The sequence below is a fragment of the Streptomyces sp. CBMA156 genome (genome assembly GCF_014596515.1).
GTDB lineage: Bacteria > Actinomycetota > Actinomycetes > Streptomycetales > Streptomycetaceae > Kitasatospora.
This window is the reverse complement of record NZ_MSJQ01000253.1, coordinates 1-48,799: the sequence shown is the minus strand read 5'-3', so window position 1 is coordinate 48,799 and position 48,799 is coordinate 1. Positions and strand designations below refer to the sequence as shown.

44 protein-coding genes, 1 tRNA gene and 2 CRISPR repeat arrays are annotated in these 48,799 nt (G+C 72.6%); of the genes, 16 read left to right on the top strand and 29 right to left on the bottom strand.

Annotated elements, in window-relative coordinates:
• Positions 1-495 (bottom strand): NAD(P)H-binding protein (locus BU198_RS21220; protein ID WP_188298437.1); only part of this gene is annotated, 495 nt, incomplete at its 3' end.
• A gap of 93 nt (positions 496-588) precedes the next feature.
• Between BU198_RS21220 and BU198_RS21215 the strand changes: the two genes are divergently transcribed.
• On the top strand, positions 589-1,002 hold the full coding sequence (locus BU198_RS21215) for a winged helix-turn-helix transcriptional regulator (protein WP_188298436.1): 414 nt from the start codon (positions 589-591) through the stop codon (positions 1,000-1,002).
• Positions 1,003-1,077: 75 nt separating this feature from the next.
• Here the strand turns inward: BU198_RS21215 and BU198_RS21210 are convergent, their stop codons facing one another.
• The 6 genes from BU198_RS21210 to BU198_RS21185 all read right to left on the bottom strand — a co-directional run bounded on the left by BU198_RS21210 (position 1,078) and on the right by BU198_RS21185 (position 7,458).
• Positions 1,078-2,367, bottom strand: a complete 1,290-nt coding sequence (locus tag BU198_RS21210) for an alpha/beta hydrolase family protein (protein WP_188298435.1) — start codon at positions 2,365-2,367, stop codon at positions 1,078-1,080.
• Positions 2,368-2,506: 139 nt separating this feature from the next.
• The gene (locus tag BU198_RS21205) at positions 2,507-2,725 is read right to left on the bottom strand and encodes a hypothetical protein (RefSeq protein WP_188298434.1); all 219 of its coding nucleotides are present in this window, start codon (positions 2,723-2,725) and stop codon (positions 2,507-2,509) included.
• 155 nt (positions 2,726-2,880) lie between these two features.
• On the bottom strand, positions 2,881-4,035 hold the full coding sequence (locus BU198_RS21200) for an oxygenase MpaB family protein (protein ID WP_317620232.1): 1,155 nt from the start codon (positions 4,033-4,035) through the stop codon (positions 2,881-2,883).
• A 242-nt stretch (positions 4,036-4,277) separates the two neighbouring features.
• On the bottom strand, positions 4,278-5,507 hold the full coding sequence (locus tag BU198_RS21195) for an acyl-CoA dehydrogenase family protein (RefSeq protein ID WP_188298432.1): 1,230 nt from the start codon (positions 5,505-5,507) through the stop codon (positions 4,278-4,280).
• 5 nt (positions 5,508-5,512) lie between these two features.
• Positions 5,513-6,541: a phosphotransferase family protein gene (locus tag BU198_RS21190; RefSeq protein WP_188298431.1), complete on the bottom strand. Its 1,029-nt coding sequence runs from the start codon at positions 6,539-6,541 to the stop codon at positions 5,513-5,515.
• Between the two features lie 305 nt (positions 6,542-6,846).
• Entirely contained in the window at positions 6,847-7,458 is a 612-nt protein-coding gene (locus BU198_RS21185) for a TetR/AcrR family transcriptional regulator (protein WP_188298430.1), read from the bottom strand.
• Between the two features lie 161 nt (positions 7,459-7,619).
• Here BU198_RS21185 and BU198_RS21180 point away from each other — a divergent pair, with 161 nt between their 5' ends.
• The 3 genes from BU198_RS21180 to BU198_RS21170 all read left to right on the top strand — a co-directional run bounded on the left by BU198_RS21180 (position 7,620) and on the right by BU198_RS21170 (position 11,182).
• Entirely contained in the window at positions 7,620-8,579 is a 960-nt protein-coding gene (locus BU198_RS21180; RefSeq protein WP_188298429.1) for an alpha/beta hydrolase family protein, read from the top strand.
• 87 nt (positions 8,580-8,666) lie between these two features.
• On the top strand, positions 8,667-9,686 hold the full coding sequence (locus BU198_RS21175; protein ID WP_188298428.1) for an aldo/keto reductase: 1,020 nt from the start codon (positions 8,667-8,669) through the stop codon (positions 9,684-9,686).
• A 269-nt stretch (positions 9,687-9,955) separates the two neighbouring features.
• On the top strand, positions 9,956-11,182 hold the full coding sequence (locus BU198_RS21170; protein WP_223244723.1) for a hypothetical protein: 1,227 nt from the start codon (positions 9,956-9,958) through the stop codon (positions 11,180-11,182).
• 209 nt (positions 11,183-11,391) lie between these two features.
• Positions 11,392-12,396: a CRISPR direct-repeat array (repeat unit 29 nt; unit sequence GTCCTCCCCGCACCCGCGGGGGTCAGCCG).
• 215 nt (positions 12,397-12,611) lie between these two features.
• Here the strand turns inward: BU198_RS21170 and BU198_RS21165 are convergent.
• Positions 12,612-13,958 (bottom strand): transcriptional regulator, encoded by a 1,347-nt coding sequence (locus tag BU198_RS21165; protein ID WP_188298441.1) that lies wholly within the window; start codon positions 13,956-13,958, stop codon positions 12,612-12,614.
• Between the two features lie 142 nt (positions 13,959-14,100).
• On the opposite strand from BU198_RS21165, the gene BU198_RS21160 reads away from it, so the two are divergent.
• From BU198_RS21160 to BU198_RS42335, 4 genes are all read left to right on the top strand, one after another.
• The gene (locus BU198_RS21160; RefSeq protein WP_188298426.1) at positions 14,101-14,682 is read left to right on the top strand and encodes a hypothetical protein; all 582 of its coding nucleotides are present in this window, start codon (positions 14,101-14,103) and stop codon (positions 14,680-14,682) included.
• Positions 14,682-14,831, top strand: coding sequence for a hypothetical protein (locus BU198_RS21155; protein WP_188298425.1), 150 nt, complete (start codon positions 14,682-14,684; stop codon positions 14,829-14,831). Before BU198_RS21160 ends, BU198_RS21155 begins: the two co-directional genes overlap by 1 nt.
• Positions 14,832-15,012: 181 nt before the next feature.
• Positions 15,013-15,477, top strand: coding sequence for a hypothetical protein (locus BU198_RS21150; protein WP_188298424.1), 465 nt, complete (start codon positions 15,013-15,015; stop codon positions 15,475-15,477).
• Between the two features lie 935 nt (positions 15,478-16,412).
• Entirely contained in the window at positions 16,413-16,958 is a 546-nt protein-coding gene (locus tag BU198_RS42335) for an NUDIX hydrolase (protein ID WP_317620231.1), read from the top strand.
• Between the two features lie 248 nt (positions 16,959-17,206).
• Here BU198_RS42335 and BU198_RS21140 read toward each other — a convergent pair whose 3' ends face one another.
• The 3 genes from BU198_RS21140 to BU198_RS21130 all read right to left on the bottom strand — a co-directional run bounded on the left by BU198_RS21140 (position 17,207) and on the right by BU198_RS21130 (position 19,863).
• Positions 17,207-18,136 (bottom strand): glycoside hydrolase family 19 protein, encoded by a 930-nt coding sequence (locus tag BU198_RS21140; protein ID WP_188298423.1) that lies wholly within the window; start codon positions 18,134-18,136, stop codon positions 17,207-17,209.
• 393 nt (positions 18,137-18,529) lie between these two features.
• Entirely contained in the window at positions 18,530-19,507 is a 978-nt protein-coding gene (locus BU198_RS21135; RefSeq protein WP_188298422.1) for a hypothetical protein, read from the bottom strand.
• Entirely contained in the window at positions 19,504-19,863 is a 360-nt protein-coding gene (locus tag BU198_RS21130; RefSeq protein ID WP_188298421.1) for a PadR family transcriptional regulator, read from the bottom strand. The genes BU198_RS21135 and BU198_RS21130 overlap by 4 nt, the downstream gene beginning before the upstream one ends.
• A gap of 310 nt (positions 19,864-20,173) precedes the next feature.
• Here BU198_RS21130 and BU198_RS21125 point away from each other — a divergent pair, with 310 nt between their 5' ends.
• On the top strand, positions 20,174-21,253 hold the full coding sequence (locus tag BU198_RS21125) for a protein kinase family protein (RefSeq protein ID WP_188298420.1): 1,080 nt from the start codon (positions 20,174-20,176) through the stop codon (positions 21,251-21,253).
• A 249-nt stretch (positions 21,254-21,502) separates the two neighbouring features.
• Here BU198_RS21125 and BU198_RS21120 read toward each other — a convergent pair whose 3' ends face one another.
• Positions 21,503-22,327, bottom strand: a complete 825-nt coding sequence (locus BU198_RS21120; protein WP_188298419.1) for a class I SAM-dependent methyltransferase — start codon at positions 22,325-22,327, stop codon at positions 21,503-21,505.
• 44 nt (positions 22,328-22,371) lie between these two features.
• The gene (locus BU198_RS21115; RefSeq protein WP_188298418.1) at positions 22,372-23,226 is read right to left on the bottom strand and encodes a TIGR04222 domain-containing membrane protein; all 855 of its coding nucleotides are present in this window, start codon (positions 23,224-23,226) and stop codon (positions 22,372-22,374) included.
• A gap of 159 nt (positions 23,227-23,385) precedes the next feature.
• Between BU198_RS21115 and BU198_RS21110 the strand changes: the two genes are divergently transcribed.
• Positions 23,386-23,523 carry a hypothetical protein gene (locus tag BU198_RS21110; protein WP_188298417.1) on the top strand — a complete coding sequence of 46 codons (138 nt, stop codon included), beginning with the start codon at positions 23,386-23,388 and terminating at the stop codon, positions 23,521-23,523.
• An 834-nt stretch (positions 23,524-24,357) separates the two neighbouring features.
• Positions 24,358-25,545: direct repeats of the CRISPR family, unit length 29 nt; unit sequence GTCCTCCCCGCACCCGCGGGGGTCAGCCG.
• Positions 25,546-25,863: 318 nt separating this feature from the next.
• Here BU198_RS21110 and BU198_RS21105 read toward each other — a convergent pair.
• The 3 genes from BU198_RS21105 to BU198_RS21095 form a co-directional block, all read right to left on the bottom strand.
• Entirely contained in the window at positions 25,864-28,137 is a 2,274-nt protein-coding gene (locus tag BU198_RS21105) for a hypothetical protein (RefSeq protein WP_188298416.1), read from the bottom strand.
• A 3-nt stretch (positions 28,138-28,140) separates the two neighbouring features.
• Positions 28,141-28,212, bottom strand: a tRNA-Gln gene (locus tag BU198_RS21100).
• 112 nt (positions 28,213-28,324) lie between these two features.
• Positions 28,325-28,918 (bottom strand): GNAT family N-acetyltransferase, encoded by a 594-nt coding sequence (locus BU198_RS21095; protein WP_223244716.1) that lies wholly within the window; start codon positions 28,916-28,918, stop codon positions 28,325-28,327.
• Between the two features lie 51 nt (positions 28,919-28,969).
• Here BU198_RS21095 and BU198_RS21090 point away from each other — a divergent pair, with 51 nt between their 5' ends.
• Positions 28,970-29,596, top strand: coding sequence for a TetR/AcrR family transcriptional regulator (locus BU198_RS21090; protein WP_188298415.1), 627 nt, complete (start codon positions 28,970-28,972; stop codon positions 29,594-29,596).
• Positions 29,597-29,837: 241 nt separating this feature from the next.
• Here BU198_RS21090 and BU198_RS21085 read toward each other — a convergent pair whose 3' ends face one another.
• Positions 29,838-30,344 carry a hypothetical protein gene (locus BU198_RS21085; RefSeq protein ID WP_188298414.1) on the bottom strand — a complete coding sequence of 169 codons (507 nt, stop codon included), beginning with the start codon at positions 30,342-30,344 and terminating at the stop codon, positions 29,838-29,840.
• Between the two features lie 518 nt (positions 30,345-30,862).
• Positions 30,863-32,917, bottom strand: coding sequence for a transglycosylase domain-containing protein (locus BU198_RS21080; RefSeq protein ID WP_317620230.1), 2,055 nt, complete (start codon positions 32,915-32,917; stop codon positions 30,863-30,865).
• A 229-nt stretch (positions 32,918-33,146) separates the two neighbouring features.
• On the opposite strand from BU198_RS21080, the gene BU198_RS21075 reads away from it, so the two are divergent.
• Complete coding sequence (locus tag BU198_RS21075; RefSeq protein ID WP_188298412.1) at positions 33,147-34,253, top strand: hypothetical protein; 1,107 nt, start codon at positions 33,147-33,149, stop codon at positions 34,251-34,253.
• A 91-nt stretch (positions 34,254-34,344) separates the two neighbouring features.
• Here the strand turns inward: BU198_RS21075 and BU198_RS21070 are convergent, their stop codons facing one another.
• From BU198_RS21070 to BU198_RS43375, 5 genes are all read right to left on the bottom strand, one after another.
• Entirely contained in the window at positions 34,345-35,244 is a 900-nt protein-coding gene (locus tag BU198_RS21070) for a Gfo/Idh/MocA family protein (RefSeq protein WP_188298411.1), read from the bottom strand.
• Between the two features lie 57 nt (positions 35,245-35,301).
• A complete protein-coding gene (locus BU198_RS21065; RefSeq protein WP_188298410.1) occupies positions 35,302-35,973 on the bottom strand; it encodes an O-methyltransferase in 672 nt (223 codons plus the stop codon).
• Between the two features lie 121 nt (positions 35,974-36,094).
• Entirely contained in the window at positions 36,095-36,760 is a 666-nt protein-coding gene (locus tag BU198_RS21060; RefSeq protein WP_188298409.1) for a DedA family protein, read from the bottom strand.
• 201 nt (positions 36,761-36,961) lie between these two features.
• On the bottom strand, positions 36,962-37,777 hold the full coding sequence (locus BU198_RS21055; RefSeq protein ID WP_188298408.1) for a class I SAM-dependent methyltransferase: 816 nt from the start codon (positions 37,775-37,777) through the stop codon (positions 36,962-36,964).
• A 187-nt stretch (positions 37,778-37,964) separates the two neighbouring features.
• Positions 37,965-38,093: a hypothetical protein gene (locus tag BU198_RS43375; RefSeq protein ID WP_262987051.1), complete on the bottom strand. Its 129-nt coding sequence runs from the start codon at positions 38,091-38,093 to the stop codon at positions 37,965-37,967.
• A 354-nt stretch (positions 38,094-38,447) separates the two neighbouring features.
• On the opposite strand from BU198_RS43375, the gene BU198_RS21050 reads away from it, so the two are divergent.
• Positions 38,448-38,783, top strand: a complete 336-nt coding sequence (locus BU198_RS21050; protein WP_188298407.1) for a peptidase inhibitor family I36 protein — start codon at positions 38,448-38,450, stop codon at positions 38,781-38,783.
• A 323-nt stretch (positions 38,784-39,106) separates the two neighbouring features.
• Here BU198_RS21050 and BU198_RS21045 read toward each other — a convergent pair whose 3' ends face one another.
• Together BU198_RS21045 and BU198_RS21040 are read right to left on the bottom strand one after the other, a co-directional pair.
• Positions 39,107-39,901 (bottom strand): spermidine synthase, encoded by a 795-nt coding sequence (locus BU198_RS21045; RefSeq protein WP_188298438.1) that lies wholly within the window; start codon positions 39,899-39,901, stop codon positions 39,107-39,109.
• A gap of 131 nt (positions 39,902-40,032) precedes the next feature.
• Positions 40,033-41,004: an alpha/beta hydrolase gene (locus BU198_RS21040; RefSeq protein WP_188298406.1), complete on the bottom strand. Its 972-nt coding sequence runs from the start codon at positions 41,002-41,004 to the stop codon at positions 40,033-40,035.
• Between the two features lie 221 nt (positions 41,005-41,225).
• On the opposite strand from BU198_RS21040, the gene BU198_RS21035 reads away from it, so the two are divergent.
• Positions 41,226-42,629: a selenium-binding protein SBP56-related protein gene (locus BU198_RS21035; protein ID WP_188298405.1), complete on the top strand. Its 1,404-nt coding sequence runs from the start codon at positions 41,226-41,228 to the stop codon at positions 42,627-42,629.
• A 64-nt stretch (positions 42,630-42,693) separates the two neighbouring features.
• Here BU198_RS21035 and BU198_RS21030 read toward each other — a convergent pair whose 3' ends face one another.
• From BU198_RS21030 to BU198_RS21015, 4 genes are all read right to left on the bottom strand, one after another.
• A complete protein-coding gene (locus BU198_RS21030) occupies positions 42,694-43,950 on the bottom strand; it encodes a globin domain-containing protein (protein ID WP_223244715.1) in 1,257 nt (418 codons plus the stop codon).
• A gap of 316 nt (positions 43,951-44,266) precedes the next feature.
• Complete coding sequence (locus BU198_RS21025) at positions 44,267-44,797, bottom strand: DUF6114 domain-containing protein (RefSeq protein ID WP_317620229.1); 531 nt, start codon at positions 44,795-44,797, stop codon at positions 44,267-44,269.
• A 2-nt stretch (positions 44,798-44,799) separates the two neighbouring features.
• Complete coding sequence (locus BU198_RS21020; protein ID WP_188298403.1) at positions 44,800-45,456, bottom strand: DUF6230 family protein; 657 nt, start codon at positions 45,454-45,456, stop codon at positions 44,800-44,802.
• 184 nt (positions 45,457-45,640) lie between these two features.
• Positions 45,641-46,369, bottom strand: coding sequence for a TetR/AcrR family transcriptional regulator (locus BU198_RS21015; protein ID WP_188298402.1), 729 nt, complete (start codon positions 46,367-46,369; stop codon positions 45,641-45,643).
• A gap of 492 nt (positions 46,370-46,861) precedes the next feature.
• Here BU198_RS21015 and BU198_RS21010 point away from each other — a divergent pair, with 492 nt between their 5' ends.
• Positions 46,862-47,530, top strand: coding sequence for a Tat pathway signal sequence domain protein (locus BU198_RS21010; protein ID WP_188298401.1), 669 nt, complete (start codon positions 46,862-46,864; stop codon positions 47,528-47,530).
• Positions 47,531-47,748: 218 nt separating this feature from the next.
• On the top strand, positions 47,749-48,630 hold the full coding sequence (locus BU198_RS21005; RefSeq protein WP_188298400.1) for an AAA family ATPase: 882 nt from the start codon (positions 47,749-47,751) through the stop codon (positions 48,628-48,630).
• Positions 48,631-48,799 lie beyond the last annotated feature (169 nt).

Below are 48,799 nucleotides of genomic sequence, written 5' to 3'. Positions count from 1 at the left end.
CCGCGCCACCGCCGCGAGCCCGCCGTCCCCGAGCGGGGCGCCGATCACCCCGTCCGGGCCCGGCGCCGCGATCGCGCCCAGGAACTCGGCGTACAGGCCGTTGCGCAGCACCGTCCAGCGCAGGGTGGCGGACGCGCGCAGCCGGCGCTCGGTCCAGCGGTGGGCGAGGGCGTACGGCAGGTGGTCGCCGTCGCCGGACAGGCTGGTGTACACGACGTGCCGTACGCCCGCCGCCTCCGCCGCCTCGATCGCGGCGCCGTGCCGGGCGGTCACCACGTCGTCCTCGGCGGCGCCGGCCGAGATCAGCAGCAGGGTCCGCACGCCGGCGAACGCCTCGGCCAGCGTCTCGGGCCGGTCGAAGTCCACCAGCCGGGCCGGGACGCCGCCCGGCACCCGCTCCGGCGTGCGCGAGCCGGCCACGACCCCGTCCCGTCCGGCGAGCCGCTCCAGCACGAGCGCGCCCAGACCTCCGTTGACACCGGTGACGAGCAGCATGGGGTTCCTCCGGGGTTGTTCGTCCGTCGGCGTCGCGATCGGCGCCACGACCATCCTCGGTAGCCTGGCCGTCCGGCGTAAGGAGGCACTTTCATGTCAGCAGGGCACACCGCGGTAACCACCCCCCGCCCGGTGGTCTGGTGCGAGGACGGCGTGGACTGCGGGATCCGCGACCTGCTGGACCGGCTGGGCGACAAGTGGTCCGTGCTGACCGTCGTCGAACTCGCCCAGGGCGTACGGCGGTTCCGCGAGCTGCAACGCGCCCTGCCGGGCATCTCGCAGCGGATGCTGACCCTCACCGTGCGCCGGCTGGAGCGGGACGGAGTGGTCTCTCGGACCGTCCACCCGACCGTCCCCCCGCAGGTGGAGTACGAGCTGACCCCGCTCGGGCACAGCCTGACCCACCTGGTGCGGGCGATGACGGACTGGTCGTACGACCACCACGACGCGATCGTCTCCTCCCGCCGGCGCTGGGACGAGGCCAACCCCGGCTCGGAGATCCGCTGACTCCTTCCACGGCCTCGGGCTTCGAGGCGAGGCCGCCGCGGTTCGGCGAAAATCGAGGACGCGCCCCCACTGCGGCTACCGCTCGTACGCCACCTCAGGGAAGCGCGCCGAGGGCCCGTCCAGCAGGTGGTCGTCCTGGCCGCGCAGCCAGCGGTCGAAGAAGGACGCGACGTAGGAGCGGGTGGCGAGTTCGGCGCGGCCGGGGCGGATGTCGCCGACGTCCCTGCGCAGCTGCTCCGCGTCGAGCACGCCCTGCCGGGCGAGCTGGGGCAGCAGCGGCTGGGCGTCGGTGTACGAGCCGTGGCGGGAGCCGGTGAGGGTGACGTCGGCGTGCCAGCCGGTGCTGTGCTGCCACAGGGCGTTCCAGCCGGGCTGGTCGCGGTAGCCGCCGGAGTCCTCGCCACTGGTGCCCATCAGCAGGAACGGCCGGTTCAGGCCGTCCTCGGCGACGCTGGGCAGGACGACGCCGGTGTGGCCGTCCGGGCCGGGGAAGTGCAGCTGGCCGTCCATGTTGACGCCCGCCGTGATCCGCGGGTCGTCGTGCATGGTCTGGAGCGCGGTGAAGCCGCCCGCCGACTGGCCGACCATGCCGATCCGGGTGAGGTCGAGGGCCGCGGCCAGCCCGGCGGGCAGGCCCGGCCGGTCGGCCAGGCCGCCGAGCCGGTCCAGCACGAAGCGGGTGTCGGCGACCCGGGTGTCCATCGCCTTGCGGAGCACCGCGCCGATGTCCAGGCCGGGTTGCCCGAGCATGCCGGGGAGCACCGAGGTGGCCAGGTCGCCGTCGGGGAAGGCGACTTCGGAGGCCTCGTAGGTGTGGTCGACGGTGACCACCACGTAGCCGCGCGAGGCGAGGTCCTCGACCAGCGCCGTCCCCCAGGTGCGCGGGTCGCCGAGGCCGGGCGAGTACAGCACCACCGGGCGCGGGCCGCCGGGCAGCGCCGGGGCGTCCCGGCGGGCGTGGGTGCGGATCGCCGACCAGTCGGTGCGGCCGGGAGCGGTGCCGTAGTTGAGCAGGCCGACGCCGTCCGGGCCGTCGAAGTGCCGGCCGGCGGCGGGCTCCATGTACGGGGCGCGGTCGGCTCCGGCGGCCGGGTGGGAGGTCGGGTACCAGAGGCTGATCATCAGCTCGCGCCGCCGCCCGGGCTGCCACGGGTCCTCCCGTCCGGGGTCGGTGAGGTGCAGGGCGGTCGTCCCGATCGGGTACGGCCCGCTGGGCTCCGGCAGCCAGGCCCGCGCCTGCCGCCCGGTACCGGCCTCCGGCGGCGCGAGCGCGCCCGCCGCGGCTGTCCCCACCGTGCCCGCCAGCGCCGCCACCGCGGTCGCCGCCAGCACCACCGTCGCGACGGCGCGTCCCGCAATGCCCATGAGTTCCTCCGTGTTCCGATCGGTCGAACACGGAGGACACTACGGTCGGGGACGGGCCGCGGCCGTCATACCAGGGGGCCGACCGGTCCCTGAGTACCCGGGTGTCACACCCTTACGGGACGGTGCGGGTGACGGCCGGTCAGTCCCGCCCGAGCGCCTCGACGAACTCGACCGCCTCCAGGAGGATCGGCCTCATGCGGTCCGGCAGTTCGATGGCCTCGGTGCCGGGCATGGGGACGACGCGCGGGTCGTCGGGGAGCGCTTTGAGGCCCTTGACGACGATGCTCGCCGCGTCCAGGTCGACCCAGACCATGGCCGGGCCCCCGAGCGGGTCGGCGCCGATGAAGTGCAGTCGCATGGCAGCAAACTTCCGCAGATGTCCCGCCCGGGTCAAGGGGGCGGATCCGGCCCGGGCGGCCTGGCGCGTCTGACAGGTTCCACCCTGGCGGCAGCGGCAGCGGCGCCGTGCCCCCGCCCGGCCTGTGAGGTCGGCGGGGGCACGGCGTGCGGTGCTCAGCGGTCGTCGCCGAGTTCCTGGTGCATCTGCGGCTGGTCGTCCTGGTCGTGGGTGAGCGCGAACTTCTGGATCTGGTTGAACGTCTCGGAGGCCATGCCCAGGACGTCCTTGTAGGGGTTGACGCCGGTGGCCTTCTGGACGGAACCGCCGAGGAGCCCGCCGCCCAGGCCGCTGACCACGCCGTGGCCGGCGGCGAGCGGACCGGCGGCGAGGTCGAGGACACCCTTGGGCACGCCGGCCATGTCGGCGTACTTGTCGGTGAGCGCGTGCCGGACCAGGGCCATGAGCGCGTCGTGCGTGGGGCCGAGGTAGAACTGCTTGTAGAAGTCGACGGCCTGCTGCGTCATGAAGACGCCGTCCTCGCTCTTCTTCCACTCGTCGTCGCGCACCTGGGTCCAGATGCGCGTGACCAGGTCGGCGTCCTTGGGCAGCTGCCACCGCTCGGGAGTGCCGAGGTAGTGGTTGACGTAGTGCCAGGCACACATGAACCCGTGGGCGTCCTCCTCGGAGACGTCGATGCCGAGGTTCTTCATCGCCTCCAGGATCTGCACGCTGAACACGCAGGAGGCGCCGGTGGTGTACTTGACCGGCACCGGCTCGCCCCACTTGGCGTAGTCCCAGGTGCCGCTCCTCTTGTGCAACTGCCGCACGGAGGCGTGGACCAGGCGGACCTTGGTGACGTTCGCCGCGAGGGTGCCGTCGCGCAGGGCGTTCTTGTTGCCCATGTCGAGGAACAGCCGGGACGACTGCGACAGGCGCCGGCCCGGACCCTTGACGCCGCCGAGCCGGCCGGTCGAGCGGAGCGTGAACGCGCCTGTCGGGGAGAGGTAGGTGCCGATCAGGCCGACGGTGCCCTGGAGCATGGTCACTTCACCGTGGTGATGACCGAAGAAGCCCTCCGCGGCGTCGACGTCCGCCTCCGACCAGTCCGGCGGCGGCGCGGCGGCCTCCCGCAGGAAGTCCGCCAGCCGCTGGGGCAGTCGGGAGAGGTCCTGCCCGGGCTTGAGTGTCCCGATGGTGCGGAAGAGGGCGTTGACGCCGTCGATTTCCTTGTGGTCGAGCAGATCGGAGACGAGCTGATCGGCCTGCGGGTCACCTGCCTGGCCCGCGGCCTCCAGCTCCTGCGCCGCGTTCTGGATCGTCAAAGCCACCGAAGGGCTCCTTCCTTCGCCGAGGGGGAGCCGCCGGTCGGTACGTGCCGGGAACCGCGGTCGACACGGCGTCCCGCGCAGATGGATCAACGAGCGGCGGCATGCTTCCGACTCTGACAGAACGCCGTACCTCGGCTGCGCGACAAAACGTTTTGTCATCCCTCGAACGAGTGAAGGGCGACACACGGGTCGAACCCGCGTTGCCCTTCACTCGCCAGGAGCGGGCTGGAGTACCGCCGGGCCTAGCGGTACTTCCTGAGCTCCCGCCGGGCCAGCGAGCGCTTGTGCACCTCGTCCGGGCCGTCGGCCAGCCGCAGGGTGCGGTTGCCGGCCCAGAGCTGGGCGAGCGGGGTGTCCTGGCTGACGCCGGCCGCGCCGTGCGCCTGGACGGCCTTGTCCAGGATCCACTCGACGGTGCGCGGGGTGGCGATCTTGATCGCCTGGATCTCGGTGTGGGCGCCCCGGTTGCCGACGGTGTCCATCAGCCAGGCGGTCTTCAGCACCAGCAGCCGCAGCTGCTCGATCCGCACCCGGGACTCGGCGATCCAGTCCTGCACCACGCCCTGCTCGGCGAGCGGCTTCCCGAACGCGACCCGCTCGGTGGCCCGGCGGCACATCAGCTCCAGCGCCCGCTCGGCGATGCCGATGGCCCGCATGCAGTGGTGGATGCGGCCGGGGCCGAGCCGGGCCTGGGCGATGGCGAAGCCGGCGCCCTCCTCCCCGATCAGGTTCCCCACCGGAACCCGGACGTCCTCGAACAGCACCTCGGCGTGGCCGCCGTGGTCGGCGTCGTCGTACCCGAAGACCGTCATGCCGCGCCGGACGGTCACGCCCGGGGTGTCGCGCGGGACGAGCACCATGCTCTGCTGCCGGTGCGGCTCGGCGGCCGGGTCGGTCTTGCCCATCACGATGAGGATCCGGCAGTCGGGGTTCATCGCCCCGGTGATGTACCACTTGCGGCCGTTGACGACGTACTCGTCGCCGTCCCGTTCGATCCGGGTGGCGATGTTGGTGGCGTCCGAGGAGGCGACCTCGGGCTCGGTCATCGCGAACGCGGAGCGGATCTCCCCGTCCAGCAGCGGCCGCAGCCAGCGCTCGCGCTGCTCGGCGCTGCCGAACTGGGCGAGCAGCTCCATGTTGCCGGTGTCGGGGGCGGCGCAGTTGAGCGCGGGTGGGGCCAACTGGATGCTGCGGCCGGTGATCTCGGCGAGCGGCGCGTACTGGAGGTTGGTCAGACCGGCACCGGACTCGCCGGGCAGGCCGCGCTGGTCCACGAAGAACAGGTTCCAGAGGCTCTGCTTGCGGGCCTCGGCCTGGAGGCCGGCGACGACCGGCGGGACGGCCCAGCGGTCCCGGGCCGGGTCGGCGAGCTGGGCGGCGAGGACGGGCTCGGCCGGGTACACGTGCTCGTCCATGAAGGCGAGCAGCTGCTCGCGGAGTTCGTTCGTCCTGGCGTCGTAGGCGAAGTCCATCGGTCTCAGTTCTCCTTGAGGGTGCTCAGGCCGTGCCGGGCGAGGATCGGGGCCATCTCGCCCGCGCGGTCGAAGCCGGCGCCGAGGGTGCGGCCCTGCTGGAAGCGGAAGTGGATGCCCTCGGCGACGGCGGCGAGCTTGAAGGAGGCGAAGGCGACGTACCAGTCGAGGTCCTCCGCCCGGCGGCCGGTCGCCCCGGCGTAGGAGGCGACGATCTCGTCGGGCTTCGGGAAGCCGGGGGCGGTCATCGCGGCGGGGATGATGCCGCCGCCGACACCGGCGAGTTCGGTGTACATCACCAGGAGGCCGACGTCGGTGAGCGGGTCGCCGAGGGTGGACATCTCCCAGTCCAGGACGGCGGTGATGCTGTCGCCCTCGTCCACCAGGACGTTGTCGAGGCGGTAGTCGCCGTGCACGAGCGCGGGCGCGGGCGAGACGGGCAGCCGCCGGCCGAGCAGGTCGTGCAGCCGGTCCAGGTCGGGCAGGTCGCGGCTGCGGGAGGCGGCGAGCTGCTGGGACCAGCGGCGCAGCTGGCGCTCCAGGTAGCCCTCGGGGCGCCCGAAGTCGGCGAGGCCCACCTCGGCGGGATCGATCCGGTGCAGGACCGCCAGGGTGTCGACCAGCCTGCTCCCGAGCGCGTGCACCCGCTGCTCACCGAGGGCGGCCAGCGGGGCGGCGTCCCGGTGCGCGGTGCCGGGGACGTACTCCATGAGGTACCAGGGCGCGCCGAGGGTGTCGGTGCCGGGGTCGAGCAGCAGCGTGCGGGGCACGGGCACCCCGGTGCCGCGCAGCGCGGTCATCACGCGGTACTCGCGCCCCATGTCGTGCGCGGTGGCCAGGACGTGCCCGAGCGGCGGCCGACGCAGCACCCACCGGGAGGCGCCGTCGCCGAGGACGTACGTCAGGTTCGAGCGGCCTCCTTCGATCAGGTCGGCCCGCAGCGGCCCCTGGGCCAGACCGGGCAGCTCACGCTCCAGATGGGAACGGAGACGATTCAGGTCCACACCCGGAGGGGAGGCAGGGGTCTCGGACATCGGGCGGCTCCTCGGCCTTCTCGTTGACTAAGCGCTTGCTTAGCATTCAGCCGCCGAAGGCCCCTGTCAATGCCACGAGCCACCGTGGCGCGAACCGCGGGGCAGCCGAGAACGAGTGCGGGGCTGCGCGTCCGGCCGCACAGCCCCGCCTCCGCCTCCTGTCAGGCCGCCGTTCCATCACCGGCGCGCCACGTCGCCGAAGAGCCGGATACCCGAAGACGCTTCCCTGCGATGTAGGCAGAACCAGCGCTTCGCGGAGGCCACTTGGGCGCCGGAAGGCCCCGCGAGCCACGATGCGCAGGCCTTCAGCCCGCCTCCGCGGCCTGCGGCCGCAGCCCCCGGAGCAGCAGGTCGATCAGCCGGCGCGGGTCGTAGCCGGGGTCGCTGTCGCGCCCGATACAGAGGTTGCCGATGCCGCGCATCAGCTCGTACGCCTGCGTGCCGGGCTCGATCTCGCCGGCGTCGACGGCGGCGTCGAGCAGTCGGGTGCAGACGGGTACCAGGCGGTCGACGAAGTAGGCGTGCAGCGCGTCGAAGCCGCTGTCCGACTGCACCGCGTTGGCGAGTCCGTGCTTGGTGACCAGGAAGTCCACGAAGAGGTCGACCCACTGCCGCAGCGCCGCGAGCGGGGAGTCCACGTCGGCCAGCAGGGCCGGGCCGGCCTCGGCGCAGGCCTCGACCTGGTGGCGGTAGACGGCCACGACGAGGTCCGCCCGGGTCGGGAAGTGCCGGTAGATCGTCCCGACGCCGACGCCGGCCGTCGCCGCGATGGTACGGATCGGCGCATCGACGCCGGAGGCGGCGAACACCTCGGCGGCGGCCGCGAGGAGCGCCTGCTGGTTGCGCAGCGCGTCGGCCCGCTTGCCTCGGGCCGGGGCCGGGGCCGACGTCTGCGCGGACCGGTCTGCTGTGGACACCACGATCTCCGTCCGGGTGGCGATTGACTAAGCGGAACAGCGTTCCGTATCGTATCTGGAACAAGGTTCCGCTTTGAGTCTAGTCGAGCGGGGTCTTCCCATCCGCCTCCCCCGCCGCCTGCCGCACCAGCCCGGCAGCCGCGGGAAGGGAAAGGCACCTCATGGACACGTCGAACCACACCGCTGACACCGTCAGCGAACCCGCCCCCGTCCTCTCGGTCGCCCCGGTGGTCCTGCCGGCCCCCGGCCGCGCCGTGGACCTGCACGTACGGGTCTCCGCCCCGGTGACCGGAGGCGACCTGCCGATCGTCCTCCTCTCCCACGGCCAGGGGCCCTCGAACCACCTCTCCTCCCTGAACGGCTACGCCCCGCTCGCCGACCACTGGGCGGCGCACGGCTTCGCCGTCGTCCAGCCCACCCACCTGAGCTCCGGAACACTGCGCCTGGACCCCGACACCCCTGGCGCGCCGCTGCACTGGCGGTCGCGGGCCGAGGACATGACGCGCATCCTCGACCGCCTCGACCTGATCGAGGCCGCCGTCCCACAGCTCCTCGGACGCCTGGACCGGAGCAGAGTGGCCGTGGCCGGACACTCCATGGGCGGCCACACCGCGAGCCTGCTGCTGGGCGCCCGCCTCACCGACCCCCACGACGGCACGGAGGCGGACCTCGCCGACCCCCGCATCACGGCGGGCGTACTGTTCGCCGCGCCCGGCCGAGGGGGCGACGCCCTCACCCGGTCCACCGCCGAGCGCCACCCGTTCCTCCTGACCACGGACTTCTCCCGGATGACGACGCCCGCCCTCGTGGTCGCCGGCGACCAGGACCTCTCCCCCCACCTGACGGTGCGCGGCGCGGCCTGGCACACCGACCCGTACGTCCTCTCCCCCGGCCCCAAGTCCCTGCTCACGCTGTTCGGCGCGGAGCACGGTCTCGGCGGGATCTCCGGATACGACGCCGCCGAGACCACGGACGAGCACTCCGGGCGGGTCGCCGTGGTCCAGCGGCTCACCTGGGCGTACCTGCGCAGCCGGCTCCGCCCCGGGGATCCCGCCTGGGGCGCGGCGTGCGCACTGCTCGCGGCCGGCCCCGACCCTCTCGGGCGGGTCGAGTCCAAGTAGTGCCGGGCGCCACGCGCCGCAGTCCCGGGAGCCACGCGCCACCCTCACCCCCTTCACTCCCTCGAACCGTCATGGAGGAACACAGCCATGCAGTACCGCACCCTGGGCCGCACCGGCGTACAGGCCAGCTCCCTCGCGCTCGGCGCGATGAACTTCGGCAGGCTCGGGCGGACCACCCAGGACGAGGCCACCGCCATCGTCGACGCCGCCCTCGCCGCCGGGATCAACCTGATCGACACGGCCGACGTGTACGGCGGCGGCGAATCGGAGGAGATGGTCGGCAAGGCCATCGCCGGCCGCCGCGACGACATCGTGCTGGCCACCAAGGCCGGCCTGCCGACGGGCGAGGAGCGCAACCACCGGGGCGCCTCGCGCCGTCGGCTGGTCACGGCGCTGGACGGCAGCCTGCGCCGCCTCGGCGTCGACCACGTCGACCTCTACCAGATCCACCGCTGGGACCCGAGCACCGGCGACGAGGAGACCCTGTCCGCCCTGACCGACCTGCAACGCGCGGGCAAGATCCGCTACTTCGGCTCTTCTACCTTCCCCGCGTACCGCATCGTGCAGGGCCAGTGGGCCGCCCGCGAGCACCACCTGGGCCGCTACGTCACCGAGCAGCCCAGCTACTCGATCCTCCAGCGCGGCATCGAGGCCGACGTGCTGCCCGTGACGGAGGAGTACGGCCTCGGCGTGCTGGCGTGGAGCCCGCTGGCCTCGGGCTGGCTGTCGGGCGCGATCCGCGCGGGCCGGGAGATCACCACCAACCGCTCGACGTTCATGCCGCAGCGCTTCGACACCACCGTGCCGGCCAACCGGGCCAGGCTCGACGCGGTCGAGCAACTGGCCACGGTCGCCGGGGACGCGGGCCTGACGATGATCCAGCTCGCACTCGGATTCGTCACCGCGCACCCCGCCGTGACCAGCGCCCTCATCGGCCCCCGCACCCCGGACCACCTGCACGCCCAACTCGCCGCCGCCGACACCGTGCTCACACCCGACGTGCTGGACGCGATCGACGCCGTCGTCGCCCCCGGCGTCGACCTCGCGGCACACGAGAAGAACGACACCCCGCCCGCCCTCCTCGACCCGTCCCGGCGCCGCCGCTGACGGGTCGCCGGCGGCGCCGGGACGGTCGGCGGGCACCCGGAGGACCTCCCATTTGTGACAGCAATCACTGCAACCAAATCCCGTGCCACATAAGCAAGTTGCTCCAATCGACTCCCCCTCCGCGGTCGCGTCGGCCATCCCTCGACAGGGGTCGATCAATAGTGTTCTGATGATCACATTCATTGATCACCTTCCGAACATCACCTGATCGAACATCAGAGAAATGAGGTCTCGTGCGGACTGCTCGCGGCACTGCCGTCCTGCTGGCAATGGGGGTCCTCGGGGCCTCCGCCCTGGCCACGGGATGCTCCGGCACACCGAGCAGACCCGCGGCCACCGCCACCGGCACCACCCCGGCCGCCAGCACGCCGAGCACCCCGTCCGAGACACCCGCCCCGCCACCGCCCGCTCCCACCCCCACCTGGGACGGCCAGGTCAGGATCCTCGGCGACGGCTCCACCTCCGACACCGGCCCGCAGCCCAAACAGCCCACGCCCGAACGACTGAAGCCCGGCGAGAAACCGCCCCAGTTCGTCGTCTTCTCCTGGGACGGTGCCCTGGAGGGCGACGATCGCCTGTTCTCCCGCTTCCGCAGGCTCGGCACCGAGAACAACGCCCAGATGACGTTCTTCCTGAGCGGCCTCTACACCCTCCCCAAGTCCAAGAGCACCCTCTACCACCCGCCCCAGCACAACCCCGGCGCCGCCTCCATCGACTACGCCACCGACCCCCACATCAAGGACACCCTGGAGCAGCTCCGCCTGGCCTGGCAGGACGGAAACGAGATCGGCACCCACTTCAACGGGCACTTCTGCAACGCCAAGGGCGGCGGCGACTGGAGCACCGAGGAGTGGAAGAGCGAACTCGACCAGGCGATCTCCTTCGTCACCAACTGGAAGACCAACACCGGCTTCAAGGACCTCCCGCCACTCCCCTTCGACTACACCAAGGAACTGGTCGGCGGCCGCGCCCCCTGCCTGGAGGGCCAGAAGAACCTGCTCCCCGCCGAAAAGGCGACGGGCTTCCGCTACGACGCCAGCTCCCCGGGCGAGTTCCAGGTCTGGCCCGTCAAGAAGGAGGGCATCTGGAACTTCCCGCTCCAGATGCTCCCGTACTCGGGCAAGGCCACCCAGAGCCTCTCGATGGACTTCAACTTCCTGGCCAACCAGTCCGGGAACAGCACCAACGGCGACCCCAAGAAGTACGACACCTGGGAGAAGGAGACCCGCGACAGCTACCTCGCCGGCTTCGAACGCGTCTACAACGGCAGCCGCGCCCCGCTCTTCATCGGCAACCACTTCGAGGACTGGAACGGCGGCATCTACATGCAGGCCATCGAGGACGTGATGAAGAGCGTGTGCAAGCGCGACGGCGTCCGCTGCGTCTCCTTCCGCCAGGTCGCCGACTGGCTCGACGTCCAGGACCCCAAGGTGCTCGACAAGCTGCGCCAGCTCGACCCCGCCCAACCGGCCGACTGGTCCCGCCTGACGAAGTGACCGGGGCGCCACCCCTCGGTGGCCGGGTCCCGCGCGATGGCGCGGGGCCCGGGCCGCTGTCCGGATCGGGCGGCCGCCTTCGGTCACATGGCATGATGCACAGGCACTTTGACACCTCAACAACTCCCACAGGGCAACGCCTGGACGCTGACGCGTCGGCTCGCGCAAAGAAATGGCAAAGCCGCCGCATCACCCCAGGTCGCAAAGGGGTCCTCCCCGCACCCGCGGGGGTCAGCCGCCGCCGTCCGTCGAGTGCCAGGCCGGCCGCCAGTCCTCCCCGCACCCGCGGGGGTCAGCCGGCCGCGTGGCTCGACCGGGCCGCCCTCGCCGAGTCCTCCCCGCACCCGCGGGGGTCAGCCGGTGGCCCCTTCGGTGGGCTGGAATCCGGTTTCGTCCTCCCCGCACCCGCGGGGGTCAGCCGCCGCCCTGGAAGCCGCGGACGGCGACATGGACGTCCTCCCCGCACCCGCGGGGGTCAGCCGGCGATCGAGGATGCGACGCCCGGGGTGGCTGCGTCCTCCCCGCACCCGCGGGGGTCAGCCGAGGACTACGTCCTCTTCCTCCACGGCCGGCGAGTCCTCCCCGCACCCGCGGGGGTCAGCCGCTGCGCGGCTCCTTCCTGGAGCAGGCCCAGGTGTCCTCCCCGCACCCGCGGGGGTCAGCCGCCACCGAGACCGCCGACGGCCTCGAAGTCCTCGTCCTCCCCGCACCCGCGGGGGTCAGCCGCTCGCCGCCGCCCCGGCCAAGACCGACTCCGGGTCCTCCCCGCACCCGCGGGGGTCAGCCGTTGCCCTTGCCGGTGGCGTCGGCCAGGCGGCGGTCCTCCCCGCACCCGCGGGGGTCAGCCGGCCCTACCAGGCATGCAATCTCACCTGGTCTTGTCCTCCCCGCACCCGCGGGGGTCAGCCGCGCTGGGCGACGTCGCTGCCCTCGGGGTGGTAGTCCTCCCCGCACCCGCGGAGGTCAGCCGGACCACAGCTGATGAGCACCACCACCGCGCACGTCCTCCCCGCACCCGCGGGGGTCAGCCGGTTGCGGAGGCCAGAGTTGAGCGCATCGCCGAGTCCTCCCCGCACCCGCGGGGGTCAGCCGCGCCAGGAGTCCTGGACGTCCTGCGCATCGGTGTCCTCCCCGCACCCGCGGGGGTCAGCCGCGCCCGTACCGTTCGAGCTGGCCCGGATCGTCGTCCTCCCCACACGCGCGGGGGTCAGCCGGCCTCGCGAGCCTCGGACCAGATCGGCTGGGCGCGCAGGGCGTTGACTGCGGCGAGGTAAGTCGCGCGCGGGGTCGACGTCCCCGCCCGCCGCAGAGGACGCGGTCATGCCCCGGTCCGCCTCGACCACGGCGGCGTGCAGGGGCAGCAGGTCAGCGGGGAGGTCAAGCCGCTTGGGCATGCCGCCACCGTACGACGGACATCGGACGATGCAGGTCAGGCGGCGGCCAGGACGCGGGCCCGCTCGACGAAGTCGGCGACCAGACGGTGCGCGCCGAACGGCTCCATCCGCCGCTGTAGGTCGGCGACGGCTTCGACGGCGCGGCTGCTCTTGACCTTGCCAGCCAGGGAGAGCGTTCGCAGGCCCGCGGCGTGGGCCTGTTCGAGGTCGCGCCGCTGGAGGTGCGTGGTGGCGAGCGCGGCCTGGGAGAGTGCACCTCGGCGGGCCCGGTTCTGCGAACGTGCGTGGTCGATGGAGCGCTTGGCGTGTTCGGCCGCTCCGGCGTGGTCGCCAACGTCCCGCAGGGTCATGGCGTGCTCGCCGTGCAGGTAGGCCTGGTCGATGAAGAGAGCCCACTCCGGCTCGCCGTCGGCGTGGATGTGCTCGGCGGCGGCCTCGGACTCCGCAACGGCCCGAGTTGCGGCCGCCTTGTCGCCCATCGTCGCGAACGCCCGACCCTCAAGGGCCCACAGATCGGCCAGAGCGGCGGCGGAGGAGCCGCGGAGGCCGTGGCGGCCGGACTGGGCCAGGCGGAGGCCCTCTTCGGGGTGCCCGAGGAGGGTGGCCTGGTCGGCCATCCCGGCCAGGACGTGCGCGCCGAGCGGCACGTTGGCGGACTCCTGGGCGAGTCGGAGGGCCTGGACGAGGTAGCGCTGGGCAGTGCCGTGTTCGCCGTTGTCGTAGGCCATCCACCCGAGGAGGTAGGTCTGTTCGGCGGCAGCCTCACACAGGGCCCGGCGGACGTCGTCGGCCTGCGGCCGGCGGAGAAGCGGGTAGACGTGGACGTTCATGTAGGCGGCGAGGATCAGCCGACCGCTGCCGCCGCCCTGGAAGATGTCGATCTTCTGGAACTCCGAGAACATGTTCTTGACGGCGGTGACGTCCTCAAGGCGGACACGCGGGCCGGGCTCGGGTTCCTGATCGAGGGTGGCGAGAAGCCAATCCCTGGACGGTCCGGTGGCGGCGACAGCGGCGAACGGTGCAGCGGCAAGGAATCGTCGGCGGTCCACGTCTGCTCTCCCCAGGTCAGCGACGGTCTCCACCGTAACCTCGTAGCTGCGGGCGTAAAGGAGCGAGCGGTCCTCGGCCGGACTCTCGCCGAGTCCCAATTCATATGATGTGACCCGATATCCGAGCGCGTCGGAGATGACGTCCGCGATGATCCCTGGGAGCGGCCGGCGCGGCTGGTTGCCCTCACGCCAGCGCCGCACGGCGGTTGCATCGGGCGCAATCTGCTGGTGCCCGGCTTGTTGAGCTGCGGATTTGACGCGCCGCGCGAGCTCAGCATTGCTCAGGCCCGTCCGGGCCTGCCAGTCGGTGAGCTGGGTGTTCGGCGTCCGCATCGTCGTCATGGTCCTGTCCTACCCTGGTCTGTCACCCCGCGCGGAAGTGCCACCCTCTGCCACCCCGCCAACGCTTACGCTCTGACGATCACGGGTCGACTCTTGGTGGTGATGGTAGTCCCAGCACTCTAGGAGGGGGCCCGTGTTGACGGCCACTGATCGTACGGTTCCGCTGTCGTTAGCGGCCTGGACGTGGATCGACTCAACGCCCGACGGATTGGTCAGCTTCATGCTGGTCACCCCGGCGCGCGCCGATGCCCCCGGACTGCGGCGGCTCGCCACGCGCGCTGGCCTGGCCGCGCCGGAGCTTCCACTTCCGTCGCCAGGGATCCGCATCGTTCTCGACGGCCCGGACGCACTCGTGCTGTTGCCGCACGTGGGCAACGCCCTCCGAGTCTCGGCCGATGAGGGGTGGGCCGACTTCGCACGGCGGGGCGGAACGATCGTTCTCCTCATGGGGCAGCGCTACCTCGACACCGCGGCCCGCAGGATCGACGTCGAGGAGTACCTGCAGCAGGCGCTGCCGTCCCGTCAGCTCTGGCTCGGGAAGACAACGCTCGCGGCCGACTACACCGACCAGCAGCGCCGAGCGGAGGCTTGCATCGTCTGCGGTCGGCACGAGCCGCCGCTGTCCCCGGCTGGTCACGCGTACACCTCCACGTCCGGCGCCCCACTGGGTTGGGCCGTGGTCGCACATCCCAGCTGCACCGCCCAGGAGGCCTGATGCACCCCACCGAACGGCAGCCCTACGAGGAGATCACCCCGGACGAGTGGCTCGCCATCGACGCCTCGTTCACCGAACTCGGCGAGCACATCCGTTCCCTCCGGTCGACGGACGAGGCGGACGCGGGAACGCCGGAGGTGGAGCAGTGAGCGCCGGGCCCCGGCCGCCGCGGGACGAGTGCAGCGGCTACTGCGTGGTGTGCGGGAAATGGGGCCGCGGTACCTACGCCGCCACGCTCAACTCCCACTCGGACAGTATCCGCGACCACGTCGGGTGCACAGGTGGGCGGGCGGACGGCATCCGCAACCGTCACCTCCCGAACGGCCACCGGTGAGCGGCCTCAGCGACGCCGAACGCGCCCGGATCACCGCGGCCCTTGACCAGGCCCGCGCAGCACGGCGCGACTACCGGCGACTGCTCGACAGCACAACACCCAGACCCCCCGCGGACGACACCCCAGAGTGGGCGTGGGCGGCGAGCCTCGCCCTGGTCCACGCGTGGCGTGACGGCGCGGTGGGCACGTGCCCGCACCTGCGCATCGGCGAGGTGGTCATGATCCTCGCCGAGGCCCCGACGATGCTGTACTGCCGGGGGTGCTACCGGGACACGAGGGCCACGCGGGCCTGCCTCGGATGCGGCGGTGCAGCCGGGACCACGTCGCGATTCGGAGGGGTGGAGGACGTCGTCTCGACGGAGGACGTCTCGATCACCTCCCGGATCCTCTGCCCGGCGTGCGCCGTGGATGAACGCCTCGGACCGACGTCACCCATCGGTACGTTCGGGCCCGGCCAGTAGCCCAGCCCCGCCACGATGGTGACCCGACCACCACGAGGAGGACGTCGTGACCGACAGGATCCCCCCGCACAGCCAGGGCCGCTGGCCCGACCAGCGCGGGCGCCGTGGCACGCGAGGCCCGAACCGGGCCCAGAGGCACCCCCCCGATGCCGCTGCCGGATGAGATGCCGACAGCTGAGGAGATCGAGGAGAAACTGATACCCCAGAAGGAGCCGTCGGGCGACGGGAACTCGGGGATCGGGTCCTCCCCGCACCCGCGGGGGTCAGCCGGAGGCCGGACGCGTCCACGTCCGCGTCCTACCGACCTCCCCGCACCCACGAGGGCAGCCGCCCTTGCTGAAGACGGCGCCGGCCTGTTCGGCGTCCTCCAAGTTGTCGCGCCGGAGGCTGTTCTGGGACGGTCAGGGCCCGGCCGGTCGCGGCGTCGGGCGCAGGCAGGGGCTGCTTCGGTTCCCTGTGAGGGGGTGCGCTCCCCCGCGCCGTCGTCGCCCGCTATTGCCGGGGTGTCTCGGTCTCCTCCGCCTCCTCTTCCACCAACACCTCGTCCGGCGGCGGCATCAGCGGCTGTCTCAGCCCACGGTTCGGGCCTCGGGTGCCGCGTGCGCGTTGGGTGCGCCAACGGCCCTGGTCGCTCGGGTCGACGGTTCCGCTCATCAAGTCCTCCTCGGGGTGGCCGAGTCCATCATCCTGGCTCGCGCTCGGGCGGGCACACGTCCGGGGCCCGCTGGCCGTGTCGTGATGGGCCGGCGGCCGCCTCGGCCTCCCGGGCTCCGGCCACGATCCCCTCGACAGGACCAGTAGGCAGTCCGGAGTACCGGGCAGCCAGGGGCCGCGCCCGGTGGTTCCAGCGCTCCCCCGCACCGTCCGGTACGGGCGCTTGCCCCGCACGTGAGAGGGTCGGGAACGCACCTGGTACGCACGTGAGGAGACCTGTCGTGAAGTGGGAGACGTTCGGACGCCGGCAGGTCTACGGCAGCCCCTGGGTCGAGGTGTGGCTGGACGAGGTCGAGGTCCCCGGCATCGGCCGGATCGACCACCACGTCGTCCGCTACCCCCGCGCGTCGACCTCCGCCGTCGTCACCGACGACCAGGGCCGGTTCCTCCTCCTCTACCGGCACCGGTTCATCACCGGGCGGTGGGGCTGGGAGGTCCCGGCCGGATGGGCCGAGCCCGGCGAGGCCCCCGCGGCGGCGGTCGCCCGCGAGGTGGAGGAGGAGACCGGCTGGCGCCCTGGCCACGTCGAGCTGCTGACCGAGTACGACGCCATGGCCGGGATCTCGGACGCGCACTTCCGCGCCTACCACGTCACCGGCTGCACCCGGATCGGAGAGCCCGAGGACGTGTCCGAGTCGACCCGGGTGGAGTGGCTGACCGAGACCGAGGTGGTCGAGCTGCTGGTCGGCGGCCAGATCGCGGACGGGCCTTCGCACGCCGCGCTCTCCTACTACCTGGGCCCGTACCGGCTGAGCCGTCGCGCCTGAACCCGCGGTGCACAGCCGCTATGTCACCCTGAAGCCCACGGTGGAACGGGTATTGTTCGGCCGTCCAGCCTCGATCGGGTTCGGCTTCGAGGCCGAACCGGCGCGTCCGCGAGCGGGAGCGGTTGCTGGGCGACAACACCCCACTCCGGCAAGGCCGTCCGCCATCCGCTGCGGCGCTCGGGCATCGCCGTCACGATGCCCGAGCGCCGGGACCGGGTTCTACGAACTCGCAGACCGGCCCGAAGTGCTCAGCAGCTCAGGTTGTTGCCGGGCACGGTGCCGATCAGCTGGGTGAAGCGCTGGTAGGCGTTGATCCGGCTCTGCACCTGCGCCGGGTTGCCGCCGTTGCACTCCAGGGAGCCGTTGATGCTGCGGATGGTCTCGCCGAAGCCGTAGCCGTTGACCATCGCGTTGTGCGGGGTCATGGTGCCAGGGCCGTTCTGGGTGTTCCAGTACCAGAGGGCGGTCTTCCAGGCGACGGCCGGGTCGGTCTGCACCAGGTTGGGGTTGTGCAGCAGGTCGATGCCGAGGGCGTCGCCGGCCGCCTTGTAGTTGAAGTTCCAGCTCAGCTGGATCGGGCCGCGCCCGTAGTACGCGGACTGACCGGCCGGGCAGCCGTAAGACTGCGAACTGTCGCAGTAGTGGGGGTAGTTGGCGGTGTTCTGCTCGACCACGTAGACCAGCGCGCCGGTCTCGTGGTTGACGTTGGCCAGGAAGGCCGCGGCCTCCTGCTTGCGGACGGTGTCGCTGCCGGTGGCCGCGAAGGCGGGGTAGGCGGCGAGGGCGTCGATCAGGCCCTGGTAGGTGTAGAAGGGGTTCCGGTTCGGGAACATCTGGTCGAACTGGGCCTGGCTGACGGGGAATGCGCCCGGCTTCGGCGTGCTGGTGGACGTCGGCGTGACGGTCGACGTCGGGGTCGTCGTCGGGCCGGTGCCGCAGCCGCCCTGGTCGGACCAGACGCCGGAACCGCCGGTGCTGGGCGGCTCGTTCTGGGTCCACCACTTGGCGAGCCAGTTGTGGCCGTTGTAGGAGACGGCGGCGCCGCCGGTGTAGACGGCCGAGGAGTTCCAGGGCCCGGCGCAAACGGCGGCGCTGGCGTTGGCCGCGGGCAGCAGCAGGACCACCGCCAGTGCCGTGACGACGGCGGAGAGCAGTGCGAGCAGGCGTTTCGTGGACACTTGATCACCCCTTGTGCGGTGTGGGGCCGCACGGTCGTGGAGGTAGGGACGTCGGGGCAGGGGAGCCGAGCCCCGCGGGGTGGGGGCACGTCGTGGGGGGACGGGCCGACCGGGGTGCGGGCCGGTGCGGGGCTGCCCCAGACTCAAGCGGAGTGGTCTATACCTGTCAAGGGGTTACGGGGAAAAGAGGCACCCCGCGGAACGGTCGCGGCCTGCTCGGCGGTGTCCTCGGGTCCGCCGTGCCGCCCTCGCGCCGCCCTCATGCCGACCTCCGCGGCATGGTCAGGCCCCTTCGTCCGGAAGGACGGACGGGAAGACGGGCGGACGGGCCCCCGACCCCGACCGGTCCGGGCGGGCAACCGCCCGGACCGGACACGTAGGTGCCCCGGACCGTCACATCGGGCCGGACGCCCCCGATCGGGCCGCCCCGGCGAGGCGGGTGCGCCGCATAGTGCGCCGCAGGACGCCGGCGGCGGTGGCGGCGGCCAGGAAGCCGAGGACCACGGCGCTGTTGCGCAGCAGGTCGTGGGCGTCGATCGGGATGTTGCGGTAGAGGGGCGGAGCGGCCATGGCCGTCCAGGGCAGGACGGCCAGCGCGACTCCGACGGCCTGTAGGCGGTCGCTGTCCGGGCTGCCGAGGTGCAGGAGGTAGGCGAGGGCCATGACGAGCGCCGGCCAGGCCGTGGAGGCGTCGAGCGCGATCTGCTGGATCGGCGGGAAGACGACATCGGCGTAGTTCTCGGGCCAGGTGCCCAGCCACAGGGTCGCGATGCCGCTCATCGGCAGGGCGACGGCGACCGCCGAGGCCACGGCCCGGGCGCGGTTCCGCGCCGAGAAGTCGACGGCGTCTGGCGGCGCGAGCAGCACCAGGGCGCCCATCGCGGCCCAGAGGTCGAGCAGGTCCGCGGACGGGCCGAACGCCGCCCCCGGACGGAGCTGCGACGCCACGACGGCGACCAGGACGAGGACCCGGGCCGCGTTCCAGCGGCCGAGGAGGGCGCCCAGCAGGGCGAGGCCCCAGGGGGCGCCCACCGCGGCCGAGACCACGCCCGTACGGGAACTGTGGAGAAACAGCCCGGTCAGCAGGTGGACGGCGCCCAGGGCGGCTCCGCCGGCGAGCAGAAACGGTGCGGCACCGGCGAGCACTCGGCCCGCCGGGTCGCGGGAGCTGAGCCGGGTGCGCAGCCGCAGGGCGTGCGCGGCGAGGACGGACCACTCGCGCAGGGCGGTACGGCGATCGGCGTGCCGGACGGACTCGGCGAGGACGGCCGCGATCTCCTCACCGTGCGCGGCACGGTATCCGGCCGGGTAGAGGCCGCGCAGGGGAAGCCGGCGCAGCAGCCCGGCAGCGGGGAGGTGCGAGTCGGTCATGCCGTCCCCCCGTTCGTCCGGAGCGTCGGGCGGAGGCCGCCGAGGGCGAGCCGGCGCTCGGCCTCGACCGCACCGGCGCGCAGCCGTCGCGTCTCCTCGGCCAGGACGCCCCGCCCCTGTTCGGTCAGGGCGAAGCTGCGGCGCAGGCGTCCGTTCACGACCTCCTCGTGGTCGACCTGGATGAGTCCTTGCTGGAGCAGGCGGTCCAGCGCCGTGTAGAGGGTGCCGGTGAGCATCCTGGTCCGGCCCTCGGTGATCGCCAGGACTTCCTGGAGGATCGCGTATCCGTGCCGGGGCTCGTCGGCCAGCGCGGTGAGTACGAGCCTTGTCGGCTCCTGCAGTTGGGGATGTGCCATGGCGTGACTATAGATCAATCGTTTAGATATGTCGATGGTTGACCTATTGCGGTGGCAGAAGCGGTGCGGCAGCGGTGACGGCGGGGATGACCGCTCAGCGAACCATCGGGCCCAGGACTCGCGGGACCTGACCGTCCGGGCCTCAACTACCGCGCCCCGGAGCCGAACTCGCGCCTTCCCGGCCCCCGGTGTGGGCGGCCTTCGCCGGGGCGGTCGTGCTGCGTGCGGTCCGAGGTAGACCACGACGGCGGGAGTCGATTACGTTCGGGTGATCACCGACGCCCTGGTCCGGGGCACCGAGGAGCCGTCGATGCGCCCTTCCGATTCACGGCACGCCGCGCGTGTGGCTGCCTACGGGACCGTCGCCACCCGCCTGTCCCTGCTGAGCGACCGGCGACTCGGCGAGGTCGTGGCGTCCGCTCCTCCGGTCGGATCCGGCATCGGCGGCAGGTCGGCGGAGCTGGACATCGACGGGACACGGGTCTTCGTCAAGAGGGTGCCGTTGACGGATGTCGAGACCCGGCCGGAGAACATCCGGTCCACGGCGAACCTCTTCGGTCTGCCGATGTTCTACCAGTACGGCGTGGGATCGGCCGGGTTCGGCGCCTGGCGGGAGCTTGCCGCCCACGTCATGACCACCAACTGGGTCCTGGGGAGGGAGTACGAGGGCTTTCCGCTGATGTACCACTGGCGCGTCCTGCCCGACTCCGCCCCCGAGGGCTTCGTGGACGAGTTCGGGGGCATCGACGGAGCAGTCGCCCACTGGGAGGGCTCGCAGGCCGTGCGCGAGCGGCTGGAGGCCATCGGCCGGTCCTCCCGCAGCCTGCTGCTGTTCCTGGAACACGTGCCGCAGACGCTCGCCACGTGGCTGCACGAGCGCCGGGAGAACGCGGTGACCGCCGGCGGCGGCTCCCCCTTCGCGTGGGCGGAGGACGCGTTGGCACGGGGTGCGGCGTTCATGAGCTCTCACGGGCTCGTGCACTTCGACGCCCACTTCCGCAACATCCTGACTGACGGCCGGCTGATCTACTTCGCGGACTTCGGGCTGGCCCTGAGCTCAGGCTTCGAGCTCTCAGCGGCGGAGGACCGGTTCCTCACCGACCATCTCGCGTACGACCGCCACTACACCGCGAGCCATCTGCTCCACCACCACCTCGTCGACCGGGTTCGGGGCGGCATGGAGGCAGACGTGTTCCTCCGGGAGTGGATCGCAGGTCGCAAGCCCGGGGCTGTTCCGCCTGAGATCGCCGCGATCATCGAGCGGCATGCCCGAGCCGCCGTCGTCCTGGACGGGTTCCACCGCCGGCTGCTCTCGGAAAGCAAGTGGACACCGTTTCCGGGTCCCGAGCTCAACCGTGCCGCGGGCACCGCAGAGACATCGCACCGCTGACGACAGCCTTGGGGACCGGCACCCGGACCACTCCGCCACGGCCCGGCCCGGTCCAGCCCGGAAGCTCAACGACGCGACGTTCATCGAGGTCGGGACCCGCGACCACCCAGGACGACCTCGGGCCCGCGCTCGCCGTTGTCCGAAACCGTCCTCGCCGACCTCGGAACCGACGAGAACGACCTGACCACCGAGCAGTACACCGATGCCGTGGCAGCGGCCCGCCGCTGAGGCGACCGCCCGGCCGGGTGGTCAGCGGGCGGTCAGTGAGTAGGCCGGCAGCGGGGCGTCCCCCTGGCTCAGCACCAGCTCCCTTACGGTCTGCGGAAGTTGGGTCATCCGGTGCGCGTCGTCGAGCAGCGTCGTGCAGGCGTCCACTTCCCAGTCGCCGTCCTGGAGAGCGGTCGTGTCGACGGCCTGCGCCGGGGCGGGGTTCCAGCCTGTCGCCGAGAGGGTCCGCAGCAGGCTCTCGCGCGAGAACGGCGTGCGCACGTTGCCTTCGCCCCGCGAGCCGGCCGCCTCGATCTGACCTTGGATCAAAATGGCTAGCAGGTGGGGCAGTTGTTCGGCCGAGCGGGGTTCGATATCCCACTCGGCGAAGCACAGGTTCCGCGCCCAGCGGCGGACCCGGACGAGGGTGGCCGCGAGCTGGTCCAGGGAGCCGAAGTACCAGGAGCAGTGCGCCAGGACCACGTGGTCGCACCCGCCGTCGGGGAAGGTGATCGCCGCCTCGTCGAGGACGTCCAGGCCGAAGCGGAAGTCGATGCGGGAGCCCAGCGGCGTCGCCTTGAGGCGTTTCGCCGACTGTCCCAGGGTGACCGGGGCACCGTACGAGGGATCGGCGATGTCGACGGCGACCACCCGGCCCCGCGGACCGACGGCCTCGGCAAGGACGGCCGTGGTGTCCCCCTGTCCGCAGCCGACCTCCAGGACCGACGCTCCGGCCGGGATGTCCCAGCCCGAGACGAGTGCGGCCCGGTAGCGGGTCTGGGCCTGCTGGATTCCGGGGGACACGTCGGCGGTGGCCATGGCGGCCGCGATCGAGGGTGCCTTCGCTGTCAGTTCGGTCGCGTTCACGGGATCCTTCCGGTACTGCCGGACCGTCCTTGGAACGGTACTGGCTAGGCACCGCAGCCGATACCGCCGGAGCCTTGGTACGGGCGCCGCCGTGGCGCGCGCTTCACTCTCAGCAGGGTGCGGGTGGCGGCTTCGCAGGTGCGCAGGTCGTGGCCGGCGGGCAGGGCGGTCAGTCCCCACAGGGCCACGGTCGCCGTCCCCTGGCGGAGTTCGGCCGCCCGGGCGGCCCCCAGCACCCGTTCTCCCGGCGCGGTGGCGGTGCGTAACGGCGGCCACGACACTTGGTTGGTCCACAGAGCGGCCGCGAAGGGCACCAGGAAGGCCGCCAGCAGGCAATCCGCCAGCGGGACGGGCCAGAGCCCTCGGTGCGTGTTCATCCACGCCCCGGCGACCGAGCACGCGACGACCACGGCGCCGATCAGCACCGGCGTCCGCCGGTTCACCCGCCGCACGCGTTCGACCAGTTCCTCGCTGTCGGCCAGGCCCTGCGCCGCGAGCCGTGCGCGCAGGGCCTTCGCCTCCGGGGACCCGTCCACCGCCCTGAGAAGTGTCCTGAGATCACCGGTGCGCGCGGAGCCGAGCGAGCGCACGGCCACCGCCTCAAGACCGTCTCCGGCGCCGTCCTCGCCCCCCGCGCCGGTACCGGTCGCGGCAGGTGTGGTCAGCGTGACGTCGCCGGAGCGGGCGGCGACCAGCCGACCGCCCTCGTACATCTCCGCCACGGTCAGCTCCCCCAGATTCCCGGCCAGGAAGGCGAGTTCGATCCCTGCCAGGTCGAACTCCCGCCCGGTCGCGAGCCGTTCGGCCCGGCGCAGCTTCCGCAGCCCGAGGTAGCAGCGCGCGGCGGCCAGGGCCACCGCCGCCACCGCCGCTGCCAGAAGCACCAGGGCCACCCACATGACGCCCTCTCTCCCTGTCGGACCGGACCTCAGTGTGTGGCCCGCCAAGGCCGTCGAGCAAGCAACAAGTGCGCTATGCGCCAGGCGATTTGACCTCTCCCGGACAGCCGCCCACCCCGCCGGGCTGGCAGGAAACGACGGGGTCGGCCCGGGGCGGAGGTGCGGCGCGACACCGCCGAAGGCCGCATCAACCGCCTGAACAACCGGCATGGCCTGGCCACCTGCCACGAGAAGGCCGCGACCTTCTACGCGGCCGGACTTCACATCTTCGGCATCTTCATCCAGTCCGCTCGCTGATCCGAAAGACATGCCCCAGTCGCCGATGCGGACGTCGTCACGTTCTTCGCCGAAGTGGCGGACCGCGACGCGACGGACCCGGCCTCCCACGAACTGGAGGAGAGGTCCGACTCACCTCCGGAACCCGCCTGAAGCAGTTCGGGCGGGCGGGCTCGGGGGACGCGTTCTGCTTCGTCGGCGAGGCCGGCCCGCCCGCCCTCGGACTGCCGGAGCTGGCGCGGCTGTGCCTCGTGGCCCCGCGGTGGCGGGACGCCCTCGCGCGGACGGCCGAGGAACTCCGGGAGGTCGCCGACGCCGACGCGTACCGGCAGAACCTGCCCGACCTCGGACGGCGACGCGACCGCGCGGCCCGAGCACTCGACCTGGACCCAGCCGCGCTGCCGCCCGAAGCGGCTGACCTGGCACGGCTGGTAGGCCTCTCCCGGAGGCCGGTGGCCGCGAGCTGCCGTGTCGTCGGGTACGGGTGCGCTCCACTCGCACCCCTCTTCGATTCGGCCTCCCGGCAGCCCCGACCAAGTGCGATGGGCTGACCTGCCTCCCCTGCCTCGGCCTACCAGCAGTCGGCCGGCAGGCGACTGGTCAAACCTCGAATGGCGGTAATCCGCAGGGTGGTTCAGCTGAACATCTCAGCCACGGACGGAGCCCACTGTCCCTCGTGTGTACACCCGGCCCGCATACCGGCGGCCGTCGAACGCCAGCGGGAGCAACGCATGGGATGATTCACGAGATCCTTGACACCTCAACATCTCCGGCGCGCTGCCAGGCACTTGAAAAACAGCACGACAGCAAGGCAAAGAAATGGCAAAGCCGCCGAATCGCCGCAGGTGGCGAAGGGTCCTCCCCGCACCCGCGGGGGTCAGCCAGGCGCCGGAGGAGCGGCAGCGCGGTATCACCAGTCCTCCCCGCACCCGCGGGGGTCAGCCGGTGTAGTTGTCGTAGCCGTCGTGCAGTTGCCCGTCCTCCCCGCACCCGCGGGGGTCAGCCGGGGGACATCACCGCGCCGGAACTCGCCGGTCAGTCCTCCCCGCACCCGCGGGGGTCAGCCGAAGCATTCCTGCGCCGTCGCCCTCCACGACCAGTCCTCCCCGCACCCGCGGGGGTCAGCCGACGGCCCACCAGGTCGCGGCCGCGCCGGTGAGGTCCTCCCCGCACCCGCGGGGGTCAGCCGGTGTGGCCGCGCTGGCCGGCACCGGATCCGGTGTCCTCCCCGCACCCGCGGGGGTCAGCCGCCGGCGCGCTTGCGCGCCCGTTCCCGCTCCTTGTCCTCCCCGCACCCGCGGGGGTCAGCCGCTCGATGCGTCGTTGCGGATGTGGCTGACGCGGTCCTCCCCGCACCCGCGGGGGTCAGCCGGTGGACAGACCCACTACGGCCACCACCGTGCTGTCCTCCCCGCACCCGCGGGGGTCAGCCGAACTGCTCCGGGTCCCTCATCTGCGACAGTTCGTCCTCCCCGCACCCGCGGGGGTCAGCCGCTCTCCCGCTCCGAGTTCCCCACCGTCTCCGTGTCCTCCCCGCACCCGCGGGGGTCAGCCGTTCCTCGTCCGGCATGATCCCGGCCTGGTACTGTCCTCCCCGCACCCGCGGGGGTCAGCCGGCCGTCTGGTCGCTCACCGCCAGCTCGGCCCCGTCCTCCCCGCACCCGCGGGGGTCAGCCGGAGACGATCAGCGACTTCGGAACGGCCGAGGAGTCCTCCCCGCACCCGCGGGGGTCAGCCGTTGATCGAGACCGTCCCCGGCGTGGGGAGCCGGTCCTCCCCGCACCCGCGGGGGTCAGCCGACGTCGCGCGGCGCCTGGCCGCGGTGTCCGGCGTCCTCCCCGCACCCGCGGGGGTCAGCCGGGTCGCGGCCACCACGGGGGCCGCCACCCGAAGTCCTCCCCGCACCCGCGGGGGTCAGCCGACTCCGACGGCCAATCTTGGGATCAATGGCGGGTCCTCCCCGCACCCGCGGGGGTCAGCCGGTTCCACAGTCTGCTACACGGCTCCATGAGCCGTCCTCCCCGCCCTCGCGGGGGTCAGCCGGAGCAGTACCTCGGCCTACTCGACGCGTTGATGCCTCCCCAGCACCCTTGGGGGTCAGCCGAACGCGCACCGCCGCTACACGAAGCACCGCGCGCCTTCCCCGCACCCGCGGGGGTCAGCCGGTGACGGCGGTAGCGGGCAGTTCTGCCCGTGTGTCCTCCCGGCATCCGCCGGGGTCAGCCGTGCAGTTCCAGGTCGTGACCGTTGAAGGTGGCTTCCCCGCGTCGGTGGGGGTCAGCCGATTCCCTTCGCCAAGGGCGGCTTCACCACCAAGGCCTCCCCGCACCCGCGGGGGTCAGCCGCCGCCGTGGCGGCGTGTCAGGTCCACGGGTCGGAGCACATCCAGTGCCGGCCCGTGGTCCAGCCAAGGAGGACCCGGCCCTTGCCCTCGCTCGCCGAGCCGCCGGCGGCCGCCTGGCCGAGGCCGGTGAGGGCTCGGGCGAGGCGGGCGGCGACGTGGGCGGGGTGGCGGGCCAGTTCCTCGTACAGTCCGGCGACGGTCCGTTCCTGTGACTCGACGGTGCACAGGGAGAGTTGGAACACCAGGTGCCGCCACGCGTACGCGGCGTCCTTGATCGCCGGCCGGGGGCGCGGGTTGCCCTGGATGCGGGCCGTCTTGCGGCAGACCGTGGCGAAGCTGCGCCGGGCGAGGTCCTCCCAGCCGGGGCTCGGGCTGATGCCGACCCGGGCGACCAGGGTGGCCAGGTTGTGGGTGGTGAGGATCTGGGCCTGCTCGATGACCATCCCGTTGGCGGTGACCGACCACTCCGGGCCCGTCCCGGCACGCCGGGCGCACAGTTCGGCGAACCGGCCCGGCCCCGCCTCCCCCGACTCCCCCGCCTCTCGCAGCGCCGCGTAGTCGATGCCGTAGTACCGCTCGTACAGCGTGCCCTCCAGCAGGTCCGCCGCCACGCCCGCCGCAGCGACGAACTTCGGGCTGAAAGCACCCATGAAGATGTCCGCCGCCAGTTCCTCCACCAGCGGCGCGTCGGCCCCGGACTGGCGGGCGAGGACGGCGAGTTCGCGTACCAGCGGGTTGGGCAGGAGCGTGCCGGGGAACGCCTGGACGGCCAGTTCGCCGAGCCGGCGCAGTGCCACGCGGGCTGGCCCGCGGCCGTCCTCGTCGGCGCGGTGGGCGGCGACCGCCCGTACCCAGGGCAGTTCCTCGATCCGCACCTGCGAGGCGAGGTTCAGCAGGAGCAGCGAGCGGCGGTTGCGGAACGCCCGGTAGTTGGCGGCGGCGAGGGTGCGCAGCGCCGCGTCCGGGTGGGCCTCGGCGCTGGTGGCGGCGACGAGTTGGGGCACCAGTTCGGCCAGCACTTCCGCCGAGGGCACGACGCCGCGCTCGACGAGCGTGCCGATCGGGGCGCTCAGGGTCGCCTCCACGACGTGGCGGACCGCCGCGGGCACGACCGCGCCCACGGGCAGCCCGGTCTCCTCGGCCTCCTCGACGGAGACGTCGGCGACCAGCGGCTCGACCTCGGCCGCGCCCACCTCCTGGGGCTGCACGGCGAGCCGACGCAGCACGAGTTGGGCGAGGTCGTGGTGGGAGGGCAGGGCCGCCTGGACGGCGTGTCGGGCGCGCAGGTCGGTGTGCGCGGCCGAGCCGGGGCGGCCGCGGCGGCGCAGCATGGAGTCCACCGCGTGCCGCAGCAGTCCCAGGCGGCGTGCGTCCAGCGCCCGGCCGGCGACGGCTTCCGCGAGGGCGCCGCGCAGGATGCCGAGGTTCTCCTTCGGGCTGCGGTGCTTGGTGCAGCGCGTGTGGGCCGCGGCGAGTTCCTCGTACTGGTGCAGGAGCAGCGCGCCGCGCTTGCGCCAGCTTCCGCCGGGCAGGCGTTCCGGCAACCGTCCGGTGTCGTCGGCCGCCTCCAGCCAGTGGGTGAGCAGCCGGTCGGCGAACGGCTGCCAGACGGTGAGCGCTTCGCGCTGCGTCCCGACGGCGGTGTTCGGCCGTCGGCTGACGAGGGTGGTGACGGCGTCGCCGACGGTGCGCCGGTGCACGGCCTCCGGGTCCGGCGGGGGCAGGATGGCGGGCCGGGGTGTGAAGCGGAGCCGGGCGGCGAAGGGTTCGAGGGTGTCGAGGAGGTCGAGCGCGGCGGCCGTGTCCCCGGCCCGGAGCAGCCAGGCGACCGTCAGCAGTGCCGCCTCCTCGGGCACGGTCACCTCGTAGCGGCCGGTGTCGAGCAGGTCGTTCAGCCGGGCCAGGCCGGGTTCGGTGAGGCAGTGGGCGAAGAGCGCCGCGCGTTCGGCCGGCACCCCGGCGAGGACTGCGGCTTCGCGCTCGTACGGCTGGAGCGGCCCTTCGGCGCTCGCGGCGGAGGTGGCGAACCCGCCCCGGACGACCTCGGGTGTCACCCAGGCGGGCAGCCCGGCCACGGGGGTGCGCGAGCCGACGGTGAGCCGCCCGTCGGTGCCCCCTGCGAGCACGGCGCGCCAGCGGTCGGCGCGGGCCTCGGCGCGGCGCCGGGTGTCGACGTCGGCGTGGGTCAGGGAGGTGAGGAGCGCCCGGGCCAGCTGGTGCCGCGGGTAGGCCGGGACCGTCCCGGGTGCCCCGGCTCCGGTGGGGTGCTGCTGGTCAGCGTCGTCGTCCATAAGCCGACGTGGCAGGTTCCGCCCCTGCGCCCTCCGGGGTCAGAGCCCGGTGCTCTGCTGCTGAGCTACACGTCGTTGACGTGAGAGTAGACGGTCGGCGCGCGGCCGTACAACGCGATTCCGCCGGGCGGGACGTCCGGAGCGACCGGATCGGCCGAAGACCGGCACAGGTCACCCGAGGACCGTCTCAGAACCGCAGGTCCATCCGCTGCTCGACCGTGTCGAGGCCGAACTTGCGGGTGGGCCGGGAGACGGTGAGCTCGAAACCGGCCTTCGCGTAGAGGTGGTGGGCGGCGTCGAGGCCGGCGACCGTCCAGAGCAGCACGCCCTCGTACGAACGGGCCCTGGCCTCGGCCAGGGCGGTGGTCAGCAGCTGCCCGCCGAGGCCCCAGCCGCGGGCCTCCGGGGCGAGGATCACCCATCGCAGCTGGCCCCAGCCCTGACGCTCCGACGCCCGAACGAGGCCGATGGCACCGACGACGCGCCCGTCGAGTTCGGCGACCCACAGCCGGCCGGGTGCCGCGTCGCCCTCGTCGACCCTGGCGAGGACCAGCTCGGCCATGCCGGCGGCGACGTAGGCCTCCATGGTCTGGTCCATGCCGTACTCCCGGGTGTAGAGGACGCCGTGCAGGGCGGCGACGGCGCCGAGGTCTCCGGGGCGGACGGCCTCGCGAATCGTCGCGACTCCGGCGGCTCCGACGGCGGCGACTCCGACGGAAGCGGCTCCGGTTCCGACTCCGGCGGGTCCGGCTGCTCCGGCTCCGGCTGCGGTGGCGGCCATGGTGGCGATCCCTTCCACTGAAACACTCGTTTCAGTGGAACGATAGACCACGTGCCCGACTCCGCCAACGCGCCCTCCCGTCCGTCGCCGCGCCGCGAGGAGATCCTCGCCGCGACCGTCCGCTACGTCGCCGAACACAACGTGTCCGACCTCTCGCTGCGCCCGCTGGCGGCCGGGATCGGTTCCAGTCCGCGCGTGCTGCTGTACCTGTTCGGCTCGAAGGAGCAACTGGTCCGGGAGGTCCTGGCCGTCGGGCGGGCCGAGCAACTGGCGCTGCTGGAACGCTCGGAGGCCGAGGGCGGCAGCGCCCGCGAGACCCTCGAACTGCTCTGGGAGTGGCTGACGGAGCCCGGACACCGGGGCGCGCTGCGGCTGTTCTTCGAGGGCTACGTCCGCGCCTTCGGCCACCGCGAGCCCTGGCTCGACTTCGGCACCGCTTCGCTCGACGAGTGGCTGCCACCCCTGGGCCGCGTGCTCGACGGCTCCCGGGCCGATCCCACCGTGGTGCTCGCCGTCCTCCGCGGGCTGCTGCTCGACCTCCTCGCCGCCGACGACGCCGACGACGGCAACACCGACGGCGACGGGAACGGGAACAGCCACGCCCCACACACCTCCGACCGCCACGCCGAGCGAGTCCACGCCGCCTGGCGCGCGTTCCTGGACGCCACCCTCACCTGAGCCCGGTCCCGCGGCCCGGACGGCGCATGCGAAAGTGCCTTCCGGCCGGCCTGATACGGAGGCTTTCGACAAGCCCCGCTCTGCCGGCACAGAAGGCACTTTCGCTTTTCCGCTCGCGCCCCGGGAAATGCCGCAGGAATGTCATCCGGACCCATTCATCAGAATCGGCCCGGGCGCGGGCAGCTCACCGTCGGCCTACCGCGAGGGCCCAGGGGTCGATTTCCCCCGGGCCGCCCGGATGTCAGGCCTTTTCGAGGTAGAACTTCTCGTGCCCGCCGCCGTTCGCGTTGACCTGGCCGTTCACCGTCCCCCCGGGGCCGGTGGCGGTGGTCACCCCGCTGTCGGTCACCAGGCGCAGGAAAATACCCGGAAAGGCCCCCGACTCGAAGGAGAAGGAACCGTCGGCCTGGGCGCGGAGGTTGAACTTCTCGTAGGGAAAGGCGCCGTACTGGCAGTTGACGACCCCTCCCCCGGCCATGTTGGCGGGGACCCCGGTGCCGTCCAACCGCAGGAACACGTTCGGGAAAGCCGCCGACTCGAAGGCGTACGAGCCGTCGGCCTGCGGCCGGACCTTGTACGCCGTCCAGGGACCGCTGCCGTACTGACAGTTAACCTTGCCGCCGCCGGGGCCGGTGAAGCTGGTCACCCCGGTGCCGTCCATGCGCAGGTAGATGTTCGGGAAGAACGTCGACTGGATCGTGATCGGTGCGTCTCCGAGCTTTGCGAGGTCAGCTGCCGACAGGGGCATGATGGCCTCTCCTTTCGTCTGGGCGTTTCACGGACGAATCGAAGCAGCGCCGCCGCCGACAGCCTTTGCGGCGCTGAATGAACACCGGGCCCGAGGGATGCGTCGGGTTCGGCAGGTATGCCGTCGAAATGGCAGGGAATTTCCGGGAGGAAACGTGCGGCGCGCCGACTCTGCGAGCCGATTCCCGCGAAAAGAAACCCCGACCCCCACCACCATGCACGACAGGACGGCATTGCAGCCGCCATTCGTGTTTCCCCGCCCGCCCCCTCGTTTCTTTCCTGCTGCAGCAGGCCCGAAACTCACTGTATTTCCACGGGCACAACCTGTCTAGACGCAGCGCTTCGGCAATACCGCCCGGGCCCGGCTCCGATCCGCGGAATACTCCTTGACCTGGGATGACCGGCTCGCCGGAGAAGCGGTTCCGACCACCGGGCCGGACCGCTCGCCGGTACCGCCGAGGACGGTACCGGCGAGGACGGCACCCGCGAGAACGGCACCGGCGAGCGCGGGGCCAGGAGCTACCGGCCGCCGGCCGCCGACTTCATGTAGGAGGTCCAGATCCGGGTCGGCACCGCCGAGTCGGGGGCGTCCGGCGCGGCTCCGCCCAGGCCCTCCAGGGACAGCAGCTTCATGTCCTTCAGGTCCGCCCGGAACACGGTGACCGCCGTCGCCAGCTGCCCGTTGTAGCCGACCATCCACCCCGCCGTACGGTCCGGGGTGCTCCCCGGTTTGGCGGCCAGGCCCGGGCCGGCCTCCGCCACCGGCCTGGCGGCGCCGTCGCGCACCGAACCCTTGAGCGCCGCGTCCACCTCCCCCGCCACCGCGGCCGTCAGCACCTGGGCGGAGGCGGGCAGTTGCAGCGGGAGCGGCACGCCGTTGCGGGAGATCCCGAGCACCGAGTACGGGTCGGTGTGGCTGCCGCCCGCCGCGAAGGCGGCGTACGCGTCGGCGGCGCGGATCGCGCTGGGGGTGGAGTTGCCGACCCCGAGGGCCGGGACCAGTTCGCCCACGCTGCTCGGGAGCAGGCCGAGGTCCGTGGCGGTCTTCTGCACCTGGTCCAGGCCGACGTCCATGCCGAGCTGCATCAGCGGTCCGTTGACGGACTGCTCCACCGCGCCGCGCAGGGTGACCGGTCCCCAGTTGCGCTTGCCGTCGTTGGCGGTCTTGACGATCTTCCCGTCCCGCCCCCAGTACGGCCCCTCCGGCGTCATCACGTTCACGCCGTTGTCCCCGTTGTACGTCGTGGTGGGCGTCACCGGGGTGCGCTTGCCACCCCGCTCCCGTTGCGCGCCCTGGCCGAGCCCGGCGGCGTACACCAGCGGGGTGAAGGCCGAACCGATCGGCACCGTGGTGGTGTTGGCGGTGTTGAAGCCCTGCTTCAGGTAGTCGACACCGCCGTAGAGCGCGACGATCCGGCCGTCGGGGGTGACCGAGGCGGCACCGACCTTCAGGAACCTGTCGGCCTCCCGGCCCTCCGGGTCGATCCCCGCGGTGCCCTCCTTCACGGCCGCGGCCAGGGCGTCGACCTTCGGCTTCTCGAAGGTGGTGCGGATCTGGTGGCCGCCCAGGTCGAACTGGGCCGGGGTGATGCCGCTGTGGGTCTCCACGTACGAGCGGGCCGTGTCCACCAGGTACCCGGTCTGGCCGCTCAGGCCCGCCGACTTCGGCTGCGGCCTCGGCTCGGGGAACACCGTGTACCGGGCGCGCTCGGCGGCGGAGAGCTTGCCGACCTCCACCATCCGGTCCAGGGTCCAGGACCACCGCTCCTCGGCGCGCTTGCGGTTCTCCGCGCTGATCGCCGGGTCGTACTGCCCGGCGCCCTTCAACACGGCGGCCAGGAAGGCGCCTTCACTCGGGTCGAGCTGGGAGACGTCCTTGCCGTAGTACGCCGCGGCGGCACGCTCGATGCCGTAACTGCCGCGCCCGAACCAGCTGGTGTTCAGGTAGCCGGCCAGGATGTCCTGCTTGCTCATCCGGTCGTCCAGCTTGATCGCGATGACGATCTCGCTGAGCTTGCGGGACATGTCCTGACGCTGGTTCAGGTAGATGTTCTTGACGTACTGCTGGGTGATGGTCGAACCGCCCTGGGTGTCACCACCCGTCACCATCTGGACGACGGCGCGGCCGATCCCGGTCACGGAGATGCCCGGGTCGGTGTAGAAGGTCGCGTTCTCGGCCGCCAGCACCGCCCACTGCACCGGTTCCGGAACCTGGCCGAGCGGCACCTCCTGACGGTTGGTCGGGCCGATCCGCGCCATCTCGGTGCCGTCCGCCCAGTAGTAGACGTTGTTCTGCTGGGTGGCGAAGGAGTTCAGGTCCTCCGGGACCGGGGTGTTCACGAAGAACCAGACCAGCCAGCCCGTGAGCACCGACATCGGGACACCGCCCACCAGCAGCAGCTGGCGCCAGGACGGGAGCCAGCGGCGCAGCCCGCGCCGTTCGCCGCGCGGGTAGTCGATCCGCAGCGACGGGCGTCGCCACCGGATCCGCCACCCGAGCGGACGCCCTAACGATCGCCACCCCCGGCGCGTGGGCTTCTCCTCCTCGGCCCCGCCGTCTTGCTGAGCACGCACAGTCCGGTCTCCGATTCGCTCGTGGGACTGACCCTCCGTCCACGTAGACGCCATGAGAACGTCAGTACGTAGGCCTCGAATTGGTGTGATCATGGTCATATCCATGTGCCATCGCGGACGACCGCCCAGGTCCGGGCAGGTACGGCGGACGACGGACGCAACGGACGACAGGCGCAGCCGACGACCGGCACAGCCGACGACGGGCACGGCCGACCGCCAGAATGTCGCCATGAGGATGATCCAGACCGCGCTCGGCGCACTGCTGCTCCTGCTGATCGTCGGCAGCATCCTGCGCACGCTGGTCGTTCCGCGCGGGCTCTACTCGGCGCTGGTGATGCGGCTCTGGCGGGGACTGCGCCGGCTGCTGCGGCTGTTCGCCATGCCGGTCGGGGGCTACCACGCACAGGACCGGGCACTCACCTGGCTGGCGCCGCTGGTGCTGCTGGGCATGCTCGGGGTGTGGCTCAGCGGCATGCTGACCGCCTACACCCTGCTGCTGCACGGCACCTCCGAGCTGAGCTGGTCGGTGTCCGTGCGCGAGGCCGGGTCCAGCCTGTTCACCCTCGGCTTCGCCAGCGGCGAGCGGCTCCAGCTCTCCGCGATCGACTTCCTGGCCGCCGCCAGCGGCCCGCTGGTGGTCGCCCTCCAGATCTCCTACCTGCCGACCCTCTACGCCGCCTACCAGCGCCGCGAGACCGAGGTGACGCTGCTCCAGTCCCGGGCCGGCGAACCCGCGTGGGGCCCCGAGCTGCTCGCCCGCCAGTCCCTGGTGGACACCGAGACCGCACTCCCCCAGCTCTACCGGGACTGGGAGCGGCTGGCCGCCGACATCGGCGAGAGCCACTCCAACTACCCGGTGCTGCTCTCCTTCCGCTCCCCGCAGCCCAACCGCAGCTGGGTGGTCGGGCTGATCGCCGTGATGGACGCCGCCGCCCTCCACCTGGCGCTCTGCCCCCGCTCGGCCCCGCCCGAGGCCCGGCTGGTGCTCCGGGCCGGCTTCACCGCGCTGCGCGACATCGCCCGCGCCCTGCGGTTCGACTTCGACCCGGACCCCGACCCGGACGTCCCGATCCGGCTGACCTACGCCGAGTACCTGGGCGCCGTCGCGATGATCACCGCGGCCGGTTTCCCGCACGAGCGCCCGGTCGAGGACGCCTGGGCGCACTTCCGCGGCTGGCGGGTCAACTACGAGGCACTGGCGTACGAAATGGCCCGGCGCGGCGACGCCGTCCCCGCTCTGTGGACCGGCCCGCGCGACTTCCGCTCCCCGGTCATCCCGCCGGCCCGCCCCACCGACCGCCGCCCGTCCTCGGATCGTCCGCCGCTGCCGGACTGAGGCGGACGACGCGGCTGGGCCCGGTGCCGGATGTTCCTCCGCACCGGGCCCAGCCGCGTCACGCGCGCGTCATCTGCTCGGACGGACCCGCTCAGACGGCCACCGTCGCGCCGATGGCCAGTGACCGCTCGGCGGCGGAGAGGATCTCCACCACCCGCAGGCCGAAGTCGGCCCCGCAGGGGTGCGGCTCACCGGAGGCGGCCGAGGCCCGCAGGGCGTCCAGCGCCCGGTGCAGCGCCGCGACCGGGCCCTCGCCCCGCTCGGGCAGGTGCACCACGCCGTGCTCGCCGCGCAGCTCCATGCCCGTCCCGCCCGCCGCGAGCGGTGCGGTGAGGCTGAGCGCGAGGGTGCTGGAAGCACCGCCGGCGTGCCGCACCACCAGGTGCACGGTGTCCAGCGGACCGAGCGCCGCCGTCACGTGCGCGGCGTCGCCCAGCACCGGCAGCAGGACGGACAGCGCGTGCGGACCGACGTCCCACAGCGCGCCCTTCTCCACCCGCCAGGGCGAGGCCGCGTACGGGCTGGTGCTGCCGGGTGCGAACACCGAGCCGAGCCAGTCCGAGCGGCCGGTGAACCAGCCGCCGAGCTCCGCCTGCCGTTCGATCCACGGGATCTGGTCGCCGCCGAAGCGCACGGTGAAGAAGACCACCGAGGCGACCGCGTGCTTGCGCACCGCCTCGGCCACCGCCCTCGCGTCCGGCACGGTCAGTGCGACCGGCTTGTCCAGCAGCAGGTGGCAGCCGGCCTCCGCGGCCCGGACCGCGAGGCCCGCCTGCACGGTCGGGGGCAGCGCGATGGAGACGGCGTCCACCTCGGCCAGCAGCCGGTCGAGGTCGGCGTACCCGGGCACGCCGTGGGCCGCGCCCAGTGCCTCGGCCGCCTCCGGCCGGCGGCCCCAGACGCCGGTGAACTCCAGCCCGGGGTGCTCGGCCAGGACGGGCGCGTGCACCCGCTCCGCCCAGGGGCCGGTGCCCAGCAGTCCGATCCGCACGACGATGTCTCCGTTCTCCGGTGAGCGGGGTGGGTGGGGTTGATCAGGTTGCCGGGTTCAGCTCTGGACGCGGACCAGGGTGAAGCCGTCGTAGCCCTTGCTGCCGACCGTCTGCACCGAGGTGGCGGTGACCCGCGGCTCGGCCGCGATCAGCTCGTGCACCGCCCGGGTGCCGATCACCGCGGGGTCGTCGCTGTCCGCGTCGGCGACCGCGCCGCCGCGCACCACGTTGTCGACGATGATCAGCGAGCCGGGCGCGGTCAGCTGGAGCGCCCGGCGGAAGTACTCCGGGTTGCTCGGCTTGTCCGCGTCGATGAAGACCAGGTCGAAGGGCTCCACGCCCTGCTCCACCAGCCCGGCCAGGGAGTCGGCGGCCCGGCCCAGCCGCACCTCGGCGACGCCGTCCAGCCCGGCGGCCTTCAGGTTGCCCCGGGCGACCTCGGCGTGCCGGGGGTCTAGCTCCAGGGTGATCAGGGTGCCGTCGGCGGGCAGCGCCCGGGCCAGCCAGATGGTGCTGTAGCCGCCGAGCGTGCCGACCTCCAGGATGCGCCTGGCGCCCTGGGTCAGCGCCAGCAGGTGCAGCAGCTTGCCCTGGTTGGGGGCGACCGCGATCTTCGGCAGCCCGGCTTCGTCGGCGGCGGCCAGGGCGCCCGCCAGCACCGGGTCGTGTCCGACCAACGTGTCGGAGAAGTACGCGTCCACGGCATCCCACGTCGGCTGCGAAGCCATCGGGCCCTCCAGAGTGCAAGATCGGCAGGTACCCGGCCGATGCTACTCCGAGGGCCCGAGGGCACCGCGACGGTCACTGACGGTCACTGACGGTCGCTGTGGACGACCTCGGGACCACCGGTCAGTCGGTGACCGGCTCCTTGGCGGCGGCAGCGGCCCTGGCCGCCTCCTCCGCCTCCAGCTTGGCGTGCGTCTTGGCGGCACGGCGCTTCATGATCCAGGCCGACAGCAGGCCGATCACCAGGGCCGCGCCCAGGCCCGCCCAGGAGAACCGGGACAGCCACGGCTCGATCTTCTTGCCGACCTTGTAGATGAGCAGCGTCGTGCCGCCGGCCCAGACGATGCCGCCCAGCACGTTGGCGATCAGGAACTTCCAGTACGGCATCTTCAGCGCGCCCGCGAGCGGTCCGGCGAAGATGCGCAGCAGGGCGATGAAGCGGCCGAAGAAGACCGCCCACATGCCCCACTTCTGGAAGGAGCGTTCGGCGGTGGCCAGGTGCGAGGGCCCGAAGTGCTTGGGGAACCTGCGTCCCAGCTTCTCGAAGAGCGGCTTGCCGCCCTTGCGCCCGATCGAGTAGCCGATCGAGTCGCCGATGATCGCGCCGAGGATCGCGACGATCGCGACGCCCCACGGGCTCACCACACCCTTGACGGCCATCAGGGATGCCGTGACCAGGGCGATCTCGCCGGGCAGGGGAATGCCCAGCGACTCCAGCCCGATGATCAGACCGACCACGGCGTACACCGCTGTCGGCGGAATCCCCTCGATCCAGGCGTCGATGTGCAAGGCCAGTCCCTCCGTGGCAGGACGGGACCGGCCGCGCTCCCCCTGGAGCCGCGGCCGGTCCCGGCAATTCGTCCGATGGCGGCAACGACGCCGCTCCCCCTCAGGGCAGGGTAACGTGCCGGGCGGCCTGTCCCCCTGGCCGCTCACCCGTGGTTACGACGTGCGGCCGGGTGCCATGGTTCCAGTCGGACCAGCGTTTCCTCAAGATTCGGCAAAACGCAGTGCGATGACCGACGGGCGCTGCTTGATCCGGCGCGCGAACGGCAGCAGGGCGCTCAGCGGTCGGCGCCCGCCCTGCGGGTACACCTCGCGGACGTCGGTGACCGCGGGGTGGGCGCCGGCCAGCTTGCCGCGCTCGTCCGCGTCCATGCCGAACGGCATCGGCGGCGCCTGGTAGTACCGGTCCCGCAGCTTGCCCTCGACGGCCCGCCGGCTGAACCAGCGCGGCACCGCGTCCAGCACCAGGGCCCCGCCGGGGAAGCGCTCGGCGCAGGCCGCGATCAGGTCGCGGACCTCCTGCGGCCGCAGGTACATCAGCAGCCCTTCGGCGGCGATCAGCACCCCGTTCGCCGGATCCACCTCGTCCATCCAGCCCGGGTCGGTGGCCGAGCGGGCGACGATCCGGTGCCGCTCGTCCGGCGGCAGCAGCCGCTCGCGCAGCGCGGCGGTCTCCGGCAGGTCCACCGACAGCCAGCTCGCCCGGCCGTTGTCGACCCGCCAGGCCTGCGTCTCCAGGCCGTCCCCGAGCCCGACCACGGTGCCGCGCGGGTGGCGGGCCAGGAAGTCGGCAACCTCACGGTCGAAGCAGCCGGCCCGCAGCGCCTGGAGCTGGCTCACCAGCGCGCTCTCCCCGAACCGCGCCGCGAACGGGTAGTCGATCCGGCCCACCAGCTCGACCGCCTTCGGATCCGGCAGCACGCTGTCGGGCCGCCGTGCCTCCACCGCCCGGTGCCACAGCGTCCACAGCGCCGTCTCCGGCACCGGCCCCAGCTCCGGCCGCTCCCCGCCGCCACTCATCGCTCACTCCTCCGGAGGTGTTCCCGTCGCGTTCCCGTCATGGGCATGAACCCGCCGATTCTGACACCCCGTCCGCACCTCCCGTTCCGCCGACGCGCCGACGCACCGGCTGGCGGCGCACCGACGCACCGGCCGGCGGACCAAGCGGCGGTGCCCGACCCACGCCCGGTCCCGCCGCCGGCGACGTTCACGACGGTTCGCCCTGGTGGATGGCTCCGATCGCCGTGTTCCGTGCGGCCTCGCCCCGGGTGAGCGCGAGGCCGATCGGCGTGCCGTCCGGCATCCGGTAGGACACCTCCCCGGCCTGCTCCCGCACGTCCCCTGGCGGACCGGGGCGGCCGATGTCCGCAGGCCGGCTTCCTCCGCCCTGGTGGTCTCCGCAGCCCGCGACGAGTGCGGTCCAGTGAACTCACCCAGCGGAGCAATTTGGCTACGAACAAACTGCCTCGATTAGATGGGCACCCGCCCGAGTGAAAATAGTCAATTCCGGCTAAAATCACATAATTTCAAGGGTATTTCTTCCGGCTGGCAAGGCCATGAAAATGGAGGGAGAGGCAAATGCCAGACTTCCCGACCTTGCATCAACCGAAAGAAAGGGTCGAACTCAATGAAAAGACTCGCAGGGCTCTGCGCCGCGTTGGGGTTTGTTGCGGCCGGAATGATGACCTCCGTGCCCGCCGCCCAGGCGTCCACCGGGCCTATCGCGGAGGGCTCGTCGGTCGCCGCCTTCTCGGACTGCCCCGCCGGCTGGTTCTGCGTCTGGACCGGTACCAACGGTACGGGCACGATGGCGAGGTTCCAGTCAGGTGCCGCCGACCTCTCCGACCTCGGCATGAACAACAACATCAGCTCGCTCTGGAACAGGACGAGCTCGACATGGTGCGTGTTTATGGACAAGAATTACGGAGGATCCCATGCCGCCGTTGCGGCGAGCGACAGCGGCAACCTCAACAGCACCTGGGACAACAAGATCAGCTCCCTGAAGAAGGGGGCGTGTCCCAGCTGAACCAGCCATGGTCAGAGAACAGAACGCTCCTTACGGACAGGCTGACTGACCAATTCGGAACATGCGCGCCGCTACTCGTATTCAAGAGTCGCTGACGAGCACGCGGAGACACGAAGGGCACCCCGCCCGGGGTGCCCTTCGAGGCCCTGGGGGCAGGCGGATCCGGGGCTGGTGTGCTGTACATCGTTTCCGCTCGGGCCGGGCGCGCGACATCCCCGCGACAGCAGTCGAGTCGGCGGAGGCCCGCGTGCTCGACGCCCCGACCGACGGGCACATCGGGACGCTGATCATCTCGGCCGGGACACCGGGCCCCTCGGGAGGGCTCAGCCGATGCTGAACGCGCCGTCCGGCGGGGGCGGGGAGTCGGTGGCGTCGGCGTCGGTCACCGGGGCGGTGCGGCCGACCAGGGCGGCCAGGTCGTCGCCCTCGGTGAGCCGGGCCGGGAAGATGTCGCCCGCGAGCAGCCGGGTCAGCGCGGCCACCGGCAGCGGCGCCGTCGATCCGGCCAGCAGGATGTTGCCGTACCGGCGGCCGCGCAGCACCGGGGCCTCCGCCACCAGGCAGACGTACGGGAACACCGCCCGCACCGTCGCCGCCTGGGCCTTGGCGAAGGCCAGCGGCGGGCCGTCCGCCAGGTTCGCCGCGTAGCAGCCGCCGGGGCGCAGCGCGGCCGCCGCCAGCCGCAGGAACTCGACCGAGGTGAGGTGGGCGGGGGTGCGCGAGCCGTGGAAGACGTCGGCGATCACCAGGTCCTGCGAGCCGGCCGGAGCGTCGGCGAGGGCCGCCCTGGCGTCGCCGACGGTCGCGGTGATGTCGGCGCCGGGGCCCTGCCAGGGCAGGTGCCCGGCGACCAGGTCGAGCAGTGGTCCGTCCACCTCCGCGACCCGCTGCCGGGAGCCGGGGCGGGTGGCGGCCAGGTAGCGGGGCAGGGTGAGCGCGCCGCCGCCGAGGTGCAGCACGTCCAGCGGCTGCCCGGCGGGGGCGAGGGCGTCGGCGAGGTGGCCGAGGCGCCGGGTGTACTCGAACTCCAGGTGGGTGGGGTCGGCGAGGTCGACGTAGGACTGCGGGGTGCCGTCCAGGGTGAGCAGCCAGCCGCCGTCCCGGTCCAGGTCGGGCATGAGCTTGGCGAAGCCGAGGTCGGTCTGCCGGCCGACCGGCACCGGCTCGTCGCGCCCCTCGTGCCCGTCCGAGTCGTGCGAGTCGTGCGAGTCGTGTGAGTCGTGCGAGTCGTCCGCGTCGTGCTCCGAGGTCACGCGTGCTCCCCGACCGGCCGTACGTCCAGGTACGCCGCGAGCCAGTGGTCCAGCTCGGCGAAGACCCGGGTGCGGGCCTTCTCGCCGGACAGCACGAGGTCGTGCATGCCGCCCTCGATCCGGACGATGGTGACGTGCCTCCCCAGCAGCGGCCCCTGCGCGGCGATGTCGTCGGCGCGCAGCACGGCGTCGGCGTGGTGCAGCGCGTTGTGCCACTTGGTGGTGGAGACGGACCTGGTCGAGGCCATCAGCAGCACCGGCACGTCGATCCCCAGGCCCCGGTGCAGCCGCCGGTGGCCCTGGTGGATCGCCGACAGCCATCCCGCGTACAGCGGGAAGCTCTCGGGGCGCTTGAGGGTGAGGTCGAAGTCCCACTCGCCCTGGTGGTCCTTGTGCAGGCTGTGGGTGTAGTGCGGGTTGAGCGCGGACGGCAGGACCCGGGTCGGCGCCAGTCGCCCGAGCGCCGTCACGGCGGGCCCGCCGAGCGTGCGGACCGCGGGCGCGGCCGGCATCGACAGGAACGGGCTGTTCAGGAACAGCCCGTCCACCAGCCCGCGCCCGGCGCGACGGCCCGCCCACAGCGCGCCGATCAGGCCGCCGGTGGAGTGCCCGTTGAGCAGCAGCTGCCGGTGCCCGTCGGTCTCCCGGATGATCCGGACCGCCGCGTCGATCTCCTCGTCGTACTCGGCGAGGTCGCGCACGAAGTTCGGCGACTGGTGGGGGCGCAGCGAGCGCCCGTACTTGCGCAGGTCGAGGGCGTAGAAGGAGAACCCGAGCGCGGTGTAGTGGTCCGCGAGGTTGGTCTGGAAGAAGTAGTCGTTGTACCCGTGGACGTACAGCACGGCCCGTTCCGCCCCGGGCACGAGCCTGCGCACGAGCGTCGCGCACACGGCCCCCTCGTCGTCCGGCCGCAGCGTCAGTTCGGCCGCCTCGTAGGGGGCACCCAGGATGTCTTCACGGAACTCCATGGACCCGACTGTACTGGCTCCGCCCTGCTCCGCCCCGGCACCGCCGACCTGCTGGGATGTGATGATCGCAATGCTTTCGACTCCGGTCGGGGCGGGCTCCCTGGTGCGCACCGGCGCGGGGTGGCCGCCCGCGCCTCCTGGCAGCTCCCTCGTGCGCCTGCTGTGCGCCGGTGGTTGTGTGGAACGCTTCCCGGACAGACCAGGCGAGTTGGGGAGTTTGCATGCAGCACGGGCATTCCGATCCGTCGCTCTACCGTTCGGCGGCCGAGGCGATCGCCGCGCCGCCGGAGCGGCTGGCGTACGTGGCCGGGTTCGACCGGTCGGGGCAGCAGCCGGACGCGTTGCTCAGCGTCGACACCGATCCGGCTTCGGCGAGCTACGGGAAGGTGCTGAACTTCGCCGAACTGCCGACGCTGGGCGACGAGTTGCACCACTTCGGGTGGAACGCCTGCTCCAGCGCCCTCGCCCACGCCTGCCACGAGAACCCGGAGCGGCGCTACCTGCTGCTGCCCGGGCTGCGCTCCTCCCGGCTGCACGTGCTGGACACCCACCCCGACCCGGTGCGCCCGCACCTGGTGAAGACGATCGAGGCGAAGGAGCTCGCCGCCAAGGCCGGCTACTCGCGCCCGCACACCCTGCACTGCGGTCCCGACGGCGTGTTCCTCTCCTGCCTGGGCAGTGCCGAGGGCGACGACGGCCCGGGCGGGGTGGCGCTCCTCGACCACACCACCTTCGAGGTGCTGCGCGCCTGGGAGACCGAGCGCGGCCCGCAGAACTTCGCGTACGACGTCTGGTGGCACCTGGGCACCAACGTGGGCATCACCAGCGAGTGGGGCACCCCGTGGATGGTCGAGGACGGGGTGGTGCCCGACCTCCTGCTCGGCCGCAAGTACGGGCACGCGCTGCACTTCTGGGAGCTGGACTCCGGGCGCCACCTCCAGCGGGTGGACCTGGGCGACCAGTACCAGATGGTGCTGGAGCTGCGCCCGGCGCACGACCCGCAGGCGGAGTGGGGCTTCGCCGGGGTGGTCACCAACGTCGAGGACCTCTCCTCCTCGGTCTGGCTCTGGTACCGGGACGGGCCGGCGTTCACCGCGCGCAAGGTGATCGAGATCCCCGCCGAACCGGCCAAGGCCGAGGACCTGCCGCCCGCGCTGCAGCCGTTCGGCGCGGTGCCGCCGCTGGTCACCGACATCAACCTGTCGGTGGACGACCGCTGGCTGTACGTCTCCGCGTGGGGCACCGGCGAGCTGTTCCAGTACGACGTCTCGGACCCGTTCCACCCCCGGCTGGCCGGCTCCGTGCGGCTCGGCGGGATCGTCGCCCGCACCCCGCACCCGGCCGAGCCGGACCGTCCGCTGAGCGGGGCGCCGCAGATGGTGGAGATCAGCCGGGACGGCCGGCGGGTGTACCTCACCAACTCGCTCTACGGCGCCTGGGACGACCAGTTCTACCCGGACGGCATCGAGCCCTGGATGGTCAAGCTGGACGCCGACCCGGAGGCCGGCGGGCTGAGCGTCGACGAGCGCTTCTTCCCGCACGGCGCCGACTTCCGGGGCCTGCGCGTCCACCAGACCCACCTGGCGGGCGGCGACGCCTCCTCCGACTCCTACTGCTTCCGCTGAGCGCCCGGGGCCGGACGCTGGGCCGGACACCAGGCCGGACGCCGCGCCGGACACCGGGCCGGCCTCACCGGAACAGCGCCTGGTCGAACCGCACCTGTGTCGACGGCAGTCCCGCCGCCGCCAGCCGGGTGCGGACGGAGCCGACCATGCCGACCGGGCCGGTCACGCAGGCCAGGTGCTCGCGCCAGTCGCCGGCCGCCGCCACGGTGTCGGCGAGTTCGCCGACGGTGACCGGGGTCACGCTCAACCACGGCTTGTGCGAGCCGAGTTCGGCGAGCGCCTGCCAGTCGTAGAGGTCCGCGCGGTCCCGGGCGCCGACGAACAGGTGGACCCGGCGGCCGGTCGGCCGGTGGGCGGCCTGCTGCTCGACGATCGCCTTCATCGGGGCGAGGCCGGTGCCTCCCGCGACCAGCAGCAGGTCGCGGGCGTCGCCGTCGGGCAGCAGGCTGCCGCGCGGCGGGCCGAGGCGCAGCCGGTCGCCGACCCCGGTGTGCCCGACCAGCGCGGCGCTGACCCCGCCGGGGCCGGTGCGGCGGACGTGGAGCTCCAGCTCGTTGTCGGCGCGCGGGGCGCAGCCCATCGAGTACTGCCGCCAGGTGTGCGGCAGCGCCGGGTGCTCGACGGTGCCGTACTGCCCGGCCAGGTACGGGTACGGCTCGCCGGTGCGCACCCGCAGCACGGCGAGGTCGGGGCGGCGGCGCTCGTGGCCGGTCACCACGGCGTGCCAGTACGGGGGTTCGGTGAGCGCCGAGTCGGCGCCGGCGACCATCGCGCCGACGGCGAAGCGCAGCATCCGCACCCAGGCGCCCTCCAGCTCCTCGGTCCAGCGTTCGCCGGCCCGGTGCCGGACTGCCGTGCACAGGGCCTCCTCGAAGGCCTCGTAGTGCACCGGCCTGACGCCCAGCTTCCGGTGGTCCCGGCCGAGTTGGCGCAGTGTCTGCTCCAGTTCGGCGGGGCGGTCGAGGTGGTCGATCAGGTGGTGGAAGATCCGTTCCAGGTGGAGCTGCTGGAACTCCATCGAGGCGGGGAAGAGCGGGCGCAGGTAGGGGCGGTGGCTGAACATCACCGCGTAGAGGTGGTCGATCAGGTCGGCGAGCGGGGAGATCAGGTCGAGGTCGCGCCGGATCAGGTGCTGGTCGGCGGCGCCGTCGTAGCCGCCGTCCTCGCCGTACGCCCCGTGCGCGCCGTACCCGAAGTCGCCGCCGGCCGAGGCGGACGGGGCGAGGAGTTGGCGTCGCAGGCGCATCGCGTGATGGCGGGCGATCAGGCGGTCGTACTCGGCGGTGGCGGAAGAGACGGCGGTGGCGGTGCCAGTGCTCATGCTGCTGCTGTTGTCCATGTCCCGCCCAGTGAACTGCCGACCCGTCGAGCGCGAGAAGGGCCGATCGCCCCGGACGGACCCGGGACCTTCGACCCCTTGCGGATGTGACGGTCGTTACGCGACGGTGTCCGGCCGCCGCGCGCGGCAGGGCCGACGAATCCGCCCGGAACGCCGGAAACCGGCGGAGAGCCCGCGGGGAACCGGCGAGGAACCGGCGATGGCACGGACGCCAGGGCCGGCCGCGGCACCGGCGGGACCGACGGAAGGGTGCCCCACGCCCCGGCGCTCTCCGCCACCAGGACCCGGGGCACCGCCGTCAGGCTCCGGCCCGGCGCGCCTCCCGACGTTCCAGCCGCCGCTGCCGGCCCTGGCGCAGCGGCTGGTCGGGCAGCCACCCGAAGGTGAGGCAGGCCCCGACCACCCCGAGCATCATCCCGATCAGGAATCCGCCCAGGTTGGAGGTGACCCAGCTGGCCAGCGCGGCCAGCACGGCGAGGATGGAGTAGAACAGCCGCTGAGCCGGGTTGAACAGGATCAGCAGGCCGCACAGCAGCATCACCGCCGGCACCAGGTACCCGGCCATCCCTGCCACCCCGATGTGCAGGATGACGGGCAGCGGGGCCTTCAGGGTGAACAGGATCTCGGCGCCGCCGAGCGTGACCAGCAGCCCGCCCCAGAACGGCCGCCTGCCCCGCCAGTCGCGCTTGACCGGGCGTGCGGCCGGGTCGGCGGCGGGGGAGGCCTCGGCATGGGCGGGCGTGGCCGCCGTCCCCTCGGCCGCCACCTCCTCGGCCCGTGCCGCGGTGCCCTCGCCGGTGCCGGCCGGTTCCGGTACGGACTCCTTCACGGTCAGCAGCCCGTGGAGCTGAAGCTCAGCCGCAGGTTGGGCAGTTTGAACCCGACGGCGGTGCTCGCGTAGTTGTGCTGGTTGAGGTGGGTCAGCGTGACGTGGTCGGCCTGCTGGCCGAAGACGCCGGGGTTGCCCTTGCCGACGGGGCCGGCCTTGGTGAAGGTGCTGGCGTCGCCGCCGATCTCGATGTTCTTGAACTCCGCGTCGCCGGACAGCAGGTCGGAGTCGGTGGTGAGGTCGGAGGCGGTGACGGGGGTCGCGCCGTCGCCCGCGTGGATCACCAGGTTGATGCCGCCGAGGTCGACGCTCTGGCACAGGTTGGTGATCTCGGCCTTCTTGATCGCCGACACCGCGACCAGCACCTGACCGCCGGTGGAGCCGGCGTTCGGGCTGTCGGGGATCATCGAGTCCAGCGAGCCGAACTGGGCGAAGCCCTCACCGTCCAGCTTGTCGGCGGTGATGGTGAACGGCATGCCGGAGATGGAGAACTGGGCGGCGAGCACGCCCTGGGCGGTGAGCGCCATCAGGACGCCCCCGGCCGCGACGGCCGGTATGGCCATCAGGGCGGTCCGCTTCATCCGTACCCGGCCCCTTCGCGGCCCGCTCGGCGCCTGTGGGGTGTCGGCCGCCGCGGCGGCGTCCTCGGACATGGCCATGTGTGCTCCCTGTGGGTGGATGGGTGTGCAGGCACTGGCACGTTGTCCTGGCGCGGACAGCGTTCCCCGCACCGGCCGGGCCGTCCGCCCCTCGGCAGCGGGGCACGTCCGGTCGGCACGCGGTGGGTAACTGGGAAGCTACTGCCCGGTATTGGCCGGGTCAATACGGGTGCACGGAGGATCTTCACCAATCCGCGACCCGCTTCGGCCAGTCCCTCACCCCCAACCGCTCGGCCGCCTCCGCCGGGCCGAGGAAGGGCGACAGGCAGAACATGCTCAACACCGGCAGGAGGTCAAGGAGTTGTTCGGTCCGGCCGGAGTCGATCCACCGGTAGACCGTGCTGTACACGCCGCCCACCACGGCGTCCACCATCTCCTTCGACTCCAGCCCGCCGGGCAGTTGGGGCACCTCGGCGAAGAACGACCGGAACCTGGTGAGCAGTTGGGCCCGCGCACGCCGCCCGGCCGGCCCGACCGCCTCGACCTCGATCACCGCCATCGTGGCGAACGCGGGCGTTCCCGCGAGCAGTTGGAGCATCACGCCGAGCCCCTTCCGGACGGCCCGGCACCAGTCCGGCTCGGCCGCGAAGGCCACCGTCATCCGCTGCACCACCACCCCGGTGCCGTACCGGTGCGCGGCCAGGAAGGCGTCCTCCTTGCCGCTGAACAGCTCGTAGAAGACCGGCCTGGTCACGCCCGCGGCACGGCAGATGTCGCTGATCGTGGCGTGCTGGTAGCCGCGTTCGGCGACGGTCCGCACCAGCCCGTCCAGCAGCCGCTCGCGCTGGGTCGCGGCGACCACGCCCGCGGGCAGCCGGCGCGGCCCCGGCTTGATCGAGCGGGCCGGGTCACGGCCGGTCCTGGCACCCGGCAGCAGGACCACGTCGGCTCCGCGGGGGTACTTCCGATCCATCACCAACTCCTGTGTGCTGTCTTGACACTGACGGAAGACCGGGTTTACAACACTGACAGGTTTCCAACCGGCGGGCGAGCAGGCCCCCGCCGGCCGGAACCTCCGGGGGCACCGTCGGCCCGGGGCGAAAGCCCAGGGCACGGGACCACGGCGGCGCGGGCTCGCGACGGCGGCAGCCGTCCATGCGCCCGCGCGGCACCGCACGTCCCCGACCGAACGGCGCGGTGCCGCGGTGTTCCACGCCGCCGACCGTACGCAAGGCCGTACCACCGCACCGCCGCACGCCGATCACCGCGTGCGTCGCACCGCCGTACCGCACGGACGGGCCCGTGGCGCCGGGCCCGCCCGGCCCTCGGCCTGCGCCGAAACCTCCGGTACGACACCTCCGGTACGACACCTCCGGCATCCTCTGCCCCTCCCCCGTCGTGCACACCACCACACCCGCACGCCGGGCTTCCCCCACCCGTCCACCGGACGGAGAGAGGTACCCTCATGCGCATCCGTCGCACCCTCGCCACCGCCGCCCTCGCCACCCTCGCCCTCACCGGCGCGGCCGTGGCACCCGCCCAGGCCGCCGGCGCGGTCCTGACCACAGGCAGCCCGACCGGCCCGGCCGTCGCAGTCGGCGACGTGCTGACCGCCAACCTGGTCTCCGGCTCCTTCGCGACCTTCTACAACAGCGCCACCGGGACGAGCGGCATCAAGTGCGCCGCCTCCTCCTTCTCGGCGACCGTCACCTCCAACCCGGCCGCCCCCGGCAGCGCCGTCGAGCGGCTCGACGCCCAGACCTTCGGCTCCTGCACCTCCAACGTCCTGGGCGTCACGGGCGTCAAGAGCATCACCGTCACCAACCTGCCGTGGACCAACACGGTCAGCGACGCCCCGGGCAACCCGGTCAAGCTCACCCCCGGCGCGTCCGGCGCGATGGGCACCACCGTGGTGCTCAGCACCATCCTGGGCAGCGTCAACTGCAACTACCAGAGCGCCACCGGGATCAACGGCACCACCTCGAACACCGGCAACACCATCGGCTTCGCCGGCCAGCCGTTCGCCCTGGTATCCGGCCCGAGCCTGTGCTTCGCGACCGGCTACTTCAGCGCCACCTACGGCCCGGTCGTCGACAGCACCGTCGCCGGCAGCCCGCTCCTGTTCGTCAACTGACGCCCGGACGCGCCTGAGGGCCCACCAGGCTTACCCGGCTTCACCGGGCCCGCCCTGACGACGGCGGCGTACGGCACCCTCACCGGGCCGTACGCCGCTCCGCCGCACCCGCCCCCCTACCACCGCCCGGGGCCCCGACGCCCACCCCCGAGACAGCGAAGTGACCGGCCGGTAGGGTGGCGCCGCACGCAGACGGCGAACCGGAACGGGGCAGGCGGATGAGCAGCAGCGACGGGCACGGCACGGGCTTCTTCACCTCGGTGGCGGACGCCGCGGACCAGCTGGCCGCCACCGGCTACCTGGCCTCCCCCGCCGTGGCCACCACCGTCTTCCTCGCCGACCGGCTCGGCAAGCCGCTGCTGGTCGAGGGCCCCGCCGGGGTCGGCAAGACCGAACTCGCCAAGGCCGTGGCCGCGATCGGCGACGCCCGCCTCGTCCGGCTCCAGTGCTACGAGGGCATCGACGAGGCCCGCGCGCTCTACGAGTGGAACCACGCCAAGCAGCTGCTGCGGATCACCGCCGGCCGCGACGAGGGCTGGCAGGAGGCCCGCACCGACATCTTCGGCGAGGAGTTCCTGCTCACCCGCCCGCTGCTCACCGCGATCCGCGGCGAGGAGCCCACCGTGCTGCTGATCGACGAGATGGACAAGGCCGACGTCGAGGTGGAGGCGCTGCTGCTGGAGGTGCTCAGCGACTTCCAGGTCACCGTCCCCGAACTGGGCACCATCACCGCGAGCCGCCGCCCCTTCGTCCTGCTCACCTCGAACGCCACCCGTGAGCTCTCCGAGGCGCTGCGCCGCCGCTGCCTCTTCCTCCACCTCGGCTACCCCGAGGCCGAGCTGGAGCGCCGGATCGTCCGGCTCAAGGTGCCGGAACTGGACGCGACGCTGGCCGAGTCGCTGGTCAGGGTCGTCGGCGCGCTGCGCGCGATGGAACTGCGCAAGGCGCCGTCCGTCGCCGAGACCATCGACTGGGCCCGCACCCTGCTGGCCCTCGGCGCCGACACCCTGGACGAGACGGTCGTCCGGGACACCCTCGGGGTGATCCTCAAGCACCAGGACGACGTCCGCAAGGCCGCCCACAAGCTCACCCTCGCATGACCACCCCGGCCCCGACGGACACCGCCGCCCGGCTCACCGGCCCCGTCCCCGCCGTGCTCGGCCGCGCCGCCGAGAGCCCCCAGGGCCTGCACCAGCTGCCGGCCGACCAGGCCGCGCCGATCATCCAGGCCTACTCCGACGCCCTGCACACGGTGTACCTGTGGACCAT

Bases quoted from the DNA above. Each gene is read 5' to 3' on its own strand.
- BU198_RS21180 (WP_188298429.1), top strand. From the start codon at position 7,620: ATGGACACGTCGAACCACACCGCTGACACCGTCAGCGAACCCGCCCCC.
- BU198_RS21055 (WP_188298408.1), bottom strand. From the start codon at position 37,777: ATGAGTGGCGGCGGGGAGCGGCCGGAGCTGGGGCCGGTGCCGGAGACG.
- BU198_RS21135 (WP_188298422.1), bottom strand. From the start codon at position 19,507: ATGACCGACTCGCACCTCCCCGCTGCCGGGCTGCTGCGCCGGCTTCCC.
- BU198_RS21035 (WP_188298405.1), top strand. From the start codon at position 41,226: ATGCAGCACGGGCATTCCGATCCGTCGCTCTACCGTTCGGCGGCCGAG.
- BU198_RS21195 (WP_188298432.1), bottom strand. From the start codon at position 5,507: ATGGACTTCGCCTACGACGCCAGGACGAACGAACTCCGCGAGCAGCTG.
- BU198_RS21105 (WP_188298416.1), bottom strand. From the start codon at position 28,137: ATGGACGACGACGCTGACCAGCAGCACCCCACCGGAGCCGGGGCACCC.
- BU198_RS21115 (WP_188298418.1), bottom strand. From the start codon at position 23,226: ATGTGGGTGGCCCTGGTGCTTCTGGCAGCGGCGGTGGCGGCGGTGGCC.
- BU198_RS21085 (WP_188298414.1), bottom strand. From the start codon at position 30,344: ATGCCCCTGTCGGCAGCTGACCTCGCAAAGCTCGGAGACGCACCGATC.
- BU198_RS21205 (WP_188298434.1), bottom strand. From the start codon at position 2,725: ATGCGACTGCACTTCATCGGCGCCGACCCGCTCGGGGGCCCGGCCATG.
- BU198_RS21170 (WP_223244723.1), top strand. From the start codon at position 9,956: ATGGGGGTCCTCGGGGCCTCCGCCCTGGCCACGGGATGCTCCGGCACA.
- BU198_RS21005 (WP_188298400.1), top strand. From the start codon at position 47,749: ATGAGCAGCAGCGACGGGCACGGCACGGGCTTCTTCACCTCGGTGGCG.
- BU198_RS21040 (WP_188298406.1), bottom strand. From the start codon at position 41,004: ATGGAGTTCCGTGAAGACATCCTGGGTGCCCCCTACGAGGCGGCCGAA.
- BU198_RS21125 (WP_188298420.1), top strand. From the start codon at position 20,174: ATGCGCCCTTCCGATTCACGGCACGCCGCGCGTGTGGCTGCCTACGGG.
- BU198_RS21020 (WP_188298403.1), bottom strand. From the start codon at position 45,456: ATGGCCATGTCCGAGGACGCCGCCGCGGCGGCCGACACCCCACAGGCG.
- BU198_RS21015 (WP_188298402.1), bottom strand. From the start codon at position 46,369: ATGGATCGGAAGTACCCCCGCGGAGCCGACGTGGTCCTGCTGCCGGGT.
- BU198_RS21155 (WP_188298425.1), top strand. From the start codon at position 14,682: ATGCACCCCACCGAACGGCAGCCCTACGAGGAGATCACCCCGGACGAG.
- BU198_RS21030 (WP_223244715.1), bottom strand. From the start codon at position 43,950: ATGAGCACTGGCACCGCCACCGCCGTCTCTTCCGCCACCGCCGAGTAC.
- BU198_RS21190 (WP_188298431.1), bottom strand. From the start codon at position 6,541: ATGTCCGAGACCCCTGCCTCCCCTCCGGGTGTGGACCTGAATCGTCTC.
- BU198_RS21010 (WP_188298401.1), top strand. From the start codon at position 46,862: ATGCGCATCCGTCGCACCCTCGCCACCGCCGCCCTCGCCACCCTCGCC.
- BU198_RS21215 (WP_188298436.1), top strand. From the start codon at position 589: ATGTCAGCAGGGCACACCGCGGTAACCACCCCCCGCCCGGTGGTCTGG.
- BU198_RS21175 (WP_188298428.1), top strand. From the start codon at position 8,667: ATGCAGTACCGCACCCTGGGCCGCACCGGCGTACAGGCCAGCTCCCTC.
- BU198_RS21045 (WP_188298438.1), bottom strand. From the start codon at position 39,901: ATGCCCGACCTGGACCGGGACGGCGGCTGGCTGCTCACCCTGGACGGC.
- BU198_RS21210 (WP_188298435.1), bottom strand. From the start codon at position 2,367: ATGGGCATTGCGGGACGCGCCGTCGCGACGGTGGTGCTGGCGGCGACC.
- BU198_RS21065 (WP_188298410.1), bottom strand. From the start codon at position 35,973: ATGGCTTCGCAGCCGACGTGGGATGCCGTGGACGCGTACTTCTCCGAC.
- BU198_RS21130 (WP_188298421.1), bottom strand. From the start codon at position 19,863: ATGGCACATCCCCAACTGCAGGAGCCGACAAGGCTCGTACTCACCGCG.
- BU198_RS21165 (WP_188298441.1), bottom strand. From the start codon at position 13,958: ATGCGGACGCCGAACACCCAGCTCACCGACTGGCAGGCCCGGACGGGC.
- BU198_RS21095 (WP_223244716.1), bottom strand. From the start codon at position 28,918: ATGGCCGCCACCGCAGCCGGAGCCGGAGCAGCCGGACCCGCCGGAGTC.
- BU198_RS21075 (WP_188298412.1), top strand. From the start codon at position 33,147: ATGAGGATGATCCAGACCGCGCTCGGCGCACTGCTGCTCCTGCTGATC.